General features: G+C 72.7%; 39 protein-coding genes and 1 pseudogene. 27 read left to right on the top strand and 13 right to left on the bottom strand.

Features of this window, described 5'->3' with window-relative positions:
* A pseudogene (locus SJ20_RS03490) lies at positions 1-233 on the top strand (GNAT family N-acetyltransferase); the annotation flags it as partial.
* Positions 234-375: 142 nt separating this feature from the next.
* Positions 376-1,833, top strand: coding sequence for a 30S ribosomal protein S1 (gene rpsA, locus SJ20_RS03485; RefSeq protein ID WP_044658960.1), 1,458 nt, complete (start codon positions 376-378; stop codon positions 1,831-1,833).
* A gap of 135 nt (positions 1,834-1,968) precedes the next feature.
* Here the strand turns inward: rpsA and SJ20_RS03480 are convergent, their stop codons facing one another.
* Both SJ20_RS03480 and SJ20_RS03475 read right to left on the bottom strand, forming a co-directional pair.
* Positions 1,969-3,186, bottom strand: coding sequence for a class I SAM-dependent methyltransferase (locus SJ20_RS03480; protein ID WP_235281251.1), 1,218 nt, complete (start codon positions 3,184-3,186; stop codon positions 1,969-1,971).
* Positions 3,179-3,880 carry a YigZ family protein gene (locus tag SJ20_RS03475; protein ID WP_044658959.1) on the bottom strand — a complete coding sequence of 234 codons (702 nt, stop codon included), beginning with the start codon at positions 3,878-3,880 and terminating at the stop codon, positions 3,179-3,181. The genes SJ20_RS03480 and SJ20_RS03475 overlap by 8 nt, the downstream gene beginning before the upstream one ends.
* Positions 3,881-4,034: 154 nt before the next feature.
* On the opposite strand from SJ20_RS03475, the gene coaE (SJ20_RS03470) reads away from it, so the two are divergent.
* The 7 genes from coaE (SJ20_RS03470) to SJ20_RS03440 all read left to right on the top strand — a co-directional run bounded on the left by coaE (SJ20_RS03470) (position 4,035) and on the right by SJ20_RS03440 (position 12,935).
* Complete coding sequence (gene coaE, locus SJ20_RS03470) at positions 4,035-6,404, top strand: dephospho-CoA kinase (RefSeq protein WP_044658958.1); 2,370 nt, start codon at positions 4,035-4,037, stop codon at positions 6,402-6,404.
* Complete coding sequence (gene coaE, locus SJ20_RS03465; RefSeq protein WP_036315330.1) at positions 6,401-7,048, top strand: dephospho-CoA kinase; 648 nt, start codon at positions 6,401-6,403, stop codon at positions 7,046-7,048. Before coaE (SJ20_RS03470) ends, coaE (SJ20_RS03465) begins: the two co-directional genes overlap by 4 nt.
* A gap of 37 nt (positions 7,049-7,085) precedes the next feature.
* Positions 7,086-9,215, top strand: coding sequence for an excinuclease ABC subunit UvrB (gene uvrB / locus SJ20_RS03460; protein ID WP_044658957.1), 2,130 nt, complete (start codon positions 7,086-7,088; stop codon positions 9,213-9,215).
* 76 nt (positions 9,216-9,291) lie between these two features.
* Entirely contained in the window at positions 9,292-9,930 is a 639-nt protein-coding gene (locus SJ20_RS03455) for a SatD family protein (protein WP_044658956.1), read from the top strand.
* Complete coding sequence (locus tag SJ20_RS03450) at positions 9,927-10,646, top strand: hypothetical protein (protein WP_044658955.1); 720 nt, start codon at positions 9,927-9,929, stop codon at positions 10,644-10,646. The genes SJ20_RS03455 and SJ20_RS03450 overlap by 4 nt, the downstream gene beginning before the upstream one ends.
* Positions 10,647-10,726: 80 nt before the next feature.
* A complete protein-coding gene (locus SJ20_RS03445) occupies positions 10,727-11,659 on the top strand; it encodes a TerC/Alx family metal homeostasis membrane protein (protein ID WP_044658954.1) in 933 nt (310 codons plus the stop codon).
* Between the two features lie 16 nt (positions 11,660-11,675).
* Complete coding sequence (locus SJ20_RS03440; protein ID WP_041102710.1) at positions 11,676-12,935, top strand: TerC family protein; 1,260 nt, start codon at positions 11,676-11,678, stop codon at positions 12,933-12,935.
* A 53-nt stretch (positions 12,936-12,988) separates the two neighbouring features.
* On the opposite strand, the gene SJ20_RS03435 is transcribed toward SJ20_RS03440, so the two are convergent.
* Positions 12,989-14,455, bottom strand: a complete 1,467-nt coding sequence (locus SJ20_RS03435) for an alpha/beta fold hydrolase (RefSeq protein WP_044658953.1) — start codon at positions 14,453-14,455, stop codon at positions 12,989-12,991.
* A 32-nt stretch (positions 14,456-14,487) separates the two neighbouring features.
* Positions 14,488-17,121 (bottom strand): RNA helicase, encoded by a 2,634-nt coding sequence (locus SJ20_RS03430; RefSeq protein WP_044658952.1) that lies wholly within the window; start codon positions 17,119-17,121, stop codon positions 14,488-14,490.
* A 42-nt stretch (positions 17,122-17,163) separates the two neighbouring features.
* On the opposite strand from SJ20_RS03430, the gene SJ20_RS03425 reads away from it, so the two are divergent.
* Positions 17,164-18,087 carry a methyltransferase domain-containing protein gene (locus tag SJ20_RS03425; RefSeq protein ID WP_036382741.1) on the top strand — a complete coding sequence of 308 codons (924 nt, stop codon included), beginning with the start codon at positions 17,164-17,166 and terminating at the stop codon, positions 18,085-18,087.
* Positions 18,088-18,117: 30 nt separating this feature from the next.
* Here the strand turns inward: SJ20_RS03425 and SJ20_RS03420 are convergent, their stop codons facing one another.
* Positions 18,118-18,798, bottom strand: coding sequence for an MBL fold metallo-hydrolase (locus SJ20_RS03420; protein ID WP_036315309.1), 681 nt, complete (start codon positions 18,796-18,798; stop codon positions 18,118-18,120).
* A 114-nt stretch (positions 18,799-18,912) separates the two neighbouring features.
* Here SJ20_RS03420 and uvrA point away from each other — a divergent pair, with 114 nt between their 5' ends.
* The 11 genes from uvrA to secG all read left to right on the top strand — a co-directional run bounded on the left by uvrA (position 18,913) and on the right by secG (position 31,914).
* A complete protein-coding gene (uvrA, locus tag SJ20_RS03415) occupies positions 18,913-21,897 on the top strand; it encodes an excinuclease ABC subunit UvrA (RefSeq protein ID WP_044658951.1) in 2,985 nt (994 codons plus the stop codon).
* A gap of 40 nt (positions 21,898-21,937) precedes the next feature.
* On the top strand, positions 21,938-22,609 hold the full coding sequence (locus SJ20_RS03410; RefSeq protein WP_036315306.1) for a 1-acyl-sn-glycerol-3-phosphate acyltransferase: 672 nt from the start codon (positions 21,938-21,940) through the stop codon (positions 22,607-22,609).
* Positions 22,602-24,527, top strand: coding sequence for an excinuclease ABC subunit UvrC (uvrC, locus tag SJ20_RS03405; protein WP_036315391.1), 1,926 nt, complete (start codon positions 22,602-22,604; stop codon positions 24,525-24,527). The genes SJ20_RS03410 and uvrC overlap by 8 nt, the downstream gene beginning before the upstream one ends.
* Positions 24,524-25,420 carry an RNase adapter RapZ gene (rapZ, locus tag SJ20_RS03400; RefSeq protein ID WP_044658950.1) on the top strand — a complete coding sequence of 299 codons (897 nt, stop codon included), beginning with the start codon at positions 24,524-24,526 and terminating at the stop codon, positions 25,418-25,420. The genes uvrC and rapZ overlap by 4 nt, the downstream gene beginning before the upstream one ends.
* Positions 25,417-26,463: a uridine diphosphate-N-acetylglucosamine-binding protein YvcK gene (gene yvcK, locus SJ20_RS03395; RefSeq protein WP_036315301.1), complete on the top strand. Its 1,047-nt coding sequence runs from the start codon at positions 25,417-25,419 to the stop codon at positions 26,461-26,463. The genes rapZ and yvcK overlap by 4 nt, the downstream gene beginning before the upstream one ends.
* Positions 26,464-26,494: 31 nt before the next feature.
* Positions 26,495-27,460, top strand: coding sequence for a DNA-binding protein WhiA (whiA, locus tag SJ20_RS03390; protein ID WP_036315298.1), 966 nt, complete (start codon positions 26,495-26,497; stop codon positions 27,458-27,460).
* Positions 27,461-27,609: 149 nt separating this feature from the next.
* Positions 27,610-28,236, top strand: coding sequence for a superoxide dismutase (locus SJ20_RS03385; protein WP_036315296.1), 627 nt, complete (start codon positions 27,610-27,612; stop codon positions 28,234-28,236).
* A gap of 185 nt (positions 28,237-28,421) precedes the next feature.
* Complete coding sequence (gene gap / locus SJ20_RS03380) at positions 28,422-29,432, top strand: type I glyceraldehyde-3-phosphate dehydrogenase (RefSeq protein WP_044658949.1); 1,011 nt, start codon at positions 28,422-28,424, stop codon at positions 29,430-29,432.
* Between the two features lie 107 nt (positions 29,433-29,539).
* Positions 29,540-30,787 (top strand): phosphoglycerate kinase, encoded by a 1,248-nt coding sequence (gene pgk, locus SJ20_RS03375; RefSeq protein ID WP_044658948.1) that lies wholly within the window; start codon positions 29,540-29,542, stop codon positions 30,785-30,787.
* Positions 30,788-30,789: 2 nt separating this feature from the next.
* Positions 30,790-31,581, top strand: a complete 792-nt coding sequence (gene tpiA, locus SJ20_RS03370) for a triose-phosphate isomerase (RefSeq protein ID WP_010078716.1) — start codon at positions 30,790-30,792, stop codon at positions 31,579-31,581.
* 81 nt (positions 31,582-31,662) lie between these two features.
* Complete coding sequence (secG, locus tag SJ20_RS03365; RefSeq protein ID WP_036315286.1) at positions 31,663-31,914, top strand: preprotein translocase subunit SecG; 252 nt, start codon at positions 31,663-31,665, stop codon at positions 31,912-31,914.
* A 93-nt stretch (positions 31,915-32,007) separates the two neighbouring features.
* On the opposite strand, the gene SJ20_RS03360 is transcribed toward secG, so the two are convergent.
* The 5 genes from SJ20_RS03360 to tkt are packed head-to-tail and all read right to left on the bottom strand — an operon-like array spanning position 32,008 to position 39,509.
* A complete protein-coding gene (locus SJ20_RS03360) occupies positions 32,008-32,949 on the bottom strand; it encodes a glucose-6-phosphate dehydrogenase assembly protein OpcA (RefSeq protein ID WP_044658947.1) in 942 nt (313 codons plus the stop codon).
* Positions 32,946-34,508, bottom strand: coding sequence for a glucose-6-phosphate dehydrogenase (gene zwf, locus SJ20_RS03355; protein WP_044658946.1), 1,563 nt, complete (start codon positions 34,506-34,508; stop codon positions 32,946-32,948). Before zwf ends, SJ20_RS03360 begins: the two co-directional genes overlap by 4 nt.
* Positions 34,498-36,099 carry a glucose-6-phosphate isomerase gene (locus tag SJ20_RS03350; RefSeq protein ID WP_044658945.1) on the bottom strand — a complete coding sequence of 534 codons (1,602 nt, stop codon included), beginning with the start codon at positions 36,097-36,099 and terminating at the stop codon, positions 34,498-34,500. Before SJ20_RS03350 ends, zwf begins: the two co-directional genes overlap by 11 nt.
* A 56-nt stretch (positions 36,100-36,155) precedes the next feature.
* Positions 36,156-37,274 carry a transaldolase gene (tal, locus tag SJ20_RS03345; protein ID WP_044658944.1) on the bottom strand — a complete coding sequence of 373 codons (1,119 nt, stop codon included), beginning with the start codon at positions 37,272-37,274 and terminating at the stop codon, positions 36,156-36,158.
* Between the two features lie 60 nt (positions 37,275-37,334).
* Entirely contained in the window at positions 37,335-39,509 is a 2,175-nt protein-coding gene (gene tkt, locus SJ20_RS03340; protein ID WP_044658943.1) for a transketolase, read from the bottom strand.
* 262 nt (positions 39,510-39,771) lie between these two features.
* On the opposite strand from tkt, the gene SJ20_RS03335 reads away from it, so the two are divergent.
* Positions 39,772-40,755 carry a heme o synthase gene (locus SJ20_RS03335; protein WP_044658942.1) on the top strand — a complete coding sequence of 328 codons (984 nt, stop codon included), beginning with the start codon at positions 39,772-39,774 and terminating at the stop codon, positions 40,753-40,755.
* A gap of 87 nt (positions 40,756-40,842) precedes the next feature.
* On the opposite strand, the gene SJ20_RS03330 is transcribed toward SJ20_RS03335, so the two are convergent.
* From SJ20_RS03330 to SJ20_RS03320, 3 genes are read right to left on the bottom strand one after another with little or no spacing between them, the layout of a single operon-like run.
* Positions 40,843-41,859: a heme A synthase gene (locus SJ20_RS03330; RefSeq protein WP_044658941.1), complete on the bottom strand. Its 1,017-nt coding sequence runs from the start codon at positions 41,857-41,859 to the stop codon at positions 40,843-40,845.
* A gap of 42 nt (positions 41,860-41,901) precedes the next feature.
* The gene (locus tag SJ20_RS03325; protein ID WP_044658940.1) at positions 41,902-42,678 is read right to left on the bottom strand and encodes an ABC transporter permease; all 777 of its coding nucleotides are present in this window, start codon (positions 42,676-42,678) and stop codon (positions 41,902-41,904) included.
* On the bottom strand, positions 42,675-43,640 hold the full coding sequence (locus SJ20_RS03320; protein WP_235281248.1) for an ABC transporter ATP-binding protein: 966 nt from the start codon (positions 43,638-43,640) through the stop codon (positions 42,675-42,677). Before SJ20_RS03320 ends, SJ20_RS03325 begins: the two co-directional genes overlap by 4 nt.
* A 140-nt stretch (positions 43,641-43,780) precedes the next feature.
* Here SJ20_RS03320 and SJ20_RS03315 point away from each other — a divergent pair, with 140 nt between their 5' ends.
* From SJ20_RS03315 to SJ20_RS03295, 5 genes are all read left to right on the top strand, one after another.
* Positions 43,781-44,476, top strand: a complete 696-nt coding sequence (locus SJ20_RS03315) for a metalloregulator ArsR/SmtB family transcription factor (RefSeq protein ID WP_230297443.1) — start codon at positions 43,781-43,783, stop codon at positions 44,474-44,476.
* A 76-nt stretch (positions 44,477-44,552) separates the two neighbouring features.
* Positions 44,553-46,025 (top strand): Fe-S cluster assembly protein SufB, encoded by a 1,473-nt coding sequence (gene sufB / locus SJ20_RS03310; protein ID WP_036315257.1) that lies wholly within the window; start codon positions 44,553-44,555, stop codon positions 46,023-46,025.
* A 1-nt stretch (position 46,026) separates the two neighbouring features.
* Complete coding sequence (sufD, locus tag SJ20_RS03305; RefSeq protein WP_044658938.1) at positions 46,027-47,265, top strand: Fe-S cluster assembly protein SufD; 1,239 nt, start codon at positions 46,027-46,029, stop codon at positions 47,263-47,265.
* 46 nt (positions 47,266-47,311) lie between these two features.
* A complete protein-coding gene (gene sufC, locus SJ20_RS03300; RefSeq protein ID WP_010078702.1) occupies positions 47,312-48,076 on the top strand; it encodes a Fe-S cluster assembly ATPase SufC in 765 nt (254 codons plus the stop codon).
* A 1-nt stretch (position 48,077) separates the two neighbouring features.
* On the top strand, positions 48,078-48,404 hold the full coding sequence (locus SJ20_RS03295) for a metal-sulfur cluster assembly factor (RefSeq protein WP_002855327.1): 327 nt from the start codon (positions 48,078-48,080) through the stop codon (positions 48,402-48,404).
* The last annotated feature ends 33 nt before the right edge of the window (positions 48,405-48,437 follow it).

Raw genomic sequence — 48,437 nt, 5'->3', positions numbered from 1 at the left:
GCGGCGCCGCCGAGCGGCTGGGCCCCGCGGCCGACGCCGTCCGCATGGGCGCGGGGCTCCGGCTCGACGCGGCCCGGTTCTCCGCGCTCTGGCTCGGCGGGCACTCCCGCGGGGCCGGCGCCGCGGTGCTGGCGGAGGCCGGTGTCGTGGCGGAGCTGCGGGCCGGCGCGGCGGAGGCGTTCGACGGGCTTGTGCGACCCAGCCGACCCCTGCACACCCTCGTCGGCTTCTGATACGCTGGACGAGCACATTCGTGCGCATTTGATACATGTCCATCACGACCCACGCCGGGTGGGGCCCCTCTGGTGCCCGGATGCCGCCCACCGGCGGCATCGATCCCGACGTGACCCCCGATCCCAACGGAGTCCCTCCTACATGACCACCACTTCCAACGCCCCGCAGGTCGCCATCAACGACATCGGCTCTGCCGAGGACCTGCTCGCCGCCATCGACGCGACCATCAAGTACTTCAACGATGGCGACCTCGTCGAGGGCACCGTCGTCAAGGTGGACCGCGACGAGGTCCTGCTCGACATCGGCTACAAGACCGAGGGCGTCATCCCGTCCCGCGAGCTGTCCATCAAGCACGACGTGGACCCGGACGAGGTCGTGGCCGTGGGCGACACCGTCGAGGCCCTGGTCCTCACCAAGGAGGACAAGGAGGGTCGCCTGATCCTCTCGAAGAAGCGCGCCCAGTACGAGCGCGCCTGGGGCGACATCGAGAAGATCAAGGAGGAGGACGGCGTCGTCGAGGGCACCGTCATCGAGGTGGTCAAGGGCGGCCTCATCCTCGACATCGGCCTGCGCGGCTTCCTCCCGGCCTCCCTCGTGGAGATGCGCCGCGTGCGCGACCTGGCCCCCTACATCGGCCAGAAGCTCGAGGCGAAGATCATCGAGCTGGACAAGAACCGCAACAACGTGGTCCTGTCCCGCCGCGCCTGGCTCGAGCAGACCCAGTCCGAGGTCCGCTCCAACTTCCTCCACAAGCTGGAGAAGGGCCAGGTCCGCAACGGCACCGTGTCCTCCATCGTCAACTTCGGCGCCTTCGTGGACCTGGGCGGCGTGGACGGCCTCGTGCACGTCTCCGAGCTGTCCTGGAAGCACATCGACCACCCGTCCGAGGTCGTCGAGGTGGGCCAGGAGGTCACCGTCGAGGTCCTCGAGGTGGACATGGACCGCGAGCGTGTCTCCCTGTCGCTGAAGGCGACCCAGGAGGACCCGTGGCAGCTCTTCGCCCGCACCCACGCCCTCGGCCAGGTCGTGCCGGGCAAGGTCACCAAGCTCGTGCCGTTCGGTGCGTTCGTCCGCGTGGAGGACGGCATCGAGGGCCTCGTGCACATCTCGGAGCTGGCCTCGCGCCACATCGACACCGCCGAGCAGGTCGTGTCGGTCAACGACGAGCTGTTCGTCAAGGTCATCGACATCGACCTCGAGCGTCGCCGCATCTCCCTGTCCCTCAAGCAGGCCAACGAGGGCGTGGACCCCGAGGGCACCGAGTTCGACCCGGCGCTCTACGGCATGGCCGCGGAGTACGACGAGGAGGGCAACTACAAGTACCCCGAGGGCTTCGACGTCGAGACCAACGAGTGGATGGAGGGCTTCGAGACCGAGCGCGCCGCCTGGGAGCAGCAGTACGCCGACGCTCAGGCCCGCTGGGAGGCCCACAAGGAGCAGGTGCGCCGCTCCCTCGAGGAGGAGGCCACCGTCGGCGCCGACGCCGGTGCGAGCCTGGGCGGCTCGTCCTACTCGTCCGAGGCCCCGCCCTCGGACGGAGGCACCCTGGCCTCCGACGAGGCCCTCGCCGCCCTGCGCGAGAAGCTCACCGGCAACTGATCGCCGCGGTGCGTGACCGTCCCTGACGGCCCGCGCCGAGCACCCGACGCCCCGTCCCTCCCTCCGGAGGGGCGGGGCGTCGTCGCGTCCCGGGGGGCTGGCCGTGGGGGAGCGGACGGGACCCGACGGCCGCGCTCAGCGGCGCTCGGAGACCGTCACGGTGAACGTGCGGTCGCGCGCCGTCTGCCGAGTCGGCCCGACGAGCTCCTCCAACATCGGCCGATACCGCAGGTGCGAGTTCCAGACACACCACAGCCGGCCGCCCGGCTCCAGCACCCGCGCCGCGGCCGCCACCAGCCGGTGCGCCACGGAGGGGTCCACGGCGTTGCCGTCGTGGAACGGGGGATTCAGGAGCACGCACTCCTCCGTCCCGTCCGGCCACGTGGCCAGGGCGTCGTCGCGCACGGCCCGGACGCGGTCCGCCACGCGGTTCGCGCGGGCCGTGGCGAGCGTCGAGGCGACCGCCACGGCGGACTGGTCGGTGGCCAGCACGGTGACGTGCGGCCACAGCCGCGCCGCCCCGATTGAGAGCAGCCCGTTGCCGCAGCCCAGGTCCACGAGGCGCCCCGGCGGGCGCGGGTCGTCGGCGAGCGAGGTGAGCAGCAGACGGGAGCCCGGGTCGGCGGCGGCTCCGCCGAAGGTGCCGGCGTGGGCCACCAGGTGCAGGCTCCCCACGCCGGGGACGTCGCGGTCGGCCTCCTCCGGTGGCCGGGGGGTCACGCCGGGACGCGGGCCCCGGGCCGTGAGCACGCGCGCCTTGCGGCGGCCCCGTCCGGCGACGACGTCCTCGAACGCCGCGCCGAGCACCGCGTTCATGCGCGGACTCATGTGCTTGTCGCGGCCGCCGGCCAGCAGGACCACGCCGGGGTCGGCCACGGCTGCGACGATCCGGGACAGCCGGTCGAGCTCGTCGAGCGAGCGGGGCAGCGGCAGCAGGACCGTCCGGGCGCCCCGGGCCGCCTCCTCAGGCGTGGCCGTTCGCTCGAGCTCGCCCGTCTCCCCGCCGAGGCGACCGGCGGCGCGCCACGCGGCGAGGTTCGCGTCCAGCGAGCGCTCGGCGGAGGCGTCGTCCTGGTGGATCCGGACGTCGTGGCCGGCCGTGAGCAGGGGCAGGGTCAGCGCGCCGTGCCGGTCCTCCAGGACGGCCACCGGGCCGGGGACGTGCCCGCTCGCGATCCACCCGGCCAGGGTGTCGAGCAGGAGCAGGTCCGCCGCGTCGTGGGCCTGGCGGTCGGGCTCGGTCGGCAGCGGCCACCGATCCAGCGCCGCGAAGTCCACGCCCGCGGTGAGGTCGTCCGGCAGCCCGCCACGGGCGACATCGGGGGTGACCCCCCGGGGCAACGGCTCACTCATGGTCCACCCAGTCCTCTCCGATCCGCTCCGCATGCCCCGCGCCGGCCGTGACGTCCGCGAGCCGCGCCGCGAACGCCGCGCGGGCCTCCTCGGTGTCCGGCACGCCGACCGTCAGGCGGACCCCCGCGGCGCCGTAGCTCGCCTCCAGCACGGACACGCCCGCCGCGCGCAGCTCGTTCTCCCACCGGCCGGCGTCGGTGTGGGGCGCCTCCACCGCGAGCAGGGCCAGCCGGGAGCGGGTGCGCAGCGGGGCGGCGTCGAGTGCCCCGGACACCGAGTCCGAGTAGGCGCGCACCAGGCCCCCGGCGCCCAGCTTGATCCCCCCGAACCAGCGCACGACGACGGCGCACACGTCCGTCAGGTCGGTCCGGCCCGGCGCGGTCTCGCGCTGGAGGACGGCCTCGAGCATGGGGACGCCGGCCGTGCCGGCGGGCTCGCCGTCGTCGCTGGAGCGCATCCGGTCCCGGGCGGGGCCGAGGACGAACGCGCTGCACACGTGCCGCGCGTCGTGGTGCCGGCGCCGCAGGACGGCGACCATCTCGCGCGCCTGCGCCTCGTCCTCGACGCGCCCGAGGTAGGTGAGGAAGCAGCTGCGGCGGATCTCCACCTCCCGTTCCAGCCAGCCGTCGGGGTCGCGGGCGGACGCCGGCAGGACCGTGCAGCGCGCGGTCGGGGCGGGGGCGGGATCGGGCATGACCCCACCCTAGGGGCTGGCCGAGGACGGGCACGCCGTCGAGCCCGGACGTGAGCTTCGGTACAGTGGAAGACCGTGCCACCCGGCACCGGCCCACCGGTGAGCGAGCACGCGTGCCGCCGCGGGCCTCCCACGACCCTGTCCCGGGAGACTCATGACTTCCCCGCTCACTCGCCTGCACGACACGTTGGGGCTCCGCACGAGTCCGGCGATCTTCTTCGGCTCGGCCGCCGCGGTCGTGCTCTTCACCGCCGCGATGGGCCTGTTCCCTGGCCCGGTCCAGGCGGCCTTCGGCGTGGTCTCGAGCTGGCTGCGCTACGACGTCGGCTGGATCTACACCCTCAGCCTGACCCTGCTGGTGGCGTTCCTGTTCATCCTCGCCGTGACCCGGTACGGCCGGGTCAAGCTCGGCGACGACGACGCGGTGCCGGAGTACTCCGGCCTGACCTGGTTCGGCATGATGTTCGCCGCCGGCGTCGGCGCGGTGCTGATGTTCTGGGGCATCGCGGAGCCGATGAACCACTACGCCAACCCGCCCATGGCGGGGACGGAGCCGTTCTCCGACCGCGCGGCCTCGGAGGCCATGGCGATCGCGAACTTCCACTTCGGCATCCACATGTGGGCGATCCTGCTCGTCCCGGGCCTGTGCTTCGGCTACTTCACGTACAAGCGCAAGCTGCCCCCGCGCGTGTCCTCCGCCTTCCAGCCCCTCCTCGGCGATCGCATCCACGGCCCCATCGGCAAGACGATCGACATCATCGCCGTGGTCTCCACCGTGTTCGGCCTCGGCGTGTCCGTGGGCCTGGGCGCCCTGCAGATCAACGCGGGCATGAACTACGTGCTGGGCACCCCCGTGGCCGGCTGGGTCCAGGCGCTCATCCTGGCCGTCGTCACCGCCGTGGGCACGGCCTCCGTGCTGGTCGGCATGGACAAGGGCGTCAAGCGGCTGTCCTACGCCAACATCCTGCTGGCGATCGCCCTGCTCGTGTACGTCCTGATGTGGGCCGTCTCCAGCATGGACGTCATCCGCGGCACCGTGCAGGCGATCGGCGAGTACGCCTCCATGCTGCCCGTGCTCTCCACCTACAACGACACGTACAACTCGGGCCAGTGGTCCGGTGACTGGACCGTCTTCTACTGGGCCTGGACCGTCACGTGGGCGCCCTTCGTGGGGATGTTCTTCGCCCGCATCTCGCGCGGCCGCACCATCCGCTCCTTCATCGTGGCCGGCCTGGGCCTGCCCACGGCGTTCGTCATCATCTGGATGGGCATCTACGGCTACTCCGCGTTCCAGTCGGACCGCGCCACCGCGCCGGCGCCGGGCCAGGGCGGCGACCTCACGCAGACGATCGTCACCGACGGCAACGTCCAGGCCGCCCTGTTCCAGCACCTGCAGGGCATGCCGCTCTACACGGTGGCCGCGGTCGTGGCGCTCGTGGTCATCACGCTGTTCTTCATCACCTCGATCGACTCGGGTGCGCTCGTGATGGACGCGATGGCCAACGGCCACGAGGATGCGGCGCCCCGCCGCCAGTCCGTGTTCTGGGCCGTGTCCATCGGCGCGGTCTGCGCGGCCATCATCCTCACCGCGGGCGAGAACGGCCTGGCGGCGCTGCAGGAGGTCATCATCGTGATCGGCCTGCCCATCCTGCTCATCACCGTCACGCAGGCCGCACTGCTGCTGCAGGCCCTGCGCGAGGACGCGGGTGCCGCGCGGCCCATGCGGACCCGCCAGTGGAAGCAGGTGCTGCCGGTCGAGGAGTACCGCCGCCGCGCCACCGAGGACGGCGTGGACGTCTCGGACTTCGTGATCCGCCCCGAGTTCGAGGTCGGCACCGAGCCGGAGAACGACACGCACACCCCGAAGACGTGGCACCAGCAGCGCATCGACGCGGCCAAGGCCCTCGTCACCGTCGGCCTGACCGGCGGCATCGCCGCGGGCCGCACCGAGGTCGGCGCGGAGCTCGAGCGGCTGGGCGCCGTCGTCGTGGAGTTCGACGACCTGATGGGGGAGATCCTCGTGCCCGGCAACCCCGTGCTCGAGGAGCTCCGCTCGGTCTTCGGCGAGGACATCGTCCGCGCGGACGGCACCCTGGACGCGCGCACCCTCAACCGGCTCACCACCGAGAGCTCGACCGCCCGGACGCGCATGTACGAGATCGTCTCCCCGGCGGTGCGCGACGAGGCGAACCGCCGGGCCCGCGAGATCGGCGAGGACTCCGTGCTGGTGGTCGACCTGGCCCTGCTGGCCGAGACCGGCTCCGGACAGGACTTCGACCAGGTGCTGGCCGTCTCCGCTCCCGCCGAGGTGCGCGTCGCCCGGCTCATGGAGTCCCACGACATGACCCGCGAGCGGGCCTGGGCCTTCATCGACGAGGAGGCGGCGGACGAGGAGCGGGCCGAGATCGCGGACACCGTGATCGAGAACGACGGCTCGCTCGAGGACCTGCAGGAGGCCGTCCGGGCATACTGGGAGGCCAAGATCCAGCCTCAGCTCGAGGCCGCCCGAGGAGAGCGCGTATGACCGAGACCGACCCGGTGGCCGAACGGCCGCGCGTCCATGTGGGCCTGACCGGCGGGATCGCCGCCGGCAAGTCCGCGGTGGCCCGTGTCCTGCAGGAGCGTGGCGCGCTCCTGGTGGACTCGGACGCCCTCGCCCGGCTGGTCCTCGAGAAGGGCACCGACGGGCTGGCCGCCGTCCAGGACGAGTTCGGGGACCGCGTCATCACCGCGGACGGTGAGCTCGACCGCGTCGAGATGGCCCGCATCGTCTTCGGGGACGAGGGCGCCCGACAGCGCCTGAACCGCATCGTGCACCCCCGGATCCGGGCTGCGGCCCGGCGCATCGTCGCCGAGGCCGGGCCGGACGCCGTCGTGGTCCAGGACGTGCCGCTGCTGGTGGAGACCGGGCAGGCGGACGCGTTCGACCTCGTGATCGTGGTGGAGGCCCCGCTCGAGGAGCGCCTGCGCCGGATGGTGGAGGACCGCGGCATGAGCCGCGCGGACGCCGAGGCGCGGATCGCGGCCCAGGCCACGGACGAGCAGCGGCGCGCCGTCGCGGACGTGGTCATCGTCAACGACGCCGACCTCGAGCGGCTCGCGTCCGTGGCGAACCAGGTGTGGGACCGGTTCCTCGCCCCCGGCGCGGCTGAGCCCTCGGCGGACTGACCGCCGGGGTGTCCGGGGCGCGACGTAGGGTTCTGCCATGAGCCTGGCCCAGAAGATCAACCGCGTCGTCGCCCCGTTCGAGGTCATCTCCCCCTACCAGCCCTCCGGTGACCAGCCGAAGGCCATCGCCGAGCTCGCCGAGCGCGTGGAGGCGGGGGAGAAGGACGTCGTCCTGATGGGCGCCACCGGCACGGGCAAGTCGGCGACGACGGCGTGGCTCGTCGAGCGCCTCCAGCGGCCCACGCTGGTGATGGTGCAGAACAAGACGCTCGCGGCGCAGCTGGCCAACGAGTTCCGCGAGCTGCTGCCCAACAACGCGGTCGAGTACTTCGTCTCCTACTACGACTACTACCAGCCCGAGGCGTACGTCCCGCAGACGGACACCTTCATCGAGAAGGACTCCTCCATCAACGAGGAGGTCGAGCGGCTGCGCCACTCGGCCACGAACGCGCTGCTGACCCGGCGGGACGTGATCGTGGTGGCCACCGTCTCCTGCATCTACGGCCTCGGCACGCCCGAGGAGTACATCGAGCAGATGGTCACCCTGCGCCGCGGTGCGGAGATGGACCGGGACGTGCTCCTGCGGCGGTTCGTGCAGATGCAGTACGTGCGCAACGACGTCGACTTCCACCGCGGCACCTTCCGGGTGCGGGGGGACACCGTGGAGATCATCCCCATGTACGAGGAGCTCGCGGTGCGCATCGAGTTCTTCGGGGACGAGATCGAGTCCATCCAGACCCTGCACCCGCTCACCGGCCAGGTGGTGCGCGAGGAGGAGGAGATGTACATCTTCCCGGCCTCGCACTACGTGGCCGGCGACGAGCGCATGGGCCGGGCGATCACCACCATCGAGGACGAGCTGCGGGAGCGGCTGCAGGAGCTGGAGTCCCAGGACAAGCTGCTCGAGGCGCAGCGGCTGCGCATGCGCACCACGTACGACCTCGAGATGATGCAGCAGATGGGCTACTGCAACGGCATCGAGAACTACTCGCGCCACATCGACGGCCGTCCCGCCGGCTCCGCCCCGCACTGCCTGCTGGACTACTTCCCGGACGACTTCCTGCTCGTGGTGGACGAGTCCCACGTGACCATCCCGCAGATCGGCGCGATGTACGAGGGGGACATGTCCCGCAAGCGCACCCTCGTGGAGCACGGCTTCCGCCTGCCCTCGGCCATGGACAACCGCCCGCTGAAGTGGGACGAGTTCCTCGAGCGGATCGGGCAGACCGTGTACCTCTCCGCGACGCCGGGCGCCTACGAGCTCGGCCAGGCGGACGGCTACGTCGAGCAGATCATCCGCCCCACCGGCCTCGTGGACCCGCAGGTGGTGGTCAAGCCGACCGAGGGCCAGATCGACGACCTGCTCGAGCAGATCCGCGTGCGCACGGCCAAGGACGAGCGCGTCCTGGTGACCACGCTGACCAAGCGCATGGCCGAGGACCTCACGGACTACCTGCTCGAGGCGGGGGTGAAGGTCGAGTACCTCCACTCGGATGTGGACACGCTGCGCCGCGTGGAGCTGCTGCGGGAGCTGCGCAAGGGCACCTTCGACGTGCTGGTGGGCATCAACCTGCTGCGCGAGGGCCTGGACCTGCCCGAGGTCTCGCTCGTGGCGATCCTGGACGCGGACAAGGAGGGCTTCCTGCGCTCCACCACCTCCCTCATCCAGACCATCGGCCGCGCCGCCCGCAACGTCTCCGGCGAGGTCCACATGTACGCGGACAACGTCACCGACTCCATGCGCCGGGCGATCGAGGAGACCGAGCGGCGCCGGGCCGTGCAGATCGCGTACAACGAGGAGCACGGGATCGACCCCCAGCCGCTGCGCAAGCGCATCGCGGACATCACGGATCAGCTGGCCCGGGAGGACGCGGACACCGCCGACTTCCTCAAGGGCATGGGCGGCGTGAAGTCCGGGTTCGACTTCGGCATGGGCCACCGAGGCCTCAGCTCGCTGGACCGGGACGCGACCACAGGGGAGGGCACCGAGGCTCCGGCGGTGGACCCGGCGTCGCTGCCCGCCAAGGACCTGGCCGATCTGATCGAGCAGATGTCGAAGCAGATGCACCAGGCGGCGGCGGACCTGCAGTTCGAGCTCGCCGCCCGCCTGCGCGACGAGGTCGGCGAGCTCAAGAAGGAGCTGCGGCAGATGAAGCGGGAGCAGTGACCACCCGGCATGATGCCGACCCAGGGTGTTATGAAAACACTGATGAATGTCGTCATATCAGTGATAGTGTGACGCCATGAGCGCAGCACCCCCGGTCGCGGCCGTGATCGCGGACATCGTCGGCTCCCGCGCCCTCCCGGACCGGGAGCGGGCGCAGGAGCAGATCCTGGCCGCCTTCGCGGCCGCGGAACAGGACGTCCCGCCGCTGCGCCCCGCCTGGGCCAGCGTCGGCGACGAGTTCCAGGCGCTGCACCGCACCTGGCCGGACGCGCTCCGGCTGACCGTCCGCGTCACGCTCGCCCTGCCCCCGGGCCTCGACCTGCGCTTCGGGATCGGCCTGGGGCAGCGGCGGGCCCTGGACGCCGGCGGAGACGGCATCGAGGACGGCACGGCCTGGTATCGGGCCCGCGAGGCCGTCGAGCACGCGCACGAGCGGGCCGCCGGCGCCGCGACCGCCTTCCGTGCCGCGGACCCGTCCCTCACCGCCGCCGTGGACGGGCTCGCCCTGCTGCGCGACCACGTCCTCGGCCGGCTCAAGGCCCGCGAACGCCGGATCGCCGCAGCCCTGCTGGGCGGGGCGACCCAGGCGGAGGCCGCACGGGCGGAGCGGATCACGCAGTCCGCGGTGTCGCAGACCGTCGCGCGGTCCGGGATCGGCCGGCTGCTCGAGCTGGACGCCGAGCTCGCCGCCGCGGCGACGGAGGTCGCGCCGTGACCGCCCTCGCACTGCTCGCCCTGGGGCTGCACGACCTGCTCGACGCCGTCCTGCCCGGCGCCTGGCCCGCCCCACGGCGGCGGTGGCTCGCCCGGGCCGGCGCGGCCGTGGCCGCCGTCCTCGCCGCGGTGCTGGTGGCCGTGCTGGCGCCGACCGGCGTGGCCGTCGCGGTGGGCGGCGGCCTGGTGTCCCTCGGCCTGCTGATGGGCTGGACGTGGCTGCACCCGGACCGGCCGCTCGGGGTGGTCGCGGTGGTGGCCGTGGTCGGCCTGGTGGCCGTGCTCGAGTCGACCCTGGCGCCCGCGGGCCTGCGCTCCGCGCCCCCGGCCCTCACGCTGTTGGCGGTGGCGCTGGCCCTGACCGAGACCGGCAACCGGGTCACCCGCGCGGTCCTCGCCCTGGCGGGCCGGCCCGCCGACGGAGGCGACGAGGAGGCGGAGGACCCCGCGGCCGACGGCCTGCGCGGCGGTCGCTACATCGGGCCCATGGAGCGACTGCTCATGGTCGTCCTGGGGCTCGCGCAGGCCTATCCGGTGATCGCGGCCCTGATGGCGGCCAAGGGCATCGTGCGCTTCCCGGAGATCTCGGCGGACCGCGGCGCCGGCTCGCGCGCGGAGGAGTTCCTCATCGGCTCCCTCGCCAGTTGGGGCCTGGCCGCCGCCGGTGCCGTCGTCGTCTGGCTCGCCCTGGGCCTGACCGCTCCCGGCGCAGTCTGAGACCGGCCCCCCGCGTCCGCGCGCGGGACCGCACCCGTCTAGACTGGCGCGGCCCCCACGAAAGGAACCCCTCCAAGGACGTGCTCAGTCCCGCCTTCGAGACCACGACCCTTGTGGTCCTCGGCGTCATCCTCCTGCTTGACCTGCTGTACGTCGCGCGCCGCCCCCACGAGCCCTCCATGAAGGAGGCCGGCCTGTGGATCGGGTTCTACGTGGCGCTGGCGCTGGTCTTCGCGGGGCTGCTCTTCGCGGGGCTGCTCTTCGCCCTGGGCGATGCGCAGCACGGCACCGATTTCCTCGCCGGCTGGGTCACCGAGTACAGCCTCAGCGTGGACAACCTGTTCGTGTTCCTCATCATCATGGCCAAGTTCCAGGTGCCCCGCCGCTACCAGCAGGAGGTGCTGATGGTGGGCATCATCATCGCGCTGATCGCCCGCGCGGTGTTCATCGCGGTCGGCGCCGTCGCCATCGAGCACCTGACGTGGGAGTTCTACATCTTCGGCGCCTTCCTGCTCTGGACCGCCTGGCAGCAGCTCAAGGACGACGGCGGGGACGAGGAGTCCGAGCCGGGCGTCGTGGCCCGCCTGACCCGCCGCCTCAACGTGGCGCCGGACTATGACGGCAACCGACTGCGCACCACCGTGGACGGCCGGCGCATGTTCACCCCCATGGTGGTCGTGTTCATCACGATCGGCCTGACGGACGTGATGTTCGCGGTGGACTCCATCCCGGCGATCTTCGGCCTCACCCAGAACTGGTTCATCGTCCTGACCGCCAATATCTTCGCCCTCATGGGCCTGCGCCAGCGGGCCCGACGACGCCCCGCTCCGCCCGCCGCGGGTCGGGGCGTCGTCGTGCGACCGGGTAGACTGACCGGCGACGTAGGGGAGTATCCCGAACACTGTGGACGTCAGCACGCCGCGGCCGCCGAGAGCGCGCCGTCGGCCGGACACAGGGGCCCGGGCCGCGGTCGCGGCGGGCGGAGAGACTTGCGGCACCGTCCCGACCCTTGACGCCGAGAGGTGACCCGTGGAAATCAACGGCCTGACCTGGGGCCTGACGATCGCGCTGATCGTCGGCCTCCTCGCATTCGACTACTTCGCCCATGTCCGCAAGGCGCACACGCCGACGATCCGGGAGGCCGCGATCTGGTCCGGCGTCTACGTCGGCCTCGCGCTCATCTTCGGCCTCGTGTTCTTCGCCTTCGGCGACACCCAGCACGCGGTCGAGTACTACACCGGCTACCTGCTGGAGAAGGCGCTCAGCGTCGACAACCTGTTCGTCTTCCTGGTCATCATGGCCAGCTTCCGCGTGCCCCGCGACTACCAGCAGAAGGTGCTGCTGTTCGGCATCACGTTCGCGCTGATCTCGCGCACCTTGTTCATCCTGCTGGGCGCCGCCGTCATCGCCGCGTGGTCGGACGTGTTCTACCTCTTCGGCCTGTTCCTGCTGATCATCGCCGGCGGCCAGCTCAAGGGCGAGATGTCCGGCGACGCCGAGGGCGCCCAGGACGAGGCGGACAACGTGATGGTCCGCCTCGTCAAGCGGTTCCTGCCCGCCTCCGAGCAGTTCGACGGCGACCGCCTCTTCACGACGGTGGACGGCAAGCGCCTCATGACGCCGATGCTCCTCGTGATGATCGCGATCGGCGCCACGGACATCCTCTTCGCCTTCGACTCCATCCCCGCGATCTTCGGCGTGACCCAGGAGGCGTACATCGTCTTCACCGCCACGGCGTTCTCGCTCATGGGCCTGCGCCAGCTGTACTTCCTGATCGACGGCCTGCTCGACCGCCTCGTCTACCTGGCCTACGGGCTCTCCGCGCTGCTGGCGTTCATCGGCGTGAAGCTGATCCTGCACGCCCTGCACGAGAACAACCTGCCGTTCATCAACGGCGGCGAGAACGTGCCCGTCGTCGAGATCCCCACGACGCTGTCCCTCGTGGTCGTCGTCGTGATCCTGGCGATCACCGTGGCGATCTCCCTGGCCTCGCCGAAGGGCCAGGCCCTGCGGGCGCTGCAGAACGCCGAGAAGTACTCGTATCGGTACTCGAAGCTGGCCGAGGACGCCGACCCGGCCGAGCGCGAGCGCGCCGCCGCCCTGATGGACCGCTGGACGGCCCGGGCCGAGGCCCTGGACCAGCGCTGGCGCGACCAGCTGCTCGAGCACAAGGACGCGTGGTCGGCCATCATCCGCACGGCCCACGAGACCCGGCTCGCCGATCCCCGTGACGACGACGCGCGCGGGGTCTCCGAGCAGATCGTGCGACAGGACGGGCCCACCGTCTGAGCCGATCACGGCACCGGGGGAGTGCTCCGCCGGCGCCCGGGCCCCCGGGCCGGTCAGTCGACCGGGTCGGGGGCCGTCGTCGTCCCGGCGCCGTCCGCCGCGGTCATCGCCAGGAGCCGGTCGAGGATCGCCGGCCCGTCGTCGGCGATGCCGTCGTGGTGGAAGGCGTCGGTCTCCCACACCTGCAGGCCGCGGACGCGCCGCGCCGTCTCGAGCGAGAGGTCCCGGTCCACGTACACGTCGTCGGCGTAGACCGCGGCGGCCACGGGGACGGTGTTCTGCGCCAGGGCAGCCACGTCGTAGAGCGGGCCCCACTGCGTGCGCTCGGCGAGCAGCCGCGCCGTGCCGGCCAGGGGCCGCAGCCGGGGGTCGACCTCGACGGACCAGGGCATGACGTGTTCGCCCGTGGGCAGCGGGACCGTGGTCGCCTCCGGGTCGAAGTCCGGGTGCTCGGCGAGCATCCGGGACGCCGACCAGCCGGTGTCCGCCCGGCCGCCGGCCAGGTCCGCCGGCTGCGCGTAGATCGCCTCGTGCAGCACGGTGTAGAGCGGGTTGACGAGGCGGTCGTCCTGGTCGGCGACGGCGGCCAGGAACGTCTCGGACAGGCGCGGCGCGGGTCCGGTGCGGTCCACGGCCTCGGCGAGGGCCCAGTGCAGGCGGTCCACGCGGGTGTTGCCGCCCAGCAGCATGCCCAGACCCTGGGCCCGTCCCACGGTGAGCGGCCCGCCGCCGGGCAGGGGGATCGGGGCGCCCGCGGCCTCGGCGGCGCGGATCAGCCCCACGGCCTCCGACCACGCGTCGCGGTCGGCCGGGTGCCGGTCGAAGAACTCCTCGGTGCGGGCGCGCATCCGGGCGTAGGTGGCCCGGTAGACCCGGTCGGCGTGGCCGGTGAGCGGGGCGAGGCCGCCGGTCACCAGGCTGCGCTGCAGGCCCTCGGGGTGGAAGGAGAGGTAGCTCAGCGTGCAGAACCCGCCGAAGCTCTGGCCCAGAGTGGTCCACGGCCCGGCGCCGAGGGCGAGGCGCAGCATCTCGGCGTCCCGCACGATCGAGGGCGCCCGCAGGTGTACCAGGTGCTCGGCGCGGGCCTCGTCCGTGGCGAAGGCGCCCGGGGCGGTCAGGGTCGCCACGGTGGCCGGGGTCGAGCGCCCCGTGCCGCGCTGGTCCAGCAGCAGCACGCGGTGGCTCTCGGCCAGCGCGCCGAGCCAGCCGCTCAGGCGCGCCGGGCGGGGCCCGGCACTGCCGGGGCCGCCCTGGAGGTACAGGGCCCAGGGACGCTCGCCCCCGGGGTCGTCCTTCGCCCGGATCTCCCGGGCGAAGACGGTCAGCGTGCCGCGCCGGTGCGGCCCGACGCCGGTGCCCGCCGCGTCCTGCGCCTCGGCTTCGGCGAGGCCCAGCGCGTGGTCGATCGGCACCGTGAACCAGTGGTCCACCGTGACGGTGCCGTCGTAGAGCTCGGTGCGCTCGCCCACGCGGTGGCGGGCCGGCTCGAGCGGGGCGAAGCCGCGCGGGTCGCCCGCCACGGGCCGTCCTGCCGCCCGGGCGTCCCCGCCGCTCACAGGCCCCACCCGGACTCGGGCGCGCCCACGGAGACCACCCGGATCACGGGGTGGCCCGCCTCGTCGGAGGCGTCCAGGTCGACCACGGCGTTGATCCCGTGGTCCAGGTCCCCGTCGGGGTCCTTCAGGATCTGCCGCACCGCCCACCAGCGCGGGCCGGCCAGCTCCAGCGGGGCGGCGACGTCGGGGGCCGCGGTCACGCGGAACAGCTCGGGGCCACGCGCGGCGGGGCCGTCGTCGATGTCCTCGTGGTCGTCGAAGTAGGCGTCGAGGGCGTCGGCCCAGTCGTCGGCGGACAGGTCGCCGGACAGGCGCGCGAGGGCCTCGTCCCGCTCGTCGCCGAACAGGCGCACGCGCTGGAACATCGCGTTGCGGACCATCACGCGGAACACGGGCGCGTTGTCCGTCAGGCGAGGCGGCGCCGGCGGCTCGAGCGCCTCCATGTCCCGGCGCAGCTCGTCGATGTCCCCGGCCACCAGGTCCTCCCACTCCTCCAGGAGGGACGAGTCGGTCTGCTTCACCATCTCGTCGAGCCAGTCCAGCAGCACCTGGAGCTCCTCGGTGCGCGCCGCCTCGGGCACCGTGTGGCGCAGCGCCTTGACCGCGTCCGTGAGGTAGCGCAGCAGCACGCCCTCGGACCGGGCGATCCCGTAGAACCGGACGTAGTCACCGAAGCCCATGGCCCGCTCGAACATGTCGCGCACCACGGACTTGGGGGTCAGCTCGAACTCCGCGAGCCACGGGGCGTCCTGCCGGTAGAGCTCGAACTGCTGCTCGAGGAGCTCGGCCAGCGGCCGCGGGTGGGTGATCTCGTCGAGGGCCCGCATGCGGTCGTTGTAGTCCATGCCCTCGGCCTTCATGGCGGCCACGGCCTCGCCCTTGGCGTGCTTGACCTGGGCGGAGAGCACCTGGCGCGGCGGGTCGAGGGTCGCCTCGATCACGGAGACCACGTCGAGCGCGTGGTCGGGATCGGCCGGGTCCAGCAGGTCGAGCGCGGCGAGGGCGAAGGGGGAGAGCGGCTGGTTGAGCGCGAAGTCCGGCTGCAGGTCCACCGTGAGGTCCACGGTGCGGCCCTCGGCGTCCGGCTCGGGCAGACGCTCGACGACGCCCGTGGCCAGCAGCTCCCGGAAGATCCCGAGCGCGCGGCGCATGAGCACCGCCTGGCGGGCCGGGGTCTCGTGGGTGCCGCGCAGCAGGCGCCGGACCGCGATCACCGGGTCGCCGGGCCGGTCGAGGATGTTCAGCAGCATGGAGTGCGTGATCCGCATGCGGGAGACCAGCGGCTCCGGCTCGGCGGAGACGAGGCGCTCGAACGTCGCCGGCCCCCACGAGACGAAGCCGGCCGGCGGGGTCTTGCGCTTGCCGGACTTCACGGACTGCTTCATGCGCTTGGCCCGCTCGGCCTCGTCCTTGACGTTCGCGAACTTCGCCGCGGCCTTGCGCTCGGCCGCCTTGTTCTCGATCACGTGCTCGGGGGCCTGGACCACCACGGTGCCGGAGGTGTCGAAGCCGGCCCGGCCCGCCCGGCCGGCGATCTGGTGGAACTCGCGGGCCTGGAGCAGGCGGGTCTTCTCGCCGTCGAACTTGGAGAGCGCGGTGAGCAGCACGGTGCGGATCGGCACGTTGATCCCGACGCCCAGCGTGTCCGTGCCGCAGATGACCTTGAGCAGCCCGTCCTGGGCCAGCTTCTCCACGAGGCGGCGGTACTTGGGCAGCATGCCCGCGTGGTGCACGCCGATGCCCGCCCGGACGAGGCGGTTCAGGGTGTGCCCGAAGCCCGCGGAGAAGCGGAAGCCGGCGATCCGCGCGGCGATCGCCTCCTTCTCCTCCCTGGACGTCACCGAGATCGAGGACAGACCCTGGGCCGTCTCCACGGCGTCCAGCTGCGAGAAGTGCACGATGTACACCGGTGCCTGGTGGGTGCCCACGAGCTCCTCGACCTTCTCCTGCAGCGGCACCTCGGACCACTCGAACGTCAGCGGGATGGGGCGCTGCGCGTGGGCGACGACGGCGACCTCGCGCCCGGTGCGCTCGGTCAGGTCCGCCTCGAGGCGGGTCGTGTCGCCGAGGGTGGCCGACATCAGCAGGAACCGGGCCTGCGGCAGCTCGAGGAGGGGCACCTGCCAGGCCCAGCCGCGGGAGGGGTCCGCGTAGTAGTGGAACTCGTCCATCACCACGGTGCCGATCTCCATGCCCGAGCCCTCGCGCAGCGCGCGGTTGGCGAGGATCTCGGCCGTGCAGCAGATGATGGGCGCGTCACCGTTGACGGTGGAGTCGCCCGTGACCATGCCGACGTTCTCCGCGCCGAACACGTCCACCAGCGCGAAGAACTTCTCCGAGACGAGCGCCTTGATCGGCGCCGTGTAGTAGGAGACGGCGTCGTGGGCGAGCGCGTCGGCGTGCGCGGCCAGCGCCACCAGGGACTTGCCGGAGCCGGTGGGCGTCGCCAGGATCACGTGCCGGCCCTGGACGAGCTCGAGGGCGGCCTCCTCCTGGGCGGGGTAGAGCGAGATCCCGCGGTCCTCGGTCCAGGCCGCGAAGGCCCCGAAGACGTCGTCGGCGTCCGGGGCCGGCGGGAGCGCGTCGATGCGGTCGGTCAGCGAGGGCGGGTTCGTGGCGGCAGAAGTCATCGCCCCCAGGGTATCGGCCGCTCCGCGCGATACGGTGCCGCCATGAGTCAGATCGCGCCCGAGAGCCCGCACCCGGACACCGACGCCGTCGTGGGGGACGTGACCGGCCGACAGGGCGGGGGGTTCACCTGGGATCCCGCGCAGTACGAGGGCTTCGCCGAACACCGCGCCCGCCCCTTCCACGACCTGGTGGGGCGCGTGCGCGCCGAGGCCCCGCGCGTCGTGGTGGACCTGGGCTGCGGCCCGGGGACCCTGACCCGGACGCTGGCCGAGCGCTGGCCGGACGCCGAGGTGATCGGTCTGGACGACTCGCCCGCCATGCTGGAGCGGGCCCGGGAGCAGGCGGCCCGCACGGGCGCCCCCGCCAACCTGCGCTTCGAGGCGGTCGACGCCTCGCAGTGGCGCCCGTCGGGGGCGACGGACGTCGTGGTGTCCAACGCGATGCTCCAGTGGATCCCGACGCACCGTCGCCTGATCCGGCGCTGGCTCGGGGACCTCACGCCGGGGGCGTGGTTCGCGGCGCAGATCCCGCGGCCCTACGAGCAGCCCTCCCACGCGGCGATCGTGGCGCTGGCGGAGGACCCGGCCTTCTCCGAGCCGCTGCACGGGGTGGCGACGACCCGCACCGTGGCGCCGCCCGAGGAGTACACGCGGCTGTTCCTCGAGGCGGGGTGGTCCCCGGTCGTCTGGGAGACGGAGTACCAGCAGGTGCTGACGGGCGAGGACCCGGTGTTCCGGTGGACCTCCGGCGCGGCCCTGCGACCGAGCCTGCAGGCCCTGGCCCGCTGGGACGCCGAGGAGGGCGCCGCCGAGGGCGCCGGGCTGCTCGAGGCGTTCGTGGACCGGTACCGCGCCGCCATGCGCGAGGCGTACCCGCCGGTGCCCGGTGTCACGGCCGACGACGGCGGCCCGGTCACGATCTTCCCGGCCCGGCGCCTGTTCATGGCGGGGCAGAAGCCGGCCTGACGCTGGGCCCGGGACCGCCCGGGCGCACCGTCACCAGCCGCGCTCGGCCCACTCCGGCAGGTGGGGGCGCTCGGCGCCCAGGGTCGTGGAGGCGCCGTGGCCGGGGTGGACCACCACGTCGTCGTCGAACGCGTCGAAGATCCGATCGCTCACGTCCGTGAACAGCTGACGGAACCGGCCGTCGTCGCCCTCGGTGTTGCCCACCCCGCCCGGGAAGAGGGAGTCGCCGGTGAAGAGCACGGCCGGCTCGTCCGCCTCGGGGCGGCACACCAGCGCGATGGACCCGGGCGTGTGGCCGCGCAGGGCCACCACCTCGAGCCGGAGCCCGTCCGCCCCCACGGTGTCCCCGTGGCGCAGGCGCACGTCGGGGGCGACCCCCGTGGCCTCGGCGATCGCGTCGGCGTCGTCCTCGCCGGCCGCCGTGCGGGCCCCGGTCAGGGAGGCCAGCGCCGGCAACGCGCGCACGTGGTCCCAGTGTCGATGCGTGGTGACGATCATCTCGAGGCGCGGCTCGCACGGGGTGTCGTCCGCGGCCGAGGCGATGAGGTCGCGGATGGCCTCGGCCTCGGCGGCGGCGTCGATCAGCACCTGCGCCCCCGTGGTCTTGGAGGTGAGCAGGTACACGTTGTTGTCCATCTCCGACACGGAGCAGGTGCGCACCGTGACAGCGGGCAGATCGTGCAGGAGGCGGTTCCGGGCGGTCTCGGGCATGCGCAACAGTGTACGGACGGGGCGGTGAGGCGCCAGGGCGGGCCCGGCCCGCGGTGGGTTCGCCCACAGGCGAGACCCCGGTGTCGTGTCCGTACCCGCCCCTATGCTGGCCGCGTGCCCAAGAACTCCTCCACCACCGTCTCCTCCGCCGTCGAGGCCCACCCCGGCGGCCTCGCCTCCGGCCCCGGCGGCGCGCGCTCGGGCGAGCGGGACCGCATCGTCGTCCAGGGCGCCCGCGAGCACAACCTGAAGGACGTGGACGTCAGCTTCCCGCGGGACGCCATGGTCGTGTTCACGGGTCTGTCCGGCTCGGGCAAGTCCTCCCTGGCCTTCGACACGATCTTCGCCGAGGGCCAGCGACGCTACGTCGAGTCGCTCTCCTCCTACGCCCGCATGTTCCTGGGCCGGGTGGACAAGCCGGACGTGGACTTCATCGAGGGCCTGTCCCCGGCCGTGTCCATCGACCAGAAGTCGACCAACCGCAACCCGCGCTCCACGGTGGGGACCATCACCGAGATCTACGACTACATGCGCCTGCTCTGGGCGCGTGTCGGGGTGCCGCACTGCCCGCAGTGCGGCGAGCCGGTGAGCCGGCAGACCCCGCAGCAGATCGTGGACCAGCTCGAGGAGCTGCCCGAGCGCACCCGCTTCCAGGTGCTCGCGCCCGTGGTCCGCGGCCGCAAGGGCGAGTTCGTGGACCTGTTCAAGGACCTGTCCACGCAGGGCTTCGCCCGCGCCGTCGTGGACGGGGAGACCGTCCAGCTCTCGGACCCGCCCGTGCTGAAGAAGCAGGTCAAGCACACCATCGCCGTCGTCGTGGACCGCCTCGCCATGAAGGAGGGCATCCGCCAGCGCCTCACCGACTCGGTGGAGACCGCCCTGAAGCTGGCGGACGGCCTCGTCGTGGCCGAGTTCGTGGACGTGGAGCCGGTCGCCGAGAAGGGCAGGAAGAACACCGCGGAGTTCGGCGGGCGGGACGCCGAGGGCAACCCCCGGTACCGCTCGTTCTCCGAGAAGCTCTCCTGCCCCAACGGGCACGAGCAGACCGTGGACGAGATCGAGCCGCGCTCGTTCTCCTTCAACAACCCGTTCGGCGCGTGCCCCGAGTGCACCGGCATCGGCTCCCGTCTGCAGGTGGACCCGGACCTCGTCGTCGCCAACGACGAGCTGTCCCTGCGCGAGGGCGCCGTCGTGCCGTGGTCGCTCGGCAAGTCCACCTCGGACTACTGGCTGCGCGTGCTCGGCGGGCTGGGCAAGGAGATGGGCTTCTCCCTGGACACCCCGTGGAAGGACCTGACGGATGCGGAGCGCGACGCCGTCCTGCACGGCAAGGACTTCAAGGTGGAGGTGACGTTCCGCAACCGGTTCGGCCGCGAGCGCCGCTACACCACGGGCTTCGAGGGCGTCATCCCCTACGTGATGCGCAAGCACGGGGAGACCGAGTCGGACGGCGCCCGCGAGCGCTACGAGTCGTTCATGCGGGAGATCCCGTGCCCGGCGTGCCACGGGGCCCGCCTCAACCCCACGGTCCTGAACGTGCTCGTGGGCGGCCTGTCCATCGCGGACGCCACCCGCCTGCCCATGCGGGAGGCCATGGAGTTCTTCTCGGGGCTGCGGCTGACGGACCGGGAGCGGCAGATCGCGGACCAGGTGCTCAAGGAGATCCTGGCCCGGCTGGCGTTCCTGCTGGACGTCGGCCTGGAGTACCTCAACCTGGAGCGGCCGGCCGGCACCCTCTCTGGAGGCGAGGCCCAGCGCATCCGCCTGGCCACGCAGATCGGCTCCGGGCTGGTCGGCGTCCTCTACGTGCTCGACGAGCCGTCCATCGGCCTGCACCAGCGGGACAACCGCCGCCTCATCGAGACCCTCCTGCGCCTGCGGGACCTCGGCAACACCCTCATCGTCGTCGAGCACGACGAGGACACGATCGCCGAGGCGGACTGGATCGTGGACATCGGTCCTCGCGCGGGCGAGCACGGGGGCGAGGTCGTGCACTCGGGCTCCCTGGCGGATCTCAAGGCGAACACGCGGTCCGTCACCGGCGACTACCTCTCCGGGCGCCGCTCCATCGCGGTGCCGGAGCGGCGTCGCGTCCCGGAGAAGGGGCGCGTGCTGACGGTCCGCGGCGCCCAGGAGAACAACCTGAAGGACGTCTCGGTGGAGGTCCCGCTCGGGGTCCTCACGGCCGTGACGGGTGTGTCCGGCTCGGGCAAGTCCACGCTGATCAACGAGATCCTCTACAAGGTCCTGGCCAACCGGCTCAACGGCGCCAAGCTCGTGCCCGGCCGGCACCGGTCCGTGGAGGGGCTCGAGCACCTGGACAAGGTGGTCCACGTGGACCAGAGCCCCATCGGGCGCACGCCGCGCTCCAACCCCGCCACCTACACCGGCGTGTTCGACGCGATCCGCAAGCTCTTCGCAGAGACCCCCGAGGCGAAGGTCCGGGGCTACCAGCAGGGCCGGTTCTCCTTCAACATCAAGGGCGGGCGCTGCGAGGCGTGCGCGGGGGACGGCACGCTGAAGATCGAGATGAACTTCCTGCCGGACGTCTACGTGCCGTGCGAGGTGTGCCACGGGGCCCGGTACAACCGGGAGACGCTCGAGGTCACCTACAAGGGCAAGAACATCGCCGAGGTCCTCGACATGCCGATCGAGGAGGCCGCGGACTTCTTCAGCGCGTACACCCGCATCTCGCGGTACCTGGACACGCTCGTCGACGTCGGTCTGGGCTACGTCCGCCTGGGCCAGCCCGCCACCACGCTCTCGGGCGGCGAGGCCCAGCGCGTGAAGCTGGCGGCCGAGCTCCAGAAGCGCTCCAACGGCCGCACCATCTACGTGCTGGACGAGCCGACCACGGGGCTGCACTTCGACGACATCCGCAAGCTCCTGCACGTGCTCCAGTCCCTCGTGGACAAGGGCAACACGGTGCTCACCATCGAGCACAACCTCGACGTGATCAAGAGCGCGGACCACGTGATCGACCTCGGCCCCGAGGGCGGCTCCGGCGGCGGCACGATCGTGGCCACGGGCACGCCGGAGGAGGTCGCGCGCGTCGCCGAGAGCCACACGGGCCGGTTCCTCGCGGAGCTGCTCGCGTAGCATGGACCCCGCCCACGCAGGACGCGGACGAAGGAGAGCCATGGCGACGTCGGAGCCCGTGCGCAGGAGCGCCGCCGCGCTCCTGCGGCTCACCTGCCGCCCCGAGGTCGTCGGCATGGAGCACGTCCCTGCGCGGGGCCCCTTCGTCATGGCTTCCAACCACCTGTCCTTCGTCGACTCGGTGATCCTCCAGGCCCTCGCCCCCCGCCCGGTCCACTTCTTCGCCAAGGAGGAGTACTTCACGGGCACGGGCCTGCGGGGCCGCGTCCGGCGGCGGTTCTTCGAGTCCGTGGGCTCCGTCCCCGTCCGCCGGGGCGAGCAGGCCGCCTCCGTGGCCGCGCTCGAGTCCCTCGTGGGCCTGCTCGAGTCCGGCCAGGGCGTCGGCATCTACCCGGAGGGCACCCGCAGCCGCGACGGCCGCCTCTACCGCGGCCGCACCGGTGCGGCCTGGCTGGCCCTGGCCACCGGCGCACCCGTGGTGCCCGTGGGCCTCGTCGGCACGCAGCACCTCCAGCCGCCGGACACCAACGGCTTCCGTCCCCACCGGTTCTCCGTGCGCGTGGGCGCGCCCCTGGACTTCGGCCACCCCGGGCGTCGACACACCCTGCCGCAGCGCCGCGACGCGACGGCGGCGATCATGGACGCCATCGGCGCGCTCTCGGGGCAGGAGCGCGTGGACGCCTACAACGCCGCCCCGGGTGCCCGTGGCTGATCCGGCCTCCTACCGCCCGGCTCCGGGCGAGATCTCCACGTCGCCCGGCGTCTACCGCTTCCGCGACGCGGACGGACGCGTCGTCTACGTCGGCAAGGCGAAGAACCTGCGCGCCCGCCTGAGCTCCTATTTCCAGGACCCCGCCCGGCTGGCCACCAAGACCCGGACCATGGTGTTCACGGCGGCCGCGGTCGAGTGGACCGTCGTCGGCTCCGAGCTGGAGGCGCTCCAGCTCGAGTACACGTGGATCAAGGAGTACCGCCCCCGGTTCAACATCATGTACCGGGACGACAAGTCGTACCCCTACCTGGCCGTGACCATGAACGAGCAGTTCCCGCGCGTCCAGGTGATGCGCGGCGACCGGAAGCCCGGCGTGAAGTACTTCGGCCCGTTCCACCCGGCCAAGGCGATCCGGGAGACCGTGGACCTGATGCTGCGCGTCTTCCCGGTCCGCACGTGCTCGGCGGGCGTGTTCAAGCGGGCCCGCGCCCAGGACCGGCCGTGCCTGCTCGGCTACATCGGCAAGTGCTCGGCGCCCTGCGTGGGCCGGATCAGCCCGGCGGACCATCGCGCGCTGGCCCAGGACTTCTGCGACTTCATGGCCGGGGACGCGAACCGGTTCATCCGCGAGCTGGAGAAGGCCATGGCCCGTGCCGTCGAGGAGCTGCGCTACGAGGACGCGGCCCGGCTGAGGGACGACATCGCCGCGCTGCGCCGCGTGTTCGAGCGCAACGCCGTGGTGCTGCCGGAGAACACGGAGGCGGACATCTTCGCCCTGCACGCGGACGAGCTGGAGGTCGCGGTGCAGGTGTTCCACGTCCGGCAGGGACGCATCCGCGGCCAGCGCGGCTGGGTCATGGAGCGCGTGGAGGACGTCGCCGAGCCGGAGATGGTCGCGCACCTGCTCCAGCAGGTCTACGGCGACCTCGAGGGGCCGGAGCGCATCCCGCACGAGATCCTCGTCCCGGTCGAGCCCGACGACGCCGCACAGCTCACCGAGTGGCTCTCGGGCCTGCGCGGGTCCCGGGTCGCCGTGCGCGTGCCCCGGCGGGGCTCGAAGGCGGACCTCATGGAGACCGTCCGGGAGAACGCGGAGATGGCCCTCAAGCTGCACAAGTCGCGGCGGTCCGGGGACCTCACCACCCGCTCCGCCGCCCTGCGGGAGCTGCAGGAGGCCCTGGAGATCACCGAGCCCCTGCTGCGCATCGAGTGCTACGACATCTCCCACTCCCAGGGCACCAACGTGGTCGGCTCGATGGTCGTCATGGAGGACGGGCTGCCGAAGAAGAAGGACTACCGCCGCTTCAACGTCACGGGGGAGGCCGCCCGGGACGACACGGCGTCCCTGCGCGACGTCCTGCGGCGGCGTTTCGCCCGCCTGGCCAAGGAGCGCGCGGAGGGCGCCCCGCTGTCCGGTCAGGTCGAGGGGGACGATCAGGAGGCGGGGCGCCGCTTCGCGTACCCGCCCTCGCTCGTGGTGGTCGACGGCGGCCCGCCCCAGGTGGCCGCGGCCGCGGCGGTCCTCGAGGAGCTGGGCCTGGACGACCTGCCCGTGGTCGGGCTGGCCAAGCGGCTCGAGGAGGTGTGGCTGCCGGGCGACGAGTTCCCGGTGGTCCTGCCGCGCACCTCGGAGGGCCTGTACCTGCTCCAGCGCATCCGTGACGAGTCGCACCGGTTCGCGATCGCGGGCCACCGCAGCCGGCGGTCCAAGGCGATGACCGTCTCCGCCCTGGACGGGATCCCGGGTCTGGGCCCGGCCAAGCGCACCGCGCTGCTGAACCACTTCGGCTCCGTCGCCGAGATCCGGGCCGCCGGCGTGGACCGGCTGACCGAGGTCGCCGGCATCGGGCCGCGGCTGGCCGAGGCCGTCCACACGGCGCTCACGGCCGACACGCCCGCGGATACAGTGGAGTCATGATCGAGGAGACCCTCCAGCCGGAGAAGCCGCCGACATCCGAGGTGCTCGTGATCGCCGGGATGTCCGGCGCCGGACGGACCACCGCCGCGCACGCGCTCGAGGACCACGGCTGGGACGTGGTGGAGAACATGCCGCCGGCCCTGTTCGGCACGCTGGCCGAGCTCATCGCCCGCTCGCCGGAGGCGTTCCCGCGCCTGGCGATCGTGGTGGACGTGCGCTCGCGCTCCTACTTCGAGGAGCTGTACGCCGCCCTGCAGCACCTGGCCAACAGTGGGGTGGAGTACCGCACGGTGTTCCTCGATGCGGACGATCACGTGCTCCTCCGGCGCTTCGAGGCCGGCCGCCGCCCCCACCCGATGCAGGGCAACGCCCGGCTGCTGGACGGCATCCGCGCGGAGCGGGACGTCGTCGAGCCGCTCAAGGCGCGTGCCGACGTCGTGGTGGACACCACCGAGCTGAACGTGCACGGCCTGGCCACGGAGATCACCGAGCTGTTCTCGGAGTCCGGCCCCGTCACGCTGCGCCTGACCATCATGAGCTTCGGGTTCAAGTACGGCGTCCCGGCGGACGCGAACTTCGTGGCGGACATGCGCTTCATCCCCAACCCCCACTGGGTGCCGGCGCTGCGTCCGCACACGGGCACGGAGGCCGCGGTCGCGGACTACGTGCTCTCCCGCCCCGGTGTCGAGGACTTCCTGCGCACGTACGTCGCCATGCTGGGGCCGGTGTTCGAGGGCTACCGGCGGGAGAACAAGCACTACGCCACGCTCGCCATCGGCTGCACGGGCGGCAAGCACCGCTCCGTGGCCGTCGCCGAGGAGCTGGCCCGGCGCCTGGCCCAGGTGCCCCACGTCACGGTGCACGTCCAGCACCGGGACATGGGGCGCGAATGACGTCCCCGCTCACCGGCCAACTGCCCCTGCCGCCCGGGATGGGTTCGGAAGGGCGCGGGGTGGGTGCGGGCATGTCCCGCCCCACGGCCCGCGTCACCGCCCTCGGCGGCGGCCACGGCCTCTCCGCGTCCCTCGCGGCCCTGCGGCACGTGGCCGGGCACCTCACGGCCATCGTCACGGTGGCGGACGACGGTGGCTCCTCCGGCACCATCCGCCGGGAGATGGCGGTGCTGCCGCCCGGCGACCTCCGCATGGCGCTGGCCGCCCTGTGCGACGACACCGACTGGGGTCGGACCTGGGCCCACGTCATGCAGCACCGCTTCCGCTCCACCGAGGTGCCCGCCGACCAGGCCACCCTGGACAACCACGCGCTCGGGAACCTCCTGATCGTCGCCCTCTGGGAGCTGCTGGGCGACCCGGTGGACGGGCTGCGCTGGGCCGGCGCCCTGCTGCGGGCGCACGGTGAGGTCCTGCCGGTCTCGCGGGTGCCGCTGACCATCGGCGGGGACGTGCTCAGCGCCGGCCCGGACGGCCGCCTGCGCACCCGATGCGTGGAGGGCCAGGTGGCCCTCGCGGTCGCCGCGTTCGAGGGGCGCGTCACCGACGTCCGCCTGAGCCCGTCCGACGCCCCCGCCACCCCGGAGGCGCTCTCGGCGATCGAGCTGGCCGACTGGGTGGTGCTCGGACCCGGCTCGCTGTACACGTCGGTGCTGCCGCACCTGCTGATGCCGGACGTGCGCGCGGCCCTCGCCGCCACCACCGCCCGGCGCCTCATGGTGCTGAACCTGCGCACGGGAGACCAGGAGACCACCGGCCTCACCCACGCCGACCACCTCAAGGTGCTGCGCTCCTATGCGCCGGACCTCCGGCTGGACGTGGTGATCGCCGACGTGGACGCGGTCACCGACCGGGCGGCGGTGGAGGCCGAGGCGGCCCGGATGGGCGCGCGCGTGGCGTTCAGTAGAGTGAGCAGTGCCCAGGATCCCCAGGTCCACGACCCGCTGCGCCTGGCCGTCGCGATCGACGAGGCGATGACCCACTGACGCGCGCACCTCGCCGAGAAGGAGCACGAGCATGGCGCTGACCATGACCCTCAAGGAGGAGCTGGCCCGTGTGCCGGTCGCCGCGACCCCGGAGCGGCGGGCGGAGACCGCGGCGATGCTGCGGTTCGCCGGGGGGTTGCACCTCGTGGCCGGCCGCGTCGTCGTGGAGGTTGAACTGGACCACGGCGCCAGTGCGCGCCGCCTGCGCGCCGCCATCACCGAGCTGTACGGCCTGGCCCCGGAGATCGTGGTGGTCTCCGGCGGCAACCTGCGCCGTGGTCAGCGGTACGTGCTCCGGGTCGTGCGCGGGGGAGAGGACCTCGCCCGGCAGACCGGGCTCATCGACCAGCGGGGACGGCCCGTGCGTGGCCTCGCGCCGGTCCTCGTCAGCGGGACGACGGCGGCCACCGCCGCCGTGTGGCGCGGGGCCCTGCTGGCCCACGGCTCCCTCACCGAGCCCGGCCGCTCGGCGGCCCTCGAGGTGACCACGCCGGGCCCGGAGGCCGCGCTCGCGCTGGTGGGGGCCGCGCGTCGGCTCCGCGTGGCGGCGAAGGCACGCGAGGTGCGTCAGTCGGACCGCGTCGTGGTCCGCGACGGCGAGGCGATCGCCACGCTGCTCGCCGCCGTCGGCGCGGAGCAGACCGCAACCCTCTGGCGCGAGCGGCGCGAGCGCAAAGAGGTCCGGGCCACCGCCAACCGCCTCGCGAACTTCGACGACGCCAACCTGCGCCGTTCCGCCCAGGCCGCTGTCACGGCCGGGGCGAAGGTGGAGCGGGCCCTCGAGATCCTCGGGGACGAGGTGCCCGACCACCTTCGCTACGCGGGACGGCTGCGCCTCGAGCACAAGCAGGCCTCCCTCGACGAGCTCGGCCGCCTCGCGGACCCGCCGATGACCAAGGACGCCGTCGCCGGGCGCATCCGCCGGCTGCTGGCCATGGCGGACAAGCGGGCCGCCGAGCGGGGCATCCCCGGGACGGACGCGGCCTCCGAGGGCTGAGCGCGGGATCACCGTCGACGGGATCTGGCCCCGGCGCTCCGCCCCCGATCACAATGGAGACGGACGGAATACGCCGCCGAGACGCGAGGTTGCCCGAGGTGGAGGCCGAGGGCGTCCTGTCCGCAGCCTCGCCTGACCAAGGAGGAAGCATGACCGAATACACCCTTCCGGAGCTGGACTACGACTACGCCGCGCTGGAGCCGCACATCTCGGCCCGCATCATGGAGCTGCACCACTCCAAGCACCACGCCACGTACGTCAAGGGCGCGAACACCGCCCTGGAGAAGCTGGCCGCCGCGCGTGAGGCCGGCGACTTCGGCTCCGTGAACCAGCTGTCGAAGGACCTCGCCTTCAACCTGGGCGGGCACACGAACCACTCGATCTTCTGGAAGAACCTCTCGCCGGAGGGCGGCGACAAGCCGACCGGCGAGCTGGCCGCCGCCATCGACGAGTACTTCGGCTCGTTCGACCAGTTCCAGGCCCACTTCACCGCCGCCGCCCTCGGCATCCAGGGCTCCGGCTGGGCCGTGCTGGCCTACGAGCCCATCGGCGGCAACCTGGTGATCGAGCAGTTCTACGACCAGCAGAACGGCGTGCCGGTCGCCACCATCCCGCTGTTCCAGCTGGACATGTGGGAGCACGCCTTCTACCTCGACTACCAGAACGTCAAGGCGGACTACGTCAAGGCGATCTGGAACATCGTGAACTGGGCCGACGTGCAGGCCCGCTTCGAGGCCGCCCGCGCCGGCGCCTCCGGCCTGATCCTCCCGGCCTGATCCACACCGCGCACCGGGGCGCTGATGTCGTGGCCCCACGACGTCAGCGCCCCGATGCGGGGAGGGGCTCGGCGCTCCGGCCCTGTCCCCACCGCGCGCCCGGACCGGGCGCGACCGCTCGACCGTACCGCCCCGGACCCACCGCCACGGGGACCACGCAACGCGAACTAACGAGAGAGACCACCATGACCAAGATCGCCATCAACGGCTACGGCCGCATCGGACGCAACATCGTGCGCGTGCTCAGGGACCGCGGCCACGAGGGCCTCGAGCTGGTCGCCGTGAACGACCTCGCCGACCCCGAGGACCTGTTCTGGCTCACCAAGTACGACACCATCCTGGGCCGCTACCCGGGCGAGCTGGAGCGGACCGAGAAGGGGTTCCGCATCGACGGCCGCGACGTCGCGTTCTTCCAGGAGGCCGACCCGACGAAGCTGCCGTGGGGTGAGCTCGGCGTGGACCTGGTCATCGAGTGCACCGGCATCTTCACGACCGGCCCCAAGGCGCAGGCCCACCTCGACGCGGGGGCCAAGAAGGTCCTCATCTCGGCCCCCGCCAAGGAGGTCGACGGCACCTTCGTGATGGGCGTGAACGAGCACACCTACGACGCGGAGTCGATGCACATCGTCTCGAACGCCTCGTGCACCACGAACTGCCTGGCCCCGATGGCGAAGGTCCTCAACGACGAGTTCGGCATCGTGGACGGCATCATGACCACGATCCACGCGTACACCGGCGACCAGAACCTGCACGACAACGTGCACAAGAAGGATCGCCGTCGGGCGCGCGCCGCGGCCCAGAACATGGTGCCCACCTCCACGGGCGCGGCCAAGGCCATCGGCGAGGTCATCCCGGAGCTGAAGGGCAAGCTCGACGGCTTCGCCATGCGGGTGCCCACCATCACCGGCTCGGCCACCGACCTGACCGTGGAGCTGACGCGCCACGTGGAGGTCGAGGAGATCAACGCGGCGTTCAAGAAGGCCGCGGAGTCCGGTCCGCTGCAGGGCCGCCTGGTCTACTCGGAGGACCCGATCGTGTCCTCGGACATCATCACCTCCCCGGCGGCGTGCACCTTCGACGCCCCGCTGACCAAGTCCATCGGCCAGACCGTGAAGATCATCGGCTGGTACGACAACGAGTACGGCTACACCTCCCAGCTCATGGACTTCGCAGACCTCATCGGCTCGAAGCTCTGAGCCCGCACGGCGCCCGACGGCCCGGGCCGACGGTTCCTCCGTCGGCCCGGGCCGTCCGCCTAGACTGCACCGTGAACCGACCCCGCTCCGGCACCCCAGGAGGCATCATGCCCGCACCGACCCTCACCGATCTGCTCGAGGCCGGCGTCGCCGGCCGCACCGTGCTCATCCGGTCCGACCTGAACGTCCCGCTGGACGGGGACACCGTCACCGACGACGGCCGCATCCGTGCCTCGCTGCCCGCGATCCGGGACCTGGCCGAGGCCGGTGCGCGCGTGATCGTCATGGCCCACCTGGGCCGCCCCAAGGGTGAGCCGGACCCCGCGTACTCCCTCCGCCCCGTCGCCGCGCGCATGGCCGAGCTGCTGGGCACCGACGTCGCCCTCGCCGCGGACGTGACCGGGGACGACGCGCGCGCGAAGGCCGCCGCCCTGCAGGACGGCCAGGTGCTGCTGCTGGAGAACGTGCGCTTCGACGCCCGCGAGACCTCCAAGGACGATGCCGAGCGCGCCGCACTGGCCGGCGAGATGGCGGCGCTGGCCGGCGACGACGGCGCCTACGTGGGCGACGCCTTCGGCGCGGTCCACCGCAAGCACGCCTCCGTGTTCGACGTCGCGGCACAGCTGCCGGCCTACCAGGGTCCGCTGGTCGCCGCCGAGCTCGAGGTGCTCACCCGTCTGACCGAGTCCCCGGAGCGGCCTTACGTCGTCGTGCTGGGCGGGTCGAAGGTCTCGGACAAGCTGGCCGTGATCGACAACCTGCTGGACAAGGCCGACACGCTGCTGATCGGCGGCGGCATGCTCTTCACGTTCCTCAAGGCGCAGGGCCACGAGGTGGGCACCTCCCTGCTCGAGGAGGACCAGCTCGACACCGTCCGCGAGTACCTGCGCCGCTCCGAGGCCGGGGCCGCCCGCATCGTGCTCCCCACGGACATCGTCATGGCCTCCGGCTTCGCGGCCGACGCCGAGCACGAGGTCCTGGCCGTGGACGCCCTCACCTCGGGCGCGCACGGCGCGTCCGCCATGGGCTTGGACATCGGCCCCGAGACGGCCCGGGCGTTCGCGGAGCAGATCCGCGGCGCCCAGACCGTGTTCTGGAACGGCCCCATGGGCGTGTTCGAGTTCCCGGCCTTCGCGGAGGGCACCCGGGCGGTGGCCCAGGCCCTCACCGAGGCCTCCGCGGCCGGCGGCCTGTCGGTGGTCGGCGGCGGCGACTCCGCGGCGGCCGTGCGCACGCTCGGCTTCGCCGACGACGCGTTCGACCACATCTCCACCGGTGGCGGCGCCTCCCTCGAATACCTCGAGGGCAAGGAGCTGCCGGGCGTCACCGCCCTGGCCGGCGAGGGGCGGGCGTGAGCATGGCGGAGCAGACCACGCGCGTGCCGCTGATCGCGGGCAACTGGAAGATGAACCTGGACCACCTCGAGGCCGTCACCCTGGTGCAGCGCCTCACGTGGCTCCTCTCGGACGCGGACCATGACCAGGAGGCCGTGGAGGTCGCGGTGTTCCCGCCCTTCACGGGCCTGCGGTCCGTGCAGACGCTCGTCACCGGCGACCGCCTGGACCTCGTCTACGGCGCGCAGGACCTCTCGCCCGAGGACGCCGGCGCCTACACGGGCGACGTCTCCGGCGCGTTCCTGGCCGCGCTGGGGTGCCGTTACGCGATCGTGGGCCACTCCGAGCGCCGCACCCTCCACGGGGAGGACGACGCCCTCGTCGCGCGCAAGGCCGCCGCGGCCCTGCGCCACGGCCTCACCCCGGTGATCTGCGTGGGCGAGGGCCTGGAGGTGCGCCAGGCCGGCCGGCACGTCGAGCACACGCTCGCCCAGCTGGAGGGCTCGATCGCGGGCCTGTCGGCGCAGGACGTGGCCGGCGTCGTCGTCGCCTACGAGCCCGTATGGGCGATCGGCACGGGCGAGGTCGCCGGCCCCGAGGACGCGCAGCAGATGTGCGCGGCCCTGCGCGCCCGCGTGGCCGCACTGCACGGCGACGACGTCGCCGCCGGACTGCGGATCCTCTACGGCGGCTCCGTGAAGTCCTCCAGCGCGCCGGCGCTGCTGGCGCAGCCGGACGTGGACGGCGCCCTCGTGGGCGGCGCCAGCCTCGACGCGGACGAGTTTGCTAAGATCGTCCGGTTCGACCAGGCCTGATCCGTCCGGCCCGACCGACCGCATTCTCCGTGACGGCCCCGGCGCGCGCCGGGGCCGCACCTCGACCCGAGGAGCCCTCCCGTGGACGTCCTGACCCTGGCCCTGCAGATCCTCGTGGTCGTGCTCAGCGTGGTCATCGTGCTGCTCATCCTGCTGCACAAGGGCCGCGGCGGCGGCGTCTCGGACATGTTCGGCGGCGGCGTGACCAGCTCGATGAGCTCCTCGGGCTCCGCCCAGCGTCTGCTCACCCGCCTGACCGTCGGCTCCGTGGTCGCCTGGGGTGTCGTGATCGCCCTGCTCGGCGTCCTGCCGCGACTGACCATGGAGTCCTGAGGCCGCCCCGCCGGGCCCCGACGCGAACGCCCCGCACGGAAGATCCGTGCGGGGCGTTCGCGCGTCCCGGACCGGTGGGGCGCCGGGGGCCCCTCAGCGTTCGGAGGCCTGCACGGGGGAGAGGTCCGTGCGCGGCAGGCCCTGGTGGAGCACGGCGCCGAAGACCTCGTCCGGGTCCAGGCGGCGCAGCTCCTCGGCCAGGCAGTCCTGGATCGTCCGGCGTGGCAGGGAGATGCGCTGCACCGGCCGGCCCTGCTGATAGAGCCGGGCCACCTGCGACTGCGAGCGGGAGAGCACCACGTCCCCGTCCGTGCACCGCAGGCGCACCGCACGGATCCCGTGGCCGACCTTCGAGTGCGCGATCGTCACGGGCACCTTCAGGGTCAGGGTGAGCCACGCCGCGAGCAGCATGGTGCTGGGGGAGTCCGGCGCCCCGTCCACCGTCACCGAGCGCAGGGTGGCCACGTCGAGCGTGTCGAAGATCCCGGCCACCTGGATCCGCCACAGCGTCAGGCGCGTCCAGGCCAGGTCGGTGTCGCCCTCATGGTGGCCCGCGCGCAGAGCCCACAGGGCGGGCTCGGCCGCGGACGCCGATGCCGTGTCCGTGATCCGGCGGTGGGCCAGGCGACCGAGCGCCGTCGCCGAGGGGACCTCGGGCGGCACCCCGGGCCACCACGCGACGATGGGCGCATCGGGCAGGAGCAGCCCGGAGACGAGCGACTCATCGGCGTGGGCGTTCTCCCCGGCGCACCACAGCACCACGACGTCGGAGGCGCCGGCGTCGCCGCCGACCCGGATCTCGGCGTCCAGGCGGGTGGGTGCCGCAGGGTCGCCCAGGGCCAGGACGATGATGCGGCACGGGTGCTCCAACGAGGCCGCGTTGGCGGCCTGGACGGCGGACTCGATGCCGGCGTCGTCCGTGCTGATCACGAGCGTGAGGACGCGGCCGAGGGTCACGACCCCGCTCTTCTCGCGCAGCTGCGTGATGCGCTTGGCCACCTGGGAGGTGGTGGTGTCCTGCATGCGGATCTTCACGGGCGCCTCCAGCTTCGTCCGTCGCGGGCCATGAGGGCGTCGGCCGAGGGCGGGCCCCACGTGCCCGGGGCGTAGGGCTCGGGCTGGGTGCCCAGGCTCGCCCAGTGCTCCTCGAACGGGTCCACGATCCGCCAGGACAGCTCCACCTCGGCCTGACGCGGGAACAGCGGCGGCTCCCCGAGGAGTACGTCGAGGATGAGCCGTTCGTACGCCTCGGGGGAGTCCTCGGTGAAGGCGTGGCCGTAGCCGAAGTCCATCGTGACGTCGCGGATTTCGGTCTGCGTGCCGGGCACCTTGGACGCGAAGCGGATGGTGACGCCCTCGTCCGGCTGCACCCGGATGACGATGACGTTCTGCCCGAACTCGTCCCCGTCGTGGACGGGGAACAGCAGGTGCGGGGGCTTCTTGAAGACGACGGCGATCTCCGTCACCCGCCGGCCGAGGCGCTTGCCGGCCCGCAGGTAGAACGGGACGCCCTGCCAACGGCGCGTGCGGATGCCCACCTTGAGCGCGGCGTACGTCTCCGTGACGGACGCCGGGTTGAAGCCCTCCTCGTCGAGGAAGCCCGTGACCTGCTCGCCGCCCTGCCAGCCGGAGGTGTACTGGCCGCGGGCGGAGGCCCCCGCGAGTCCCTCGGGCGTGTCCGGGACGGTCACGGCTTCGAGGACCTTCTCCTTCTCCGCGCGCAGGTGGTCCGCGTCGAACGAGATCGGCTCCTCCATCGCCGTGAACGCGAGCAGCTGCAGGAGGTGGTTCTGAATGACGTCGCGGGCCGCGCCCACGCCGTCGTAGTAGCTCGCCCGTCCGCCGATGCCGATGTCCTCGGCCATCGTGATCTGGACGTGGTCCACGTGCTCCGCGTTCCAGAGCGGCTCGAACATCCGGTTGGCGAACCGGAACGCGAGGATGTTCTGCACCGTCTCCTTGCCGAGGTAGTGGTCGATGCGGAACACGGCGTCCGAGGGGAAGACGCGCTCGATCACGGCGTTGAGCTCCTGCGCGCTGGCCAGGTCGTGGCCGAAGGGCTTCTCGATGACCACGCGGCGCCACGGGCCGTCGGCCGGCTGGGACCGGTCGGCCAGGCCCTGGTCGGCCAGGTGGTGGGAGACGGCCTCGAACCAGTCCGGCGGGATGGAGAGGTAGAACGCCGTGTTCCCGCGCGTGCCGCGTGAGGTCTCGAGCTCGGCGAGCACCTCGTCGAGACGGACATAGGCCGCCTCGTCGTCGAACGCGCCGGAGACGAAGCGCAGGCCGCCCCGGAACTGGTCCCACACGGTCTCGTCGAAGGTGGTTCGGGAGGAGGCCTCCACGGCGGCGCGCACGTAGTCGGCGAACTCCTCGTCGGACCAGTCGCGGCGGCCGAAGCCGACGAGGGAGAACGCCGGCGGCAGCAGGCCGCGCTGGGCCAGGTCGTACATGGCCGGCAGGAGCTTCTTCTTCGCCAGGTCGCCCGTCACGCCGAACAGCACGAGGGCCGACGGACCCGCGATGCGGGTCAGGCGCCGGTCACGGGGGTCGCGCAGCGGGTTGCGGGGGACGGTCCGGGACTCACCGGCCACGGACGGCGTTCCTCAGGGCCTCGATGCCCGCGTCGCGGCGGCGCAGGTGCAGGGTGACCACGGGGCGGCCGAGATCGCCCAGCACCCGGGCGTCGCCCGCGGCCTGCGCGGCGATGAGCCTGCCCAGGGAGAACGGGCGTCCGGGCACCTCGAGGTCCAGGCCGGCGTCGCCCGTGATCTGGAGGAACACGCCGACGGCCGGGCCGCCCTTGTGGAACTGTCCGGTGGAGTGCAGGAACCGCGGACCCCAGCCGAACGTGACCGGGCGGCCGACCAGCTCTGCCAGGTCCGCGCGCAGCTCCTCGAGCTCGGCGTCGTCGTGACGGGAGAGGTAGGCGTGGACCGCCAGGTAGCCGTCCTCGGGCACCAGCGCCGCCGTGGCGCGCAGCACGCCGGCCAGGTCCGGGGCAGAGGTCACGGACGCCGGGCCGGAGACCTCGACGCCCTCCACCTCACCGTCGGCCGTCCGCTCGGCGGCAGGGCTGTCCAGCAGGGTGCGCGCGGCGGCCTTGGCGGCCTCCACGTCCGGCTGGTCGAAGGGGTTGATCCCGAGCAGGCGACCGGCCACCGCGGTGGCCACCTCCCACAGCAGCAGCTGGGCGCCGAGCGAGCCGGCGACCTGCACGCCGTGGCCCGGGGCCGCGACGTCGTCCTCGCCGACGAGCTGTACCTGCAGCAGGTCGGGGGCGTCCCACGCGGTCTCGGGGTCGCCGGGGGCGACGACGACGGGCAGCAGCCCGGTGCCGTGCTTGCCCGTGGACTCGGCGATCAGCTGCTCGATCCAGGCCGGCAGTCCGGCGATGCCGGACCCGTGGTCGGCGAAGACGAGCTTGTCGCGCAGCGGGCGGGTGCCGCCCAGGGCCGCGCCGAGCTGCAGGCCCGGGTTGTCCTCGTCGTCGGCGATCAGCAGGTCGAGCACGGCCTCCGCGTCGTCCAGCAGGGCCGCGACGTCCACGCCGGCCAGGCCGGTGGGGACCAGGCCGAACGCGGTGAGGGCCGAGAAACGCCCGCCCACGGTCGGGTCCGCGGTGAAGACGGCGCGCCAGCCGGCGGACTCGCACGCGGCGTGCAGCGGTGAGCCCGGGTCCGTGACGGCGACCAGGCGGGTGCGGGGGTCGATCCCGGCGTCGCGGAACGCGGCCTCGACGACGCGGCGCTGCGAGTCGGTCTCCACGGTGGAGCCGGACTTGGAGGAGACCACCAGCACGGTTCGCTCGAGGTCGCGCTCGAGGGCGCGGGAGACCTGGAGCGGGTCCGTGGAGTCCAGGACCTCGAGCTCGACGCCGGCCGTCGCCGCGATCACCTCGGGGGCCAGGGACGAGCCGCCCATGCCCGCCAGGACCACGCGGTCCACGCCCTCGGCGCGCAGCTCCCGGGTCAGCTGGGCGATGTGCGGGACGAGGGCGCGGGAGTCCTCGAACAGGTCGATCCAGCCGAGCCGCTTGGCGGCCTCGTCGCGGGCCGGCGCCCCCCACAGGTCGGCGTCCTGCGCCCCGAGGCGGGAGGCGACGCGGTCCTGGAGGAGGGCGGGCAGATGGCGGTCGATCGCCTCGAGGGCGGCTCCGGTGGCGGTGAGGCCGAGGGTGCTCATGGGGGGTCCTTCCGTGCGCGTGGCGAGCGGGCGGCGGGGTCGGGGGGCGGGTGCGGTCAGCGATGGGCGTCGAGCCCGGAGCGGACCGAGCCGAGCAGCTCGTCCCACGCGGCCTCGAACTTCTCCAGGCCCTCAGTCTCCAGCACGTCCACGACGTCCTGGTAGGACACGCCTGCCGCGCCGACCGCGTCGAGCAGGGCATCGGCCTCGGCGTAGGCGCCCGTGACGGTGTCCGCCGCAATCACCCCGTGGTCGGCGACCGCCTCGAGGGTCTTCTCCGGCAGGGTGGTCACGGTGTGCGGTGCCACGAGTTCGGTGACGTACAGCGTGTCCGGCAGGGCGGGGTCCTTGACGCCGGTGGAGGCCCACAGGGGCCGCTGCACGGGGGCGCCGGCCGCCTCGAGCAGGCGCCAGCGCTCCGAGTCCAGGGCCTGCTCGAAGGCTCGGTAGGCCAGGCGCGCGTTGGCGACGGCGGCCCGGCCGGTCAGCGCCTCGGCCTCGGGGGTGCCGATCGCGCGCAGCCGCGCGTCGACCTCCGTGTCCACACGGGAGACGAAGAAGGAGGCCACCGAGTGGAGGCGGCGGACGTCGTGCCCGTTCGCCCGGGCCTTCTCCAGGCCGGTGAGCCAGGCGTTGAGCACCCGGCGGTAGCGGGGCAGGGAGAAGATCAGGGTCACGTTCACGCTGATGCCCGCGCCGAGCACGTCCGCGATGGCGGACAGGCCCTCCACGGTCGCGGGGATCTTCACCATGAGGTTGGGCCGGTCGATTGCCGCCGCCAGCTCGCGGGCCTGGGCCACGGTGCCGGCGGCGTCGCGGGCCAGGCGCGGATCGACCTCGAGGGAGACGAACCCGTCCGCCCCGCCGGTGCGCTCGTGGACGGGTGCGAGCACGTCGGCGGCGCGGCGCACGTCCTCGGTCGTCAGGGCGACGACGGCCTCGTCCACCGAGGCGCCGGCCGCGGCGAGGTCGCGCAGCTGGCCCTGGTAGGCGCCCGCGTCCGCGAGGGCGACGGCGAAGATGGACGGGTTCGTGGTGACGCCGGTGACCGAGCGGGTGGCGATCAGCTTCTCGAGCGTGCCCTCGTCCAGCCGCGTGCGGGAGAGGTCGTCGAGCCAGATCGACACACCGGCCTGGGCCAGCGCGGCGGTGTTCGGGTTCTGCGGGGTGCTCATGGTCTGCGGGTGCCTTCCCTTCGGGGGTGGACGTGCTCGGGGCGTCGGGGGCGCCGGGCCTCAGAGGAGGCCGCGGGTCACCTCGGCGACGTGCTCACCGGTGAATCCGTACTTCTCCATCAGGCGGGTGCCGTCGGCCGACTCGCCGTAGTGCTCGAGGCTCACGCGGGCGCCCGGGGAGGAGGCCGTCACCGTGTGCTCGAACCACGGCATCGCGACGCCGGCCTCGACGGAGACGCGGACCGGGGCGTCGGGGCCGTCGGGCAGGACCTCGGCCCGGTAGGCCGCGTCCTGCTCGGCGAACCACTCGAGGCACGGGGCGGAGACGACGCGGGTCGGGACGCCGTCGGCCTGCAGCAGCTCGCGGGCCCGCACGGCCACGGAGACCTCTGAGCCGGTCGCGATCAGCAGCGCGCGGGCCGGCGTCGGCGCGCCGTCGGCATCCGTGGCGTCGACGAGGACGTAGGCGCCGCGTGCCACGCCCGAGGCGGGGGCGAAGCCGTCCGTGCCCCGGGGGAGCACGGGCAGGTTCTGCCGGGACAGGATGAGTCCGGCCGGGCGGTCCCGGTGCTCGAGCACCGTCCGCCACGCCCACGCGGTCTCGTTCGCGTCGGCTGGGCGGACGACGTCGAGCCCGGGGATGGCCCGCAGTGCGGCCAGGTGCTCCACCGGCTGGTGCGTGGGGCCGTCCTCGCCGAGGCCGATGGAGTCGTGCGTCCACACGTACGTGCTCGGGGTGCCCATGAGGGCGGCCAGGCGGACGGCGGGGCGCATGTAGTCGGAGAACGTCAGGAACGTGCCCATGTAGGCACGGGTCAGGCCGCCGATCGTGATGCCGTTGACGATCGCCCCGGCCGCGAACTCGCGGATGCCGAAGTGCAGGGTGCGGCCGTGCTCGTCGCCCTGCCAGGTCGCCGTGGAGCGGCGGGCCGGGATGAAGGAGGGCTCGCCCTTCATGGTCGTGTTGTTCGACCCGGCGAGGTCGGCCGAGCCGCCCCAGAGCTCGGGCATGACCGGCGCGAGGGCCGTGAGCACCTCACCGGAGGCCGCGCGCGTGGCCATGCCCTTCTCGTCCGCGTCCCAGGACGGGAACGCGTCCGCGAAGCCGACGGGCAGCTCTCGTCCGGCCAGTCGGTCGTACAGGCGCGCGTTCTCCGGGTGGGCCTCGCGCCAGGCCTGGAACGCCGCCTCCCATCCGCGGCGGTACTCGGCCGAGCGCTCGGTGATGGACCGGGCGCCGGCCAGGAGCTCGGGGTCCACGTCGAAGGTCGTGGTCGGGTCCAGCCCGAGGCCCTCCTTGAGGCCGGCGACCTCGTCCGTGCCGAGCTTGGAGCCGTGGATGCCGCCGGTGTTCTGCTTCGTGGGGGAGGGCCAGCCGATCACGGTGCGCAGCTTGATCAGCGAGGGCCGGCCGGTCTCGGCCTTGGCCGCCACGAGGGCGTCGTACAGGGCCTCCACGTCCTCCGTGTACTCGGTCACGGCGTGGCCCTGGGCGCCGTTGGTCCAGTCGACCTCCTGCACGTGCCAGCCGTAGGCCTCGTAGCGGCGCACCACGTCCTCGGTGAACGCGACGTCCGTGTCGTCCTCGATCGAGATGCGGTTCGCGTCGTAGACGACCACCAGGTTCCCGAGCTCCTGGTGCCCGGCCAGCGAGGAGGCCTCGGCGGCGACGCCCTCCTGGATGTCCCCGTCGGAGGCGAGCACGAACACGTGGTGGTCGAACGGGGAGGTGCCGGGGGCGGCGTCGGGGTCCATCAGCCCGCGCACGCGGCGCTGCCCGTACGCGAAGCCGACGCCCATCGCCAGGCCCTGGCCCAGCGGACCCGTGGTCACCTCGACGCCGTGGGTGTGGCCGTACTCCGGATGGCCCGGGGTCCTGGATCCCTCGGTGCGCAGCGCCTGGATGTCCTCGATCTCGAGCCCGGCGCCCGCGGCGAACAGCTGCAGGTACTGGATGAGCGAGGCGTGGCCCGCGGAGAGGATGAAGCGGTCCCGGCCCTCCCAGCGGTCGTCCGTGGGGTCCAGGTGCATGACGTTCTGGTACAGCTGCCACGCCACGGGGGCCAGCGAGATCGCGGTGCCGGGGTGGCCGTGCCCGGCCTTCTCCACGGCGTCCGCCGAGAGCGCCTTGAGCGTGTCCACCATCCGGCGGTCCTGCTCCGAGTAGACGAACCCGCGGGCCGGGGCCACCCGGTCCAGGGTCGGGGGGGTGGACGGCTGCGCGGCGTCGGTCACGGGTTCTCTCCTGGCGGATCGGGAGCGTCGGGGTGCGGCCCCGGCCGACGCCGGGGCGTCGCGGCGCGGGGCCGTCGTCCCAGCCTAGCCGCGCGACGGCGGGGCGGGCCCGACCGGGCGCCCCATGACATGGTTCGCCCCCGGGCGAACAGCCGTTGACACGAGTAGACTGGGTCAAGGCCTGCCCGCAGGCGGACCGCCCGAGTGGCCGATCCGAACCCCGGGACGGGCACGCCCACCGTCCCCTCACCGTGAGAAGCAGATGTCATCCTCCCTGGAGTCGCCGTCCGCCGCCCGCGTCGCCGCCGCCGAGCCCGGCGTCGTCGACCGGTCCCCGCTGCCCCTGCGCCGCAAGGTCCGGGCGTACGTCGAGCTGACGAAGCCCCGGGTGATCGAGCTGCTGCTGGTGACCACGCTGCCGACCATGATATTCGCGCAGCGCGGCTTCCCGGACGTGCTCACCATGATCGCCACGCTCGTCGGCGGTGCGCTCGCCGCCGGCGCCTCCGGCACCTTCAACTGCTACATCGACCGCGACATCGACCGGGTCATGAAGCGCACCGAGAACCGGCCGCTCGTCACCGGCGAGGTCACCCCCCGCGAGGCCCTCGTGTTCGCGTGGGTGCAGACGGTCGTGTCCATCCTGATCCTCGGGTTCGGCGCCAACTGGCTGGCGGCCGGCCTGGGCGTGGCCGCCATCTTCTTCTACGTGGTCGTGTACTCGCTCGTGCTCAAGCGCCGCACGGAGCAGAACATCGTGTGGGGCGGCATAGCCGGCTGCTTCCCCGTGCTGATCGGCTGGGCGGCCGTGCGCGGGACCGTCGAGTGGCCGGCCATCGTGCTGTTCCTCGTGGTCTTCCTGTGGACGCCCCCGCACTACTGGCCGCTGTCCATGAAGTACAAGCGCGACTACCAGCAGGCCGACGTGCCGATGCTCGGCGCCATCGCCTCCGCGCGCCACGTCTCCAACCAGGTCGTGCTCTACGCGTGGGCCACCGTGGCGTGCTCCCTCCTGCTCGTGCCGATGGGCTGGGCCGGCATCGTCTACACCGCGGTCGCTTTCGTCGTCGGAGGCTGGTTCATCTGGGAGTCCCACGTGCTGCAGGTGCAGGCCCAGCGCGAGGACTTCGAGGACCGCAAGGCCATGAAGGTCTTCCACCTCTCCATCACCTACCTGACGCTGCTGTTCATCGCCCTGGCCGTGGACCCGTTCGTGGGCGCGCCGCTGATGCACTTCGGCGCCTGAGCGCTGGTCCGCCCCGGGCGCTCCCCGGGACGCAGACGACGACGGCCCCGCACCTGCCGGTGCGGGGCCGTTCGCGTGCGCGGGGCGTCAGCCCGCGAGGACGGTGCGCGCGGGCGCGGCGGCCTCGACCGCGGCGCCCGGGCCGGCCGTGACGTAGCGGGCGACCTGCCGGTCCCAGGTCTCCGTCGCGGCGGCCACGAGCAGGGCAGAGCCGAGCATGTGCAGCAGGACCACGCCGATCGGCAGGCCCGTGAAGTGCTGGGTGTAGCCCACGACGGCCTGGAACACGAGGGCGAGCAGGAGCCGCAGCACGGCGGCGCGCTGCAGGCGGGAGGCGCCGGCCGCGCGGCGCACCGTGAAGAACAGGACGAGGGCGGCCGCCAGGAGCAGGTACACCGGGACCACGTGGACCCGGGTGACCAGCAGCGGGTCGAACTCGTGGCGCGGCGAGCCGGGGTCGCCGGAGTGCGGGCCCGTGCCGGTCACCACGGTGCCCAGGTACACGGCGGCCCACGTCAGCGCGAACGCCGCCCAGGCGGCGGCACGGGACCGGACGGTGGTGGCGCCGTCCACGAGGGGCACGCCCGCCCGGCCGGCGCGGCGCTCGGCGGCGATGCGCACCACGAGCAGGGTCGCCACGGCGACCATGATCGAGGACACGATGAAGTGACCGGCCACCCACCACGGGTTCAGATGCGTCAGGACCACGACGCCGCCCACGAGGGCCTGCGCGGGGATGCCGGCCAGCAGGCCCACGGAGAGCCAGAAGGGGCTCCGGTGGGTGCCGCGCAGGTTCCACAGGGACAGGAACATGGCGGCGGCGATGACCACCAGGACGAACGTCAGCGTCCGGTTGCCGAATTCGATGTAGCCGTGGATGCCCATCTCCGGGGTGTTGGTGAGGGACTCGGGTGAGCACTTGGGCCACGTGGGGCAGCCCAGGCCGGAGCCGGTGAGGCGCACGGCGCCGCCGGTGACGATGATGCCGATCTCGGACGCCAGGGACGCCACGGCGAGGGCCATGGTGGCCTTCGTGAGGCGCTGCGGCAGGCGGGCGGCGAGCCCGGCCGGGGCGGTCCCGGCCGCGGGGGTGGTGGTGGACACGGTGTCCTTCCGATCGTTCGATGCAGGGGGACGGGGAACGGCTCAGGGCCGCCAGCGGAACCAGCGGAGCGCGGCCGCGACGGCCACGGCGCCCCACAGGGTGAGCACGAGCAGGGGGACGGGCGACCAGGCCCCGTCCAGGAGGGCGGCCCGCAGGGCCGTGCCCAGCGCGCCGGAGGGGAGCAGGTCCACGCCGGGCACCCGCGCGGGGAACACCGTGCCGCCGACGGCGCCGAACAGCACCCACAGCAGGTTGGCGACGGCGAGGGTCGCCTCCGGCCGGGCCGTGCCGGCGAGCAGCAGCCCGAGGGCCGTGAAGGCGGCGGCCCCCAGCGCGAGGGCGACGAGGGCCGGCAGGATCCCCTCGGGGTCCGGACGCCAGCCGAGCGCCAGGCCGACGCCGCCGATCACGCTCACCTGCACCAGCAGGAGGGCCACCACCGCCAGGGCCTTGCCGGCGACGAGGCCGAGCGTGCCCAGCGGGGTGGTGGCCAGGGCGGCGAGCACGTCGTAGCGACGCTCGAAGCCCGTGGCGATCGCGGTGGCCGTGAACGCGGAGCTGATCACGGCCAGGGCGAGCACGCCGGGCACGGCCACGTCCAGGCCCGAGCGGCCGGGGGTGTCCAGCAGGCCGGTGACGTGCACGCCCACGAGCGCGAGCAGGGGCAGCACCACGGTGACGAGCAGCTGCTCGCCGTTGCGCAGCGCGGTGCCGGTCTCGTAGCCGGCCTGACGCAGGACGCGGGCGGCCAGCGGGGCGGCGCCGGCGTGGGCTCCGGTGCCGGCCGGGGTCCGGTGGTCGACGACGGGCGTGCTCATGCGGCGGTCTCCCGGAGGATCTGCTCGAGGCGCAGTCCGGCGCGCTCGAATCGGGTGGGCATCAGGGCGTGCTCCCGCCAGCTCGCCGCGAGGACGGCCAGGTCGTCCGGGCCGCGGACGCCGGCCACGCGCAGGCGGGCGGACTCGCCGAGGCCGGCCGCGCGCAGCGGCGCGGGCAGGGTGTCGGCCCAGGCACGGACGGCGTCGGGGGAGGCGTCGCCGAAGTCCACGTCGACGACGTCGCCCTCGGCCACGCGCGTGAGCTCGGCCAGCGAGCCGGAGCGCACCACGCGGCCGGCGCGCAGGATGGCGACGTCGTCCGCGAGCCGCTCGGCGTCGTCGAGCAGGTGCGTGGTCAGCAGCACGGCGGCGCCGCGGTCGGTCTGCTCCCGCACGACGTCGTGCACGACGGGCCGGGTCTCCGGGTCGAGGCCCGCGGTGGGCTCGTCGAGGAACAGCATGTCCGGCCGGCCGACGAGGGCGGCCGCGAGCGCCACGCGCTGGCGCTGGCCGCCGGAGAGGCGGCGCAGGGGGCGGCCGGCGACCTCGGCGATCAGCAGGCGCTCCAGCAGCGGCTCGACGGGCAGCGGGTCGCGGTACAGGGACGCCACGTGGCCGACGAAGCGGCGGGCGGGGATCGCGGGCGGCAGGCCGCCCTCCTGCCACATCACGCCGATGCGGGCGCGCAGGTCGGCGGAGGCCCGCCACGGGTCTGCGCCGAACACGCGCACGGTGCCGGCGTCGGGCCGGTCCATGCCGTGGCAGAGGCCGAGGGTGGTGGACTTGCCGGCCCCGTTGGGGCCGAGCAGCACCGTGACGGCGCCGGCACGGGCAGTGAGGTCGACGCCCCGCAGGACGGGGGTGCGGGACCGGCCGCGGCCGAGGCTCCGGTGGACGTCGCTCAGGCGCAGGACGGGCTCGTCGCGCGGCACGGGATCCGGGGTCAGGGGAGGTCGGGGCACTGTGCCAGTCTAGTCCTCGGGCCCTGCGACCCCGGCTCGTGGGGCCGGGGGTGCCCGGGCCTGCGGCGGGTTCCGCCGTGGGCGTCATCAAGCCAGGTGAGCCTCACTTGAACCGTTCCAGATCAATAGGTCATGATGGCGTGGTGTATTCGGATCAGTCTGCGTCGCCCCCCGCTCCGGCCCCGGCCGAGGGCACGCGCGAGCGTGTGCTGCAGCTGGTCCTGACGCGTGGACCCGTGAGCGCGGCCGAGATCGGCCGCGAGCTGGAGCTGACCGCGGCCGCCGTGCGCCGCCATCTGGACGCGCTCGAGGAGGACTCGCTCGTCGAGGTCAAGCGGGTCACCGCGGCCCGCGGCGCGGGACGGCCCTCCCGCCGCTACGTGGTCACCTCGCACGCGCAGGAGCACCTGCCCAAGGACCACCTCGCCGTCGCCCTGGACACCCTGGCCCGCCTCGAGGAGCTCGGCGGGGAGGAGGAGGTGCGCCGCACCGCGCGCCACGCCTTCCGCGAGATCGAGGAGCGCTTCACGGCCGCCGTCGACGGCCGGGAGACCGCGCTGCAGGACCGCACCCGGATCCTCGCGCGGGTCCTCGACGAGGCCGGCTACGCCGGCACGCTGCGCCACTTCGGCGCGGGCCTGGCGCCCACCCTCCGCGCGGACCAGGTCTGCCAGGGGCACTGCCCGTTCCAGGGAATTCCCGCGCGCCATCCGGAGTTCTGTGAAGAGGAGACCGCGCTGTTCGCCCGCCTGCTCGAGGTGGACGTGCGCCGGCTCTCGACCCTCGCCGCCGGCGCCCACGTGTGCACCACACACGTGCCGCTGGGCCGCGACTGAGCCGCGCGGGCCACGCCCCGGCTCCCGCCGACCACCCGACCGACCCCGACCGCAGTGACTAGTGAGAGAGGCTGAGATGACCGACCAGATCGTCCAGCGGGACTCCGCGGAGACCGCCGACCCCGGCGTGATCCAGGAGATCCTCGACAAGAACCCCGAGCTCAACGCCATCGGCGCCTACCAGTACGGCTGGGCCGACTCCGACGCGGCCGGCGAGAAGGCCGTCCGCGGTCTGAACGAGGACGTCGTGCGCGACATCTCCGGCAAGAAGGACGAGCCGGAGTGGATGCGCGACCTGCGCCTGAAGGCCCTCAAGTACTTCGAGCGCAAGCCGATGCCGGCGTGGGGCCCGGACCTGTCCGGCATCGACTTCGACAACATCAAGTACTTCGTGCGCTCCACCGAGGGCCAGGCCAAGACCTGGGAGGATCTGCCCGAGGACATCCGCAACACCTACGAGCGCCTGGGCATCCCCGAGGCCGAGCGCGAGCGTCTCGTGGCCGGCGTCGCCGCCCAGTACGAGTCCGAGGTCGTCTACCACCAGATCCGCGAGGACCTGGAGGAGCAGGGCGTCGTGTTCCTCGACACCGACACCGCGCTCAAGGAGCACCCGGAGATCTTCGAGGAGTACTTCGGCACCGTGATCCCGGTCGGCGACAACAAGTTCGCCTCCCTGAACACGGCCGTGTGGTCCGGCGGCTCCTTCGTGTACGTGCCCAAGGGCGTGCACGTGGAGATCCCGCTGCAGGCCTACTTCCGCATCAACACGGAGAACATGGGCCAGTTCGAGCGGACGCTGATCATCGCGGACGAGGACTCGTACGTGCACTACATCGAGGGCTGCACCGCCCCGATCTACCAGTCCGACTCGCTGCACTCTGCCGTCGTCGAGATCGTGGTGAAGAAGAACGCCCGCGTGCGCTACACCACCATCCAGAACTGGTCCACGAACGTGTACAACCTCGTGACCAAGCGCGCCGTGGTCGAGGCCGGCGGCACCATGGAGTGGATCGACGGCAACATCGGCTCCAAGGTGACCATGAAGTACCCGGCCGTGTACCTGACCGGCGAGCACGCCACCGGCGAGACCCTCTCCGTCGCGTTCGCGGGCAAGGACCAGCACCAGGACACCGGCTCCAAGATGGTGCACATGGCCCCGCACACGAACTCCTCGATCGTGTCCAAGTCCGTGGCCCGCAGCGGCGGCCGCGCCGCCTACCGCGGCCTGGTGCAGATCGCCGAGGGCGCGAACGGCTCCGCCAACTCGGTGGTGTGCGACGCCCTGCTCGTCGACACGGTCTCCCGCTCCGACACGTACCCGTACATCGACATCCGCGAGGACGACGTGACCCTCGGCCACGAGGCGACCGTCTCGAAGGTGTCCGAGGAGCAGCTCTTCTACCTCATGAGCCGTGGCATGTCCGAGGACGAGGCCATGGCCATGATCGTGCGCGGCTTCATCGAGCCGATCGCCCGCGAGCTGCCCATGGAGTACGCGCTCGAGCTCAACAAGCTGATCGAACTGCAGATGGAAGGATCGGTGGGCTGACATGACCGACACCGTGGAGAACACCCAGCGGACCATGATCCCGGGCATGGGCGAGGAGGGCGAGAAGCTCACCGCCGCGCAGAACCCGGCCGCCCGGGCCGGGGGCCGGGAGCGCAACGCCGCGGGCTCGCGCGCCGATCGCCTCAGCTCCTTCGAGCTGTCCGACTTCCCCGTGCTCACGGGGCGCGAGGAGGACTGGCGCTTCACCCCGCTCAAGCGCCTGGGCGGGCTGCACCTGCCCGAGGGCGACGACGCGCGCCTGACCGGTGCCGCGCCCGCCGTGACCGTGGCCGAGCAGGCCGGCGTCACGGTGGAGACCGTGGCCCGCGACGACGCCCGCGTCGGCTCCGTCCTGACCCCGGACGACCGCGTGTCCGCCGCGGCCTGGAACTCGGTCTCCGAGGCCACCGTCGTCACGATCTCCGGCGAGGTCGCCGAGCCGGTGCGCATCGACGTCGTCGGCTCCTCCGCCGACCCGGCCGCGATGCACCTGACCGTGCTCGTGGAGGAGAACGCGCAGGCCGACGTCGTGATCGCCCACCGCGGCACCGCCGTGCTGGCTCAGAACATCGAGTTCGACGTGCGTCGCGACGCCCGCCTGAACGTGGTCGCACTGCAGGCCTGGGAGGGCGATGCCGTGCACGTCTCGGCCCAGCAGGCCTCGGTCGCCACGAACGCGCACTTCAAGCACGTGGCCGTGTCCTACGGCGGCGGCGTGGTGCGTCTGACCCCGACCGCGCGGTTCGCCGCGGAGCGCGGCGAGGCCGAGATGTACGGCCTGTACTTCGCCGACGCCGGTCAGCACCTCGAGAACCGCCTGTTCGTGGACCACAACCAGCCGGACTGCGTCTCGAACGTGCTCTACAAGGGCGCCCTGCAGGGCACGGACGCGCGCACCGTGTGGGTGGGCGACGTGCTGATCCGCAAGGAGGCCGAGGGCACGGACACGTACGAGAAGAACCAGAACCTGCTGCTCTCCGACGGGGCACGCGCGGACTCGGTGCCGAACCTGGAGATCGAGACCGGCGTGATCGAGGGTGCGGGCCACGCGTCCGCGACCGGCCGCTTCGACGAGACCCAGCTGTTCTACCTGATGGCCCGCGGCATCCCCGAGACCGAGGCCCGCCGCCTGATCGTGCGCGGCTTCCTCAACGAGATCATCCAGAAGATCGGTGTCGGCGACGTCGAGGACGAGCTGACCGCCGTGATGGAGGACGAGCTCCGCATCGCGCAGCTCTGACCGACGCCCCGCAGACCCCACCGCCTTCCACCCGAGGAGAACCACCATGGCAACCCTGCAGATCACCGACCTGCACGTGCAGATCGCGACCGAGAACGGCCCCAAGGAGATCCTGAAGGGCCTCTCCCTGACCATCGAGACGGGCGAGACCCACGCGATCATGGGCCCGAACGGCTCCGGCAAGTCCACCCTGGCCTCGACCATCGCCGGCCACCCGCGCTACGAGGTCACCTCCGGCTCCATCACCCTCGACGGTGAGGACGTGCTGGAGATGAGCGTCGACGAGCGCGCGCAGGCCGGCCTCTTCCTGGCCATGCAGTACCCCGTGGAGATCCCGGGCGTCACCATGACCAACTTCCTGCGCACCGCCAAGACCGCGCTCGACGGCCAGGCCCCCTCGCTGCGCACCTGGACCAAGGACGTCAAGGGCGCCTTCGAGGCCCTGCAGATCGACCCGGCGTTCATGAACCGCAACGTCAACGAGGGCTTCTCCGGCGGCGAGAAGAAGCGCGCCGAGATCCTCCAGCTCGAGCTGTTCAAGCCCAAGTTCGCGATCCTCGACGAGACCGACTCCGGCCTCGACGTCGACGCGCTGCGCATCGTCTCCGAGGGCGTCAACCGCGCCCAGGCGCAGAACGAGATGGGCACCCTGCTGATCACCCACTACACGCGGATCCTCAACTACATCAAGCCGGACCACGTGCACGTGCTGGTGGACGGCCGCGTGGCCGAGTCCGGCGGCCCGGAGCTCGCCGAGCAGCTCGAGGCCGAGGGCTACGCCCGCTTCGAGAAGGCCGCGGCGGGGGCCTGAGATGACGGAGACCACGAACCAGGCGCCCACGGAGGACATCCGTGAGGCCCTCAAGGACGTGATCGACCCGGAGCTGGGCGTCAACGTCGTGGACCTGGGCCTGCTCTACGGGCTGCACTACGCCGACGACGGCGCGCTGCTCGTGGACATGACCCTGACCACCGCGGCCTGCCCGCTCACGGACGAGATCGAGGACCAGGTCTCCCGCGCGATCGGCACCATGGTGGACGAGTGGCGGCTGAACTGGGTCTGGATGCCCCCGTGGGGCCCTGAGCGGATCACCGAGGACGGCCGCGACCAGATGCGCGCCCTCGGCTTCAACATCTGATCCGGCCCGGACCACGACGGCGGCCCGTCACCT

Origin of the sequence: Micrococcus sp. MS-ASIII-49 (genome assembly GCF_000946635.1) — a bacterium.
Lineage (GTDB): Bacteria > Actinomycetota > Actinomycetes > Actinomycetales > Micrococcaceae > Micrococcus > Micrococcus luteus.
The sequence above is the reverse complement of the archived record's forward strand: the minus strand, read 5'-3'. Positions and strand labels throughout refer to the sequence as shown.

Bases quoted from the DNA above. Each gene is read 5' to 3' on its own strand.
- whiA (WP_036315298.1), top strand. From the start codon at position 26,495: ATGGCGCTGACCATGACCCTCAAGGAGGAGCTGGCCCGTGTGCCGGTC.
- SJ20_RS03295 (WP_002855327.1), top strand. From the start codon at position 48,078: ATGACGGAGACCACGAACCAGGCGCCCACGGAGGACATCCGTGAGGCC.
- SJ20_RS03385 (WP_036315296.1), top strand. From the start codon at position 27,610: ATGACCGAATACACCCTTCCGGAGCTGGACTACGACTACGCCGCGCTG.
- pgk (WP_044658948.1), top strand. From the start codon at position 29,540: ATGCCCGCACCGACCCTCACCGATCTGCTCGAGGCCGGCGTCGCCGGC.
- SJ20_RS03325 (WP_044658940.1), bottom strand. From the start codon at position 42,678: ATGAGCACGCCCGTCGTCGACCACCGGACCCCGGCCGGCACCGGAGCC.
- sufC (WP_010078702.1), top strand. From the start codon at position 47,312: ATGGCAACCCTGCAGATCACCGACCTGCACGTGCAGATCGCGACCGAG.
- sufD (WP_044658938.1), top strand. From the start codon at position 46,027: ATGACCGACACCGTGGAGAACACCCAGCGGACCATGATCCCGGGCATG.
- rpsA (WP_044658960.1), top strand. From the start codon at position 376: ATGACCACCACTTCCAACGCCCCGCAGGTCGCCATCAACGACATCGGC.
- SJ20_RS03425 (WP_036382741.1), top strand. From the start codon at position 17,164: ATGAGTCAGATCGCGCCCGAGAGCCCGCACCCGGACACCGACGCCGTC.
- coaE (WP_044658958.1), top strand. From the start codon at position 4,035: ATGACTTCCCCGCTCACTCGCCTGCACGACACGTTGGGGCTCCGCACG.
- rapZ (WP_044658950.1), top strand. From the start codon at position 24,524: ATGATCGAGGAGACCCTCCAGCCGGAGAAGCCGCCGACATCCGAGGTG.
- SJ20_RS03335 (WP_044658942.1), top strand. From the start codon at position 39,772: ATGTCATCCTCCCTGGAGTCGCCGTCCGCCGCCCGCGTCGCCGCCGCC.
- SJ20_RS03455 (WP_044658956.1), top strand. From the start codon at position 9,292: ATGAGCGCAGCACCCCCGGTCGCGGCCGTGATCGCGGACATCGTCGGC.
- SJ20_RS03350 (WP_044658945.1), bottom strand. From the start codon at position 36,099: ATGAGCACCCTCGGCCTCACCGCCACCGGAGCCGCCCTCGAGGCGATC.
- tal (WP_044658944.1), bottom strand. From the start codon at position 37,274: ATGAGCACCCCGCAGAACCCGAACACCGCCGCGCTGGCCCAGGCCGGT.
- tpiA (WP_010078716.1), top strand. From the start codon at position 30,790: ATGGCGGAGCAGACCACGCGCGTGCCGCTGATCGCGGGCAACTGGAAG.
- sufB (WP_036315257.1), top strand. From the start codon at position 44,553: ATGACCGACCAGATCGTCCAGCGGGACTCCGCGGAGACCGCCGACCCC.
- coaE (WP_036315330.1), top strand. From the start codon at position 6,401: ATGACCGAGACCGACCCGGTGGCCGAACGGCCGCGCGTCCATGTGGGC.
- SJ20_RS03430 (WP_044658952.1), bottom strand. From the start codon at position 17,121: ATGACTTCTGCCGCCACGAACCCGCCCTCGCTGACCGACCGCATCGAC.
- SJ20_RS03480 (WP_235281251.1), bottom strand. From the start codon at position 3,186: ATGAGTGAGCCGTTGCCCCGGGGGGTCACCCCCGATGTCGCCCGTGGC.
- SJ20_RS03410 (WP_036315306.1), top strand. From the start codon at position 21,938: ATGGCGACGTCGGAGCCCGTGCGCAGGAGCGCCGCCGCGCTCCTGCGG.
- SJ20_RS03420 (WP_036315309.1), bottom strand. From the start codon at position 18,798: ATGCCCGAGACCGCCCGGAACCGCCTCCTGCACGATCTGCCCGCTGTC.
- uvrB (WP_044658957.1), top strand. From the start codon at position 7,086: ATGAGCCTGGCCCAGAAGATCAACCGCGTCGTCGCCCCGTTCGAGGTC.
- gap (WP_044658949.1), top strand. From the start codon at position 28,422: ATGACCAAGATCGCCATCAACGGCTACGGCCGCATCGGACGCAACATC.
- SJ20_RS03475 (WP_044658959.1), bottom strand. From the start codon at position 3,880: ATGCCCGATCCCGCCCCCGCCCCGACCGCGCGCTGCACGGTCCTGCCG.
- yvcK (WP_036315301.1), top strand. From the start codon at position 25,417: ATGACGTCCCCGCTCACCGGCCAACTGCCCCTGCCGCCCGGGATGGGT.